The following is a 49902-nucleotide window of genomic DNA, read 5'->3' on the forward strand; positions in this document are numbered from 1 at the left end:
TGGTAGGCGGCACGGACGAACGTCGGGTCCTGCTCGCGGAACACGGACTGCAGGGCCTTGAGCGCCATGGCTTTCCGTCGCTTGTCGGGCATGAGCTTGGCGACGTTGCGTTCGAGATGCACGATGCAGCGCTGCCAGGCAGCACCCAGAAACGTCTCGGCGATGGCGCGCTTGAGTCCTTCATGGGCGTCGGACGTCACGCAGGCCACGCCCTCCACCCCTCGCTCGCGGAGGCCGCCGAGAAAGCAAGACCACGAATCGTACGACTCGGCATCGACGACGTCGATGCCGACGAAACGGCGGCACCCGTCCTCGCCCACGGCGATGGCGGTCACTACGGCCGTGGAGGCGACATGCCCGTCACGGCGGCACTTGAGGTAGGTGGCGTCAAGCCACAGATACGGAAAGCGCATGTCGGCGAACTCGCGGCGTCTCAGTTGCGCCACTTCTTCGTCAAGTGCCGAGCAAATACGGCTGACCTGCTGCGACGACATCTTGTCGACACCGAGGGCATGCGCCACCTTCTCGACCTTGCGGGTAGATACCCCGTTGGCGTACATCTCGGACACGGCGGCCACCACCGCCTTGTCGGTGCGGCTGTAGCGCTCGAGCACGTCTTCTGGGAAATAGCTTCCCATGCGCAGCTTCGGGATGCGCAAGTTGAGGGTGCCGACCGTGGTCACGAGCTTCCGTTCGCGGTACCCGTTGCGGGCGTTGCCGCTATCTGCGCAGGCTTCGCCGGCCTGCACGTCCATGATCTCGTTCAAGGCGGCTTCGACGAGCTGTCGTGTCAATCCGAGGACATCGATGCTTCCGTCGTTGGCGCGGGGTGCTTCGTGGGCTATAGTTGTGTTCATGCGGTCGTCCTGTCTCTAGATTCCCTTGTTTAGGCGCTAGGAATTCTAAAGGACGACCGTTTTCCTATGTCAGACATCTATCCGACTTCAGAAAACCTCTTACACCAACATTTGCGGCACGATCATCGTCGCATGGGTGGCGGCGCGCACGCAGAATCCGTGATTGACCGAATCGTGCACAACGCGGTAACCATCGAGATGGGTGATGTTAACATGCGCGAGCGTTGTAGTAAGAAGATGAGCGCAAGGGAATAATCAAGCCGCACACTTTAGTGCAATTGGGTGCAAACAAATATGAAAGCGTCGGTGCACACCTTCATGGTAGCACCGGCGTTTTTGTGTGCGAATAATCAATCCTGCGAAAGATCCTCGTAATTAGCAAGAGCCTTTCTTTCAATATGATCTCGATATAGACCACATGCGTACAGATACCAAAGCTTGCCCTCGCTGACTTTGTCTCTATTGGCGTTTGTCAAATCCTCTAAATCAATCGCATATTTCTTAACCGGCGAGTACTTACCGCCATGCTTTATCAGCATACGCTCTCTTTGCGCAAAGCTCGTTTCGGTTGTCTTCAGCTTCGTTTTACTGTATGGCGTTTCGAGAAGCAGGTTTATAGGATTGCTTCGCCCGATCGGATTAAGCGTTAAAGGGCTCTGGATGTCTCTCTCACGTTTCTCGTCATATGCGCCGAACTTTACGTCGATATCAGACTGGCAGTACTCACCGCCTTGAGAGGCGTCGAGCACCGGCGAATAAACGACCGTTAAAGTAATTTGGCCGGTGTAGTAACCATCCTTTACTAGAGATGGCGGCATAGGGAAATCCATGATATCGATCTTTTGACCACGCACCAGAGTTCCCCTCAGAACGAGAGTCGCGCTATGCTCGTCATCAGACAGAATCGACTCCATCGAAGAAGGGACACCAAACCCAATCTCTTTAACTTTTTCATCAGCAGGAATCAACGTGTCACCTGGAAAAATGCCGGAGTGGACTATCAGCGCCTTCGTAAGCAAAGGGTCAAATTCATCATCGATTGCGTTTTGTATATTCGCGGCCAGGGAAGCAACTCTCGGAGTGGAAAAGCTAGTGCCCACGTTCAGCGAACCCGAATCATCGTCAACGCCAAATGAGCGAACGTCAGTAGTCGTCATCTTTCCATCCGGAAGGAACCCGACATTCCCACCATAATGCGACACTTCTGGCTTAACGATAAACTCTGGGCCGGGCCCTTTGCGGGAGAATGGCGAGGCGCAGCCCTTCTCGGCCAAATCATACTGCCCTTTTTCATGAGCGACCGAACCGACCGTTATGCATCGAACCGAATCTGCACCAGCATGAAGCCTTCCCTTTATACCGGAACGATCGGGAGAACAATTCCCAGCAGATTTGCAGATTAGAACGCCGTACTCATCTTGTATCTCATCGAGAGCTTGCCCGAAATCTGAAAACGCGTTGTCCTCGATAGGGGTCGCAATGCTTAAAGACAGATTCCATATTTTAATTTTTTCGCAATTTAGCTTGACCGCGCATCTAATTGAGTCGATCAAATCGTCTTCTTCAATGCCGTCAGCGGGAAATACCGCCGCATCAAAGACTTTAGGCTGAAGCCCTCCTACCCAGTGCGCCTGCTGAAGCAAATCGCCATATGAGGCGACACCTGCAACAAAGGTACCATGGGCAGGGTTTATATCTTCTTCGGAAAAAGGCGACCATCGGTTCCCTACTATCCATGGCTTAAGGTGCTTGACGGGGGCAATGCCGCTGTCAAGCACGCCTATTACGGGATAATCGAGGGCCTCATCAGGAGTTGTGACGTCCGGGAGTCCTTCGATATCAGAAAGAGAATCTAGAACTGCGCTATATCTCGGCATAGGTCGAAAAGAGAATAGCGTCTCGGAAGCTGCGCCATCGACAATGGCCTGAGCTTGTATCTGAGAGGCCTTGACGCTATAAACGACAAGCTGGTCTGAATAATGCGCTCGCTTATAGTCTGCACCTATTTCATCAAGGGTTTTCTCGAAAACAGAAACGGCTCTCTGACCGGCTGGTCCAGAAGAGATCAACCTGACCTTAAAGGAATCGCAATTGTCGGGGATTACAACGGTCGGCTCAAAGCGCTTAACAGCACTGATGCATGATATGGCTTGATCGTATTTTTCATAATCTGCGAATCGCGACGCAAGAGAGCAGGCTGAGTCGTCATCGGGAATCTGAAGAAGCAGCTCAGAGGAACCTCGCATCCCAACAACGCTGACGTTGTCACGAGCTCCGTTTTCAAGCATATCGATAACGCAAGATCGCTTTGATTTTGCCGTGTCTCTTCCATCAAGCTCGACTTCTACTACATGCGGAAGCTCTGGATTATGGGAGTCGAAGCTAACGGCAGCGGCAAAGCCAGTGTACAAATCCTCTGCGCGGGAAACTAAGGCATCGCCCTGCAAAACCCATTTCGGCTTGTCGCTGTTTCCGCCACCTTCAACGCGCAAGTTATCATCTGCTCTTTGCTCGAACCTTCTAATAGGCAAGAATTCCTTAGTCATTTTCAGCCTCCTTCTCCCTTACCGTCTTCGACACTTTCTGAATCTGCCTCATTGATAGCGAGGCTTTCTTTTCGATGTCATGCAGAGTGCATCCGCCTTTGATCAGAAACGCAATGTAGTCGTCCTCATCGCTGATGCCGTGGTTTCTCGTTAGGTAAGCTTCTTTCGCAAGCGTAATGACGTCGATCTTGTCATCTCCAGAAAGAGTCGCCGAGCAAAAAGCGTTCTTCACTATTGTGCTTAGGTCAGAAAAGCTGAGCCCCTCGAATAGGGGTAGGTTCTTCCTCTTCAAAGGCGCCGCCATCAATGGATCCACGTTTATCCGAATGTATTCGACGAGCTGATCTTCTCGCGGCATAGGGATTTCGACAACTTTATTGAACCTGCGCCAAACCGCCCTATCTAATAAATCTGGATGATTTGTGGCAGCAATCAAGATGCTTCCTTCGCCGAAGCTGTCAATATTTTGAAGTAGGCTATTAACGACGCGCTTTAATTCCCCGAGCTCGTTCTCGTCGTCCCGGCGCTTTGCCAAAACGTCAAACTCATCAAGGAACAGTACGCAGTCCTGCTTTGCAGCATATTCAAATATCTTTCTAATGTTCTTTGCAGTGCTGCCCAAGAGTGAAGAAACAAGCCCGTCAAGTCGAGCCGTTACCAACGGCAATCCTGTAGTTGCAGCTATATGCTTTGCGATACTGGTTTTTCCGCAACCAGGAGGTCCGTAGAGCAGTACATAATTGCGCGCATCGATTCCACGCTTGAGTAGTACCTCTCTCTTATCATACAACGCGACTATCGTCTCAACCTCATGCCTCACGCTGTCTGCAAGCACTAAATCGAGACTGCCAGGCAGGATAGTCTCCGTATCCACGATGTCCATCCGGCTTTCATGATCGACGGGTTTGTTTGACAGGCCGTCGAGTGAAGCCAGGTTGAATTTTTTGCCAGCTAAAGTCGTTCGGATTCTGCGCGCGAAACGGGCATCCCCTTCTTGCTCCAGATTGTCTGCAAGGGTTCTTGCGTAATTCAAAACTTTCGTTTTGTCGCCAGAAAGGCCGCCTTCGATGATTCTCATCACTTCGGTTTGCATCTTCTTCTCCACTTCAGCGAACGCGCTGTTCAATATGATTGCAAATTTTAGTCGATTATATACGCAATTTAGATGTTTGTATACGCATTATTACGTATATATACAAATATAGCGGTTCATAAACATAACAGCAAGTTATGATGTAATTGCATATTCCATGAACCTTGCATCCGGAAAGTTAGAGCAATTGATGCTGGAAATATGCATAGTAGCAAAGCGTGCGATTATTGGACTGCCTCATTCTTGCAGCCCACAGAGCACAGCAATCAACTACTCGCTTAGACGATGTATGAGGTTGCAAAGCGTTAAGCCGAAGTCAATTAGGAAGTCCTTCTGGGCATCACTTACTTCGGCTCTCTCTTTAAGCGATTCTTTGCTCGAATGCCTAAAGCACTGTACTTTATGTCGAAAGCTTTTGACGACTGCATCAGATACATAATCAAACGCTACTTCCGAATAATCTAACTGAATATATTGCCCATCGTCTTTAAGTAAATACTCTATAAGATTGCCTATCTCTTTAAGCTTCTCATCTTTTTCCATTTGCTCAAAACGCGCGTTTCGCGAAGAAATCAGTTCCATCTTTTTATTAAGCGTTTCACTGATAATCACAGATGACTCTTTATGCACAAAAGTCAGTTCGGAAACAATTTGTCGTCGCGTTGCATACCGGATCGTATTCCCCTCATTAAGACCAAGCGAGAATGCCCTATTCCTTATCTCACCGTAAACAAACGCGACGGGGTCTTTAGGAGGTCTGCTCAATACGTTCGGAAATTCCTTAATAGAATAACCGTGTATGTTCAGATAGTAAGCAACCAAATAAAACCAGCACTGACCCTCAACGGTTGACGGCTCACATTCAGGCTGGCATAAGCCCCGAAACTTTTCTATAGCTTCGTCTTCATCGAAAATATGAAACTGGTAATTGCCGGCCTCACGCGCACCGTCAAAGACATTATGGGTGACATTAACATTCTCGACCAGAGAACGAAATTGATAGTAATAATCGTTCTCCTCTACGTTAGTAAGATAGTATTCCCGCAAATCGATCATATGCATAACCTTCCTGTAGAAACTTCGTTGAAATCCGCTATTCCTTTCCAACCAAAGACGTTTTCGGATACAGAACATAATGCGCATTTCCGACATGCGCGTTCTCGTACACACCCGATTTATGCCTTGAATAAATTACCCATCTAGCTGACTTCGGTACTATTCTCTTCACTAAGTCGATATAAGGCATATCGACCTCGGAAAAGCCAAAGCCCAACACTATTACCTCCTCAACAGCTGCCAGGGATTGAAACCACTGTAGGTTCAAAGCAATTAATGCAGGCACAGGCTTTGTTGTTTGGGAAATGAAGCTACACCTATACTCCTCAAGCTGATCCTCTTCGTAGTAGGGCTGAGGCGGAAGCATTCCTGCATCATCCACGTAAGCATGACCAATTACAAGCTTCTCATCATCGGTCCTACCATGAATATGAAGGACTTTCTTCGGGTTTGCTCCGTATGCTCTTTCGAGCGTGTCCGTATAGTTAAAGGTTAAATAGGCTGTATCTTGAGTATCAAAAACGATACCGTCATCATAGGCCGCAGACGTATCAATTTGCCTAGCCCATTCTTTGAATAGCATTTCGATTTTATTTGGATTGAACTGTTCACGAATAAGAGCCAAGTGAGCATTAAGCGCTGCGCTTTCTTGTTCCCATGCGTAATCTGAATCCTCGTCATAATCAATAACGTTAAAGACATTCCTTCTTAGGACGCCTGGCTCAAGATCACCCAAAGCAGCTTCGAACTCTTTCCAAAGCCCCTGCGGAAGGAGCTCTATCAGCAAATGAAATAACCATGGATCTTTTTGCTCAACATAGGATAAAAAATCCATGTAACCGCTCTTGATTCCATAGTGCAAGTCAAAGCCATTACCGATTATATATAAGCGCTTAACAGCTGATATCTTACTCATCTTAATCCTAGTTGGTAGAACAATACGATTCAAACACGGCGAATCGCCTAGATTAGAGCCTTGGGTTTTCCGTATGCCTTTATAAAACGCTGCTCTGCCTTTTTGTAAACCTCAACTAATGCGTCCTTCTCCTCTGCAATTTCCAAAACAACGATATGGGCGCACTCTTCGATCGGGAATATCTTTATTGGTAGTTCTCTGGCCGATTTCATATTCTCAATCAAAACCGATTCAAGCTCCGAATCGCTGTATCTGAGCTCATTTTGGCAGGTTTTAATATCGTTGAATATGCCTGGCCATAACGCGATTTGCGAGTTGTCGTAAGGGAAATAATACTTCGCATAATTCAGTAGTAGGTCAGGATAGAAGTCATTTCGCGCATCGTTTAAAACATAGTATGCGCTTACTGCCAGCTTATCCAACGCATCCTCAAACTGACCTTGTTCGATAAGAAAACTTGCATAAGTGTTGCAAGAGCTCCTGTAAGATTGATATTGCCCTTTTGATAGATAACCCTCGCATTGCTGGCTCAAGAATTCATGAATAACACTGAGGTATTCGTTTACAGGTTTTGAGCCAATTAGTCTTGCCAATGAATAGATGTCTAAATCGTATCTATCATGTCTATGGATATACAGCACATAGGCATTCTCTGCTACTTCATTTTTGCCAACTTCGGTCAATGCGAAATAACGATCAGGGCAGATACCAATCAATTCATCAGCGGGTATTTCCTCTTTAATCCTTGAAAGTAGCGCTTCTTTCTTTCCTGTCGTGGAAAGCCCGTGCGCCTTGAGTATTTCCTTTAAAACAGCCGCCTTCTCGTTCTGAAGTGAATCAAAAACATCGCCGACGCAGATGAAGCCGCGTTTTTCAAGCGATTCCAAAAGCTTATCGAGGTCTTTGACGCCGTATCTATACCACCAGAATCCCTGATATTTGTTACCTGACGTCTTAAACGAAGGCGCATACGACAACAAGAGAATTTCGTGAGGATATAACCCGTTCGGGGACGGCTTTAGCACCTTGATTTGCTGCGAAGCGGGAATTACATCAAGATTCGTTACTGGCGAAGAAGAGGACGTTGCGTTAATGGAAATATTCGGAATTGCGCCAGACGCTGCCTTGGCATCCCTAGATTTTTTGTTTCTCCCAAAAGAAAACAGTCCCATCGCATTTCCTCTCAACGCGCCTGATAGCTCATGCTGGCAGATGGTTAATGTCTGAATTACAATCTGCCGTCTGGAATGTCATTTCAATATGACAACTTCAATAATGTCTTTAATTATACGCCCGTCTAACAGCCTTTATCATGGGCAACACTGCAAGCAAATCAGCTCAAATCTATCGGTCGTTCGGGTTTGCGGCGGCCTGCGCAATAAGGGCAGTAAGTTTGGCTTGCGGCCGTACGCTGGTATACCGGCATATCGAAGACATGGCCGCACTCCAGCCCCTTCCACCACACTACTTTGCTTGCTGTAGGCAAAACCTCGCTTGGCTTAGCTCCATGGTTGAGGCGCGGATGCCACATATTTGCGATGATTGGGTTCACGGTTTGCAAATCATTAAACCCGGGCCAGCATTTCCTGTTGTTGCAATACGGGCAACCTGGGTCGTGCTTCGGGTCCTGCGTGCGGTAGTTCACCTGCGTCGTCCACTCGTGTCCTAGCTCGCAATGCCACCACAGGCTCTTGCAGGTGTTCGCCATAATCTCGGTTGCCTTCAGTCCACCGTTCTTATCGGGATGAAGCTGGCGTGCGATCTTCGGATGCGTGGTCTTCAAATCGTTAAATCCCTTAAGCACTTTACGATCATTGCAATAAGGGCAGCCATTGTCGTCTTCGCGCGTGCGGTACGCAACAGCCTTGCGCCAAGAATGCCCTTTCTCGCAAACCCACCAAGCGCGATAGCCGCTTCCGCAAGGAACATCCTGCGCCGTCTTATCGCCGTTGCGCACCTTGTCCCATTGCTCCGCAATATCGGGATGGTTGCTTGCGAGGTCGTTATCTCCGACGACGACGCGGTAATTGGAGCACACCGGACAACCGTCGCCGTTGCTGCGAGCAACGACCTGAGCGTCCCATACATGACCGCACTCTCCATGCCACCAAACGCGCTTCGAAGAATTAAAACGTATGTCATGCGGAGTTAGCTTGCCATTTCTCTCGCTATCCCAGTCTGACACAAGCTCAGGATGCACCGTTGCTAAATCATTAAGGCCCCGAAGGAGCTTGCGGTTTGCGCAGTACGGACAGCTATCGTCGATCCTCGGATAGCGCGTCGCGATGTCCTCTTTCCAAACATGACCGCACTCCCCCTTCCACCAGATCCTCTTCTTGGACCAAACGGCGACGTCCTCAAGTCGCAAGCCCTTGTTGAGAGTCGGATGCCACTGCGCGGCGATGTCTGGGCGCTTATGGGCAAGGTCGTTGATCCTCGGAACCACGAAGCCCTGTCGGCCATGGCTGCATTTGGGGCACTTGCGCGAAGATTCCAGCGTGTTGCGCATCGACTCCCTCCACTCGAACCCGCACGTCGGGCAAAGCCACCAGATCTTCTTATGCGAGCGGTCGGACACACTGTTCGGCGTAAGCTCACCGTTCTTCGTCGGGTGCCACATACCGAGCAAAGACGCATCCAAGCACTCCATCGTGTTGAACCCTGGCAGTTGTTCGCCCCAGTTGCAGTAAACGCAGCCGCCCTCGCGATAAACGCGGGGGCGCACGCTCTCCTGCCAGGAATGGCCGCACTCCTCGCTTTTCCACCAAACCATCCTGTAGCTGGCACGCGAAACGTCACCAGGGCCTAGCTCGGCGTTCTTCTCGCTATCCCATTCAGCCAAGATATCCTCATGGTCGAATTTCTCGCACCACTCCATGAACGAGCATCTCAGCCCGACATCGCGCAGGTAATACGCCCATTTCACGCTCGCCTGTCCGCCGACCGGCCACGGCTCAATGTATTCAGGCCTTCCAGCCTGCGCGTCTTTCGCCTCAGCCTCGTTAATCAACCGCTCAAATGGTTCCAGGACGTCTGCATACCCGTTTTCCCTAAGCCAAGAACTCGGAGACTGACGCCATATATGCGTCATGCAGCCGGTCCACAGGTAAACCTGGTGGCAGCTCGTAACCGGCAGGCGGTCTGTATGGAAATGGCGGTTCTTAGACGAATGCCAGAGCTTCGCCAAAACAGGCGCAAGCGTTGCGACGTCGTTGAATCCCGGCAGAACCTTCTGCCCTGAGCAATAGGGACACAGCGCTCCTTTTGCAGAGCCCGTGCGAGCGGAAACCGAAGCACGCCATTCGTGACCGCAGCTTCCCTCCCACCAGAAGATTTGCTTGAAGTCCGGAAACACATGGTCCGGACCGAAAGGATTCCTGTCAGACCACTCTGCGGCGATGCCAGGGAAAAGCGCAGCGAGGCTATTGCGTTCAGGTACCAGGGCAACATTTGCACATGCCAGACAGTCATCGAAAGAGCGCTTTGTTCGCCTTGCCGGAGCCTCGTACCAGGAATAGCCGCAGTCGGGGCAGCGCCACCAAACCTTCTTCTCGCTCCTGCAGACGATGTCATGGGGGCTCAAAGGAGCGTTTCTCTCGGTATCCCACTGCAAAAGCAGCTTCTCATGGCCGAACGTGGCGGCGTATTCGTCCAATGGCATGAACCTGTCGGGTCGAACGCTCGCCAAGCCCTCGAAAGTCTCAAGGCCGTCTTCGCGGCGCTCGTAAGATGCGATGCATTGCTTGGGTTTGCGGGAGAAGACGGTCACCTGCGCATCCGTAACGCGCACGTCGACCCGCTCGGATGCATACCTCTCGGGCACGCCGTAGTAGTTTCCGCGCACCTGTACGGCGCCATCGTATGAGACGCTGCGCTTTTGCCAAGTTGCCGGAGTGTAGCGAACGCTCGGCAGCGCCTGAAGCTCCGCCTGCTCCTCTGCCAAGAAGATCTGTCGCCTGCTGCGGCCAGCGGCATAGCTGAGCGGCCTGTCGTTGTATATCTGCACCAATCGTGCAATCGAATCGTTCAGCTGGTCAATCGACGTGAACGTCATGGCTTCAAGCGTGCCGACAATCGAATTCGCCATGATGCGCACATGCCCCTCGACCGCACCTTTGTCAGTCGGTTGCGCTATGCGCGCAGGAAGAACGATTGTGTTGTAATGGTCGGCCAGGTCTTGGTAGTGGCGGTTGACTTCCTTGTTCTTGCCATGGAACGTGACGCCGGTGGCGAGGTTGTCGATAGCGGTGTAGAGCGGCACGCCGCCGAAGAACTCGAACATGCGCATGTTGTGCTCAAGCCAGCTCTGCATGCCCATATCCAGGCTCGCACGCACAAACGTGTAGTTGCTGTACGGCAGCGTCGCAACGAATAGGAATGCTGGCGTGATACGACCATCGCGCCCGTGGATGGCGAGTTTTCTACCAGCCCAGTCCAATTGCACTTCCTCAGCGGCTACCCAATTGACCAGCATCTTCGGGCGCGAATGCTCGCTTTTCAGCCACTCTCGCAGCTTCGCGCGAAAGGTTTTTTCCGCATATGGTTCCTCGCCCGCTTCTTTTGCATGCGCAAGGTAGATCTCGTAGACAGGCTGCCATTTTTCTGCACTGAGTTTTCCTTTGACCCCTTCGGCGATTCTCATGAAATCAGGCGGCAGCTTGCGGGTCAGGCTCAACGGATCCACCAACTGCTCAAGCTCGTCGTCTGAAAGCTGCGGCGGCACCGACCAGCCGAGCCCGAGCTCAAGCGCACGGATGGATATAGCGTTGACCTTCGGCCCGCCGCACCCGCACAAAAAGCCCACCTTCTCGCAGGTGATGCCCGTCGAGCGCAGTTCTATGATCTCTCGGTATGGATAGCGCGCCATCAGAGATCCCGCCCGTCCATTGCCAAGCGCACGCGCTCGACGCTTACCAATCCGCCTTGCGCGAGCACCGCGCGGCATGCCTCGTCGAGGTTTACCGGATGCGGCTCCCGTGCCAAATCGAGGAGCTCCTTGCAGCGCTTGAAGCCGGTCTGCTCCCGCTTCGCATCGCGCAGCATCAGCTTCATCACGCGGACGCAGCCGACGCCCACCTCGCGGGCGGCAGATAAAAAGCGATCGTCCAGCCTGTTCGCGAACCAGCGGTGGTTTGGTGGCCTATGTTCGGGCAAGGTAACGACGTTGCGTCCTCGCGCCTGGGTCATTTCGTCATGCACGGCGATGAGCTCGCCGCAAGAGTAAGCCGATATGCGGCCGCACTCAAGGCATGCCTGGACATCCGTTTCCGCGTATTGCCAGGGCACGGAGTAACGTGCGCCCGCCATTGCGAAGTGGTAGTCGCCGCCTACGTGCCTGGTCGCCCATTTTCCGTAGCCGTAAGCAACTTTCGGCAATTTCAAGAGCTGCGGCTTCTCGCGCTCGTCGAATATCTGCCTGCGGGATCGCCCGTCTATATAAGGTTCGTCGTTTGCCTGGGCGACCGCGCACGCAATCAGAGCCTCGACCTCGTCAAGGTCTGCAAACGACTCTCCCTTGAGGGCCTTCCTGACATGGCGAAGCACGGCCGAGGAATTGCGCACGTCTTGCGGCTTCGCCATGCGGTTGGAGGTCTTCTCGGTTTTGGGCCTTGCCCCGAAGAGGACCGTCCTGAAGAAGCTCGCGAAAGCCGAAAGCGTCTGGCGCGTGGACTCGCCAGCGTTTTGCATGGACGCGCCCACGAGCGTGCAGTCGGTGATATAGGGAACGCCCCCGAAATGACGGTACGTCCGCTCCGCGCAGCGCATCCATGCATCGCTGTTGCAAGAGCCGCTCAAAGCCACGAACGTGCGATCGCTTACCTCAAGCTGAGCGACGAACAGAAACCACCTTTTCTCGACGCCCTCGATCTCCAAGGTAATCTGCGACCAGTAGGTGCGCAGGTACTCGCCTGGGAACCACTTGGGGCTCTCCCCTTTGATGTTCGCGCGCTTCCACGCAAGCAGCCCGCCGTAAAACGATTGGAAGGAATAAGCCGTCACGCCGCTGCGCTGGCATGCCTGCAAATATTCGGCATAGGCGTATTGGCGTCGGTACTTTCGCTGGGCATCCATCTTCGAGACGAAATAGGCGTAATCAGGGCGCGCGCAGCGAAACCCCGGCTGCGCCTGATGCAGGAACTCGGGAAGAGCCTTGTCCTGATCGATATTCGGAATGCCGCCAGCTTCGGGAGCCGCCTTGCCGTCAACGCCCCCTGCTATCTAAGTGTCTGCAGCTGCCTGGGATTGCTTGATATAGCGGTACAGCGTCGCGCGGCTCAAGCCCGTCGCCTCGCAGATCTCGGACGTGCGGTACTGTCCGCTCGCATGCATCGCCAGCGCATCGTTTATCGCATCGGTATCCGCTTTCGGACGCCCGCCCGAATGGCCCGCTGGAGCCTCGACGGAGGCGAGCAGCTTCACATGTTCGAGAAACCCCGCGTCATCACCTGTTGAGTCGATGCCCTCGTCAAGCGCAATGAATGCCAGATTCGCATCTTGGATAGCCATGAGGCTCGATGCCACGGTCGACATCGACTTGCCCAAGGACTTGAGCGATTCGACGACAACAATGTCACCTTCTTGTATGTTAGTCAAAAGACTCTTGAGGCTTCCCTGACAGACTCGCTCGCACCCGGCTCGCCCAAGACGCGATTCCGATTCCCTTGATAAGGCCTTCTTGCCTGCATAACCGACACGCATGACATCAAATCCAACCTTTCGGGTTCGCATTTAAGTATGACGGAATTCTACCGCAAGGAGCTTACGCCCGGTCGAAGGCATCGGAGGTTCGCCGCCGCTCAGAGCAATGAACCTGCCGAACTTCCCTTGTGCCCAGGAAAACCATCGCATCTGACGAGCTTGACTGCCGGGATATCCGTGCATCTTTGACACCAAGCACCACGCAGCAAAGACACATCGATTTCCTCAGGCCACGTGCAGGATTCAGTACGAAGGCGGCGATGAGGGCACGACGCCCCTCGCGAGCAGCCAAGGAATGTCCATGTAAGCCAGTACACCCAATCGCAATTGCATCGAAGACGCGGAAAAGGAGCTACCATGTGCGCATTGACGCCTTCACGTTGACGTTTCCAGATGGCGCACCTAAGACGGCAGCACCCACTGAGGCGACCTCTTGAACTCTGCAGGCTCATCGAGGACCCGGCTCTTCGCGCAAGGGCCGCAAAAACTTTTTGCCTGAATTTCCCAAGAGCCATGAATCAAAAACTCAAGCGCTCCGCGTTTTGGCTTTCCCCCTTGCACTTGGCCGGAACCCCGATGGCATGCGAGCCACAAGGTTCGCCCACAGGGGGCAAGCCGACAATCTTAGGAGGTCATCTTATGGAAACCACATTCAACGAAAAGGCAATGCGCGGCATCAACAGGTTCCTTGAGAACCGCGGCTTAGAGGTTCTCGCACAGGATTGGGCGCATGGCTCCGACCACATGGACTTCGTGGCACGCGAGGACGATGAGCTCGTCTTCATCACCACCACCATCCGTACCGACGCCACCCAGGGCATGGGGCCTGAGGAAATCGACCGCGACTCCGCAGAACGCGTGGCGCTCGCATGGCTCAAAGACCACGTCGAATCCCCCGAAGGCGCCATCCGCTTTGATGTCATCACGATGGTCATCCTGAGCGACCACAAGGCGCTCTTGCGACATCACCGTAACTGCTTGGCTAGCGGCGACCTCCTCTAGCCGCCCATCACCCGGCCTGCCCGCAGCACCTTGCGGGCAGGTTGCGGCATTTACTCAGACAATGCGAACCCGAAAGGTTGGAACCTAATCATGAACGAGATTTTCGACTATGCAGGCAAGAAGGTCCTTTGCTTCGAAGGCGCGGGAGCCGTGCCGCGCGGCGAGGTAGAGAACTGCCGCATCCGCACCGCTTTCTCCAACGACGAAGGCAAGCGCTTCTACCTGGAAATCCTGGGCTTCGAGCGCAACGGGCACCGCTGGTGCGAAGCGAACTCACCCAGGGACTGGGCGCACGTCGGATACATCGACTTCGCCTACGAGATCACCGATGGCGACGACGATGACTGCAATTGCCACAGCTGCGACTGCGAACGCAACTGCTGCATTGAATATACCTACAAAGGAATCCTCGATTTCGTGAACGACGAGTTCGGTTGCAGCTTCGATATCATCCACGTCGCAGGCAGTCTCGACGGCTACCACGTCTTCCCAGAACATCGCGGGTATAAGGCCTACAACTTCGGCGATGAATTCGAATACTCCGATGAAATCGTCTGCCGTGCCCTTTCAATCCGCCGTCACATCGAGCAGAAAGACGACAGCAAGGCGAGCACCTGGAACGACGACGGCATCTTGCACGCCCGCTATTACTCGGGAGACAAGCGCGGCCAGCACTGGATCTACATGCTCGACCAGCTTTGCTGGAAAGACGGCATACTTCTCAATCCCTAATCGCTCGACATCAGGGGATGCAGTGCGCATCCCCTGAGATTTTTCCGGGGCTTCTCGCCCCGGGCCCATCGGCAGAGGCGACGCCCCTGCACCCCGTATCTCGTTTCCACGTTTAGACGAAAAGCACACCTTGCCATTCAAGCCTTGCATGGAACCTGCTCCTACTGGCAAGGGCCGCGATGCTTTTCACGATTCTTTACGCTTTGAAGCAATGTCTGACCACCATGCGCAAACACCGCTTCGCTATCGGGAAAACCACCGGCTCCCGCCTTCGCTTTACCCCCTTGCCAAGGAGCAGAACCCATGCGCGCCCGTGCTTGCGCACGGGCTATCCGGCGTTCATCAAGGTGCAGCTTGATTGAAGGGCATCTGGATCGATTTCCATTCAAGGGCATTTGATTCAGCTTCGATCTTGCGCGGGGTATCCATTGCCCGCAGAAGTTGCCTTGTATTACGAGGGTATTGCAATCGCTGGGACACCGTGTCCCAGCCAACCGGCGCGGCTAGCGCGCCAGAAGGAGGCTTTGACTATGGAAGTCTACGCAGTGAGCAATTACAAGGGCGGCGTGGGAAAGACCACGACCGCCGTCAACCTGGCGACCCTTTGGGCAGCGCAGGGGAAGCGGACGCTGATCATCGATTTGGATCCGCAGGCGTCCGCAACCGACTTCTTCGGTTTGTACGAGCAGGCCGAGGCGACCGAGCGCAGCAGCATCGGGCTGCTCTATGCAGACATGCCCGTGGAGCAGGCTGCCCACAAGACCGAGATCGCCAACCTCGACTGCATTCCGTCCACCATCGGGCTCATCGACCAAAACGAGCTCGTGCTGCGCGAGCAGAGGCTCAAGTTCGCGCTCGACGACGCGCAGGGAGACTACGACGCCGTGGTCATCGACTGCTCGCCGAACATGAAGCGGCTCGCCTTCAACGCGTATCTCGCCTGCGCCGGGCGCGGAAGCGTCATCGTGCCGGTGAAGCTCGATGCGACCGTCATGCGCGGAACCGCGCTCACGGTATCGGCTATCCGCTCGATTGCCAACGCGCTGCGCATGCCGGTTCCCGACTACCGCATCCTGCGCACCATCGTGCCCGGGCGCATGACCAACGCCGAGAAGACCGGAGCCGCCGTGCTCGACAAGTTCTTCCCCAAAGAGCAGCTAGAAACCGTCATCCACCAATCGACGAAGGTTGCAGAAGGCAGCTGGCAGTGGCAGGCAGTAACCGCATTCGAGCCGTCGAGCAGGCCAGCAAAGGACTACGCCGCGCTCGCGCGCGAGCTTGAAACCATCACCGCTCGCGAAAGGAGCTAGGACCATGAACATGCAGAAGTATTTGGAGGAATGCAAGCAAGTGGACGTCGCCAACGTCGACCCTGACACGCTGCGCGATTTGGGCGACGTGGTAATCGACCCGGCGCTCGACGACGAGGCGCGCCTTTTGAGCTTCATCGAGCAGATTGGCAACCCGTACTGCTACAAGTCCGACGGGTTGGTGGTGAAGTTGTCCTTTGCCAACGAGTGCTCGCTTGAGGATGCATTAGCCCACTACATCACCATGCGCTCCCTCGATGACGTTAAGGAAGGCGATGCGGCATGAGCAACGCAGATCAGATTGCGAAGGGCTTCTCTATCAGCGGCCTTTTAGACGAACGCGCGCAAGTGCGCGAGCGCTACCCCATCGAAGAGGTGGAAGTGGCAGCCGTTACAGACAGTCCCGCGAACATCGCCTACTCCATGGATGCAGACGCCATAGCGCGCCTTGCGGCATCGATCGAGCGCGAAGGGCTCACCGACATCCCGCTTGCCCGTCGCCTGGAGGACGGCAGTCTTGAGATGATCAGCGGCCACCGGCGCAAGGCGGCATTCGCCCTTCTGTCGAAACGCGACGAAAAGTTTGCCAAGATGCCGTGCCGCATCATGGACGGCATCGACGACAAGCAGGCGGAGGTTTTGCTGCATACGGCGAACTACCACAACAGGCAGCTGAGCGTGATGGAGCGCGCGGCCGCATCCGCCGCCCTCGGCGAGGAAGTCGAGCGTTTGCGTGAGGACAACCCGGAGCTTGCAGGCGTTCGCAGCGAGGACATCAAGGCGGCCATCATCACCGAGCAGACAGGCAAGAAGATCTCGGGCAAGACCATCCAGCGCCAGGAAGCGCGGGCCCGCAAAGCCTCTGCTCTGGCCCCGCAGTGGCAGGCCGAAATCGAGCGCGCAGCCGTTCCCGACAAGGCAATCGATGTGCTCGCGAAGATGGATGAAGGTAAGCAGCATCGTGCTTTCGAGGCCTTCGAAGAGGGACGTCCCGACGCCAAATCCACGGTCGCGTTCCTCAAGAATTTCGAGTGCTCCCCAGAGGTCGAGGCAGACTTGCGGCTCGTGAAAGCGCGTGCGTTTCTCGATGCATTTGCTGCCGGCAATCACGCTCCAAACGAAGCAGACAAGGAGGCAATCGCTGACATAGTGCGCCTTGCAAGCCAGCTTGCCTCGGTTCGCTGACCCGTCAGGGAGTCCGGCTCGGAGCCTGGACTCCCTCTCTAAGCAAGCTACCTATTACGTAATACATACGTAATACAGCGCTTGCTTTCGGGCTTGCCCGGCAGCTTTCTGCCGCCGTCAAGGCATGTACGCCGTGGGTGTCACCCAAGGCGTGCATGCATCCGAAAAGCAGCCCGCACAGCCAACACCGCATAGATGCGGCGCAGGCCTGGCGGACTGCCATACGGGGGATTCCCCGTGCCCCTATTAAAACAAGAAGTGCCGGGCGCTATGCGCTTTTCGGCACCTGAGAGAAAGGAACTTCCATGTCCTACCAATACACCTACTCCTGCCGCCTCGACGCCGATGACAAGTCTCGGTTCTACGATGGCGCGAAGCGCTTCGACCTCTCCCCGTCCGAGTACCTGCGCTACCTGATCCGCCTCCCAAACGAGTTCCATGACGGCGAGGCCGACGGACCCGTCGTTGTGCTCGACCGCAAGTCCGTCTCGGGCATCCGCCGCGAGATCGTCCGCTGGGGCCATCACTACAACCAGGCCGTGCATGCGCTCAACACCTTGGCGCTTGCCACCCGCAAGCGCGGCGAGCTCGACATCGAGTACTTCACCGTCACCCTCGACAAGGTCTCGGAGGAGCTCGATATCGTCGAGGCCGGACGGCAGGACGTGACCACGGCGCTCATGGAGCTCGTCGCCCTGCCGAAGGTCGGCGACTAGCCATGCCGGTGCTTAAACCGATTGCCGGGCATACGTCGGTCAAGGGCGTGCGCGACTATCTGATTCACGATGGCCGCGCACTCGCCCAGGACTTCCTGAACATGTCATGGGACGATCTTGAAATGGAATCTGCTGAAGAGGGTTTCAAGGAAACGTTTGACTGGGCCGAGGAGATGGATGCGACGCGCGAGGCTTTCGGAAACGACGAGAGCTGGCACGGCCTGCGGGCGCGCACCTACATGCACTACGTCTTGTCGCCAGACCCGGAAGACAGGGTTTCCTTAGAGCAGCTGCGCGATCTGTCGAAGGCATGGGCGCATGAGAACTTCCCGCACCACGAGGTCGCCATCGTCTACCACGAAGACAACGAGTCCGCCATACCGCATGCTCATATCGTCGTGAACAACACCGACATCGAGTCGGGCTACCGGCTGCAGGTGCCGAAGCCTCGCGTGCTCTACAAGTCGCTTCAGAACCTCGCCAAGGAAAGAGGTTTGTCGTTTTTCGCCGACGAGAAGCCGACGGATGCGCCCAGCGACGGATTCGCTGCCTTCTCGGCAAAGCGGAGCTCGCGCGTGGCCCAGCCGCGCAGCAAGCAGGAAGTCTATATGCGGCGTGCGGAAACCGAGCTTTCCGACAAAGGCGAATACTCCTGGGTGGCCGACATCCGCAGCCGCATGGAAGTTGCGCGCAGCCTTGCCTCAAGCGTCGGTGAGTTCCAGCAGATCGCATCGATTCTGGGCATCGAGGTCCAGCCCAACTCCGCCAAGGCGAAAAGGCCCGATTGGATATTCGTCATCGCAGATCATCCCACCTGGAAGATCTCGGGCGAGAACCTCGGGCTCTCATATGGACGGACCGCGCTTGAGGCCAGGTTCGCACGTGCCGAAGCTGGCGTTACAGAAGTTGACCGAGCGAAATCCATTCTCGGCCAGGCAATGGACTTCATCGAGATTGAGGACTACGAGCAGCTCACCGTGATTGCTCGTGCTGTAGGCGTCAACTCAAGGTTCGGCATTATGTGCCTCGACGATTACCAAAGGCGCATCGAGGGCATCGAGGCGAAGCTCGAATCAGCGGAATTGCCCGCACAGGCCGCCAAGCTGTCGCGCTCCCTCGATGCGCTGAGGTCGGCTCAGAAGGTCAGCATCGAGAAGGGTCTGCTTCCCGAGCACAGGCCAGCAAGCACGAGAAGGCATGACGACGATGACGATTATCACCGCGACGGCAACGAGAACAGCAGGCGCACGCGCAACCGCGCCCAAAGCGCACGCGAACGCGTTGAACGCAACAAGCACAGGTAGGAGCAGAGATGAACATACAGATTTTTTACGACAACGGGCGCATAGACGAGTTCGATACCGAGAACTTCACGCTGCCCCAACCCTACGAAGGGGCGAACATGCTCACCAACTTCGAGGTGCGCTTCGACAAGCTGGGAACCGAGAGCCTTTGGCTCCATGCGCATTACTACGATGCCAATCCCGCCTACATTCAGGAAAACCCACCTGGCGAGATACCGGTCGCACGCAGGAAGATGGGCTGGAGGTTCCTACTCGTCGATCATCGCGAGATAGACCAGGTGGCGCGCATCGTCGTCGACGGCGAGAACGCAGGTTGGCGGCAAGGCGGCATGTTCGTCAACGGCATCCGCTTCACGCAGACCGCACGCGCATGCTGCCCGCTCAAGGATTCGGCTTCGCTCAACGCACGCGCAGTAGCGCTTCATGACTATCTAGCCAAGGCGCACAAGGAGCTTGCCAGTGACGAAGAAGCACTCTGCTCGATGTTCGGCTTCAGCGCCCAGGCGTATATGAACGTATGCCGCGAAGAAGCGGCGCAGCCCAAGAAGGACCAAGCTGCGCAGGACGCCAAGCCAGAAGTAAACGACAAGAGCTGGATCGACCAAGTTAAGGAGGAGAAGGGGAAATGAGAATCGTACTAGGTTTCTTCAAATGGCTGTTCAAGGCCGTTTTCCGCATCTTTATGTAAGGAGATATGACACCATGAAGATCAAAGATAAATGCGTTGCAGCCAAGACGTATGTTTTGAAGCATAAGAAAGCTAGCATCGGCATAATTGCCGGAGCGAGCATTGTGTTGCTGATAGTACTTGTGCTTTGCCTTTGCAATTGCTCGGGCAATAACGAAGCTGCAGGAAACATCACCGACCAAGATCCTATAGGCGATATCACGTTTGCTCTTGGCTTCAACAAAGATGGCAACCAGGAAGAGGCCACATCGGACAATTCTGAAGAAAACGTTTCTGATGGCGAGGTTTCAAACGAGCAAACAAATTCGAATAATGCACCTCAAGAAGGACAGCAAGCACAGCAAAGCCCTGAAACGGCTTCTGAGACTCCTAAATCCTCAGCAGGTAATACAACCACCGACAACGGCAGTGATTCTTCGCAATCAACCCCTCCAGCTGCGCAAGAACCTGCCAAGAAATGGGTTGTGGATTACAAGAAAGTTTGGGTTGAGGATTCAGCAGCCTGGACCGAATCACTGCCGATTTATGGGCGCGAGGAAATAAGCGTCTGCAACATCTGCGGAGCCACAATTACAGGTAATGAATCAGTGCATGGCAAAGCGCATATGCTTGCGGGTGAAGGGTCTGGCCATCACACCGAAACAACCAAGGTGATAACTGGCTACGACTCCGTATATCACGAGGCAACAGGCCATTATGAAACCGTCGAAAACGGTGGCCACTGGGAATAATATATAGAAACGCAGCCGATTCTCTCTGTTGGAGGATCGGCTGCGCATAGGTTTAAGCATGAAGAAATTTGGATATTACTGGCTTTCCAAAACACTGAACCACATATAAGAAGGAATCCTTAATCCAGCTTCAGTCTGAGCGAATGCCTTAGGGTGTACGATGTATGACTGCCCTACACGCTTATTAAAACGCTTCTTAAAACTATCGTAGGAACTTGTGGTGTAGTTCGTGGAGGATTTAACCTCAACGGGATCAATCTTGAAATTCGTTACTCCCCCAGATGACAACAAGAAGTCTACCTCAATATCGTTCCGGTGCTTTTCTTCGGAATAATGCGTATAGAAGAACAGCTTTCGACCAGAGGCTACCGTAGCCTGAGCAATCAGGTTTTCGTGCAACATGCCTTCGTTCAAGGATAAATTGCCGGCCAGAATCTTTCGATACAGTTCCTGCGAGCTTATCTCGTTTTCTGAAAAGGCAAGGCTTACCAACAGCCCCGTATCTGCCATATAGCACTTAACGCTCGAATCATCCAAGGTTAAAGCGAGCCCGGTATTCGGGTTCGTGCTCTTAAAGCAAAGATTGCACATCATGGAATCTTCAAGCCAGAATAAAGGATCGTCATAACGGTTGAATTCACCGTTGTCGTCAATTTTGCTTAAAACGATTTTCTTATCATGCGTGGAAAGGTAGCCAGGGATATATTCGAAAAGCGCAGAGACTTTTGAACGATATTGTTGCGCAATCTTGTTAATATCCTCGCGATACAAGCCAAGAATCTGGCGCTTAGCGCGGTCGGCGGCTTCGAAGTCAAGGTTACCTTCAAAGTATGCCACTACGCTTTGCGGCATACCACCTACCAGCATATACTCACGCACCAGATGCGTTGCTCGTTTATGAAAGCGATCAATCAGAGGTTGTTTTTGCTTATAGCATTCGCGAATATAATCAAGTAATTGCTCTTCTTGGGCAGCTAGAAGAAACTCAGGGAATGTAAGAGGATGCATCTTGAGCTTCTCCTCTTCAGACGGGATGACGATGTTTTTAACATTTTCATGAATCGATATCAATGAGCCCGTTTCAAGGTAATCATAGCGACCATCGGCAACAAGATATTTAATTGCCTGACGTGCTTGTGGAAACATCTGAACCTCATCAAAGATGATGAGTGATTCCCGCTCGTAGAGCTTGACCCCATATTCGATGGAAATCGTTTGGAAGAACCTATCGAGGTCCAATAGGTTTTCACTAAAGTTATCTTTGATCGTTTTTGAGGCGAGGGCAAAGTCGACCAAGGCAAAGGACTTGTAATTTTCTTGACCGAATTTCTTTGCAATCGTAGATTTACCAATACGACGTGCGCCTTCTATCAATAATGCAGTTGAACCGCTTGAACGGGATTTCCACTCGAGCAATTTACTGTAAATGCTTCTCTGAAGTTCCATATCTACTCCTATGCAGCAATACTAATTCAGCAGTGCGCAAAGTATTATATCGCAATATTGCGGAAGTGCGCAAAGTACGACATAGCCAAATTTGCGGCAGTGCGCAGGGTGTGCCAAACGCAAAAGGCCGTAGCCTGGCGCTTGCGCGCTGGGCCACGGCCTCATTGTTTGACTAGCGCAAGGCTAGTCGATGCCTAACTCCCGTTCTTGCTGGGAGACAGCACCCGATACTTTGCAGCAGCAGAAAGCCAAAAGCATCGAAAGAGATATCAAAACGCCAGCTATGAAGAGAATCATTCCTCATCCTCCCCTAGTTCTTCAGCGCTATGAGCACGTTTACGCTTCAGAGCATAAATACCGCTCCCAAGAGCAGTAGATCCAGCCAAAGCAGCCATCATCACGAGCAATGCTGGGAAGGTATCGCCAGTCTTTGGCGGCTTGGAAGGATTCCCTGGATTTCCAGGAGTATCCGGCGTTGCCTTATCCTTCATTTCAACCTTCTGGATATCACCCGTAGCCTCGACGGTGAATCGCACGTCTTCTGCTACCTCGTAGCCTTCAGGCGCGGTGGTTTCGCGCAGAGTGTAATCACCTGGCTCCAAGCCATTGATACGATGCACTTCGCCGTTAGTTACCCATTCGGCAATAACCTTGTCGTTCGTATCGATGATCTGAAGATGCGCGCCAGGCAATTCCTCACCCGTAGCGACATCAGCCTTCGAGATATCTACCTTAGTGTAATCGTCCTTCATTTCAACAGCCTGCACTTCACCGGTTTCCTCGACCGTGAAGTCGATTGAGTTGGTAACCATGTAACCTTCAGGAGCAATGGTCTCGGTCAAGGTGTAGTCACCAGGCTCAATGCCGATGATGCGATGAGCCTCTTCGGTGGATACCCATTCCTCGATGATGTTGCCGTCCTTGTCAGTCACTACAAGCGTAGCGCCTGGAAGTTCGGCACCTGTGGTCAGGTCAACCTTCGTAATATCGAGAATTGTTGGCGTGTTTTCGAAAGTAAGCTCAAGCGTATCGCTGAACTGAGCACCTTCAACATCCAATCCAATGAAGCCCTGGTCGTCTACCTTAAACGCTACAGGTTCGGTACCTTCTGGTACGAAGTAGCCCTCAGGAGCATCGGTTTCTTCAATCATGTACTTGCCATGAGGCAGGTAAGACACGTCGGCCGTGCCGTCAGCACCCGTGGTTACATCAGTTTCATAAGCCACAGAGAAGCCTGGATCGATGTCGTCAACAACTGCGCCTTCGACTACCTGCCAGATATGGAAGGTAGCGCCTTCCAGGGCCTTCGATGCATCAGTGCTATCAACCTTCAAAAGCTTACACGTGGTAGGCATATCAACCGCATCAAGTGCTTCGACAACGATTGGCACCAACTGGCCCTGACTTACGATATTCAAGTGATGCTCTTCGGTATCGAGTGCCCAGCCCTCAGGACTCTTAGTTTCGTATGCCACATAGTTGCCAAGATAGAGGCCTTCGATGGAAGCCTTGCCTTCCTTATCAGTGGTTACATAGCCCACGATCTCGCCATCAGCAAAGCGAACGGTGCCGTCACCAGTTACGACGTTACCTTCGGCCTTGATGCAGTATTCAGCGCCTTCAACTGGAAGCGTGGTAACGCCATCGGTCTTTACAAGCTGAATCTCAGCACGAATTGGCGCATCAGCATAAGTGATGGTGATTGGATCGTCCCACGTGCGGTATTCGTCAACCGTAAACTCGATATCCTCATCACCCAATACATAGCCTTCAGGTGCCTGAACCTCATGCAAATAGTACGTGCCCTCATCGAGCTTCATAGGAAGCGTGCACTTGCCGGTAGAGAGCGTCGTCCATGTATCGATTACCTTATCTGCGTAATGGTCGGTATAGGTAACAAGGTTGCCGTCTGCATCCAACAGTTGGAAGGAGCATGGCAGCGGAATGGTCTTGCCCGTAGTGGAGTCAACCTTCTGAATAGTCAAAGGTGTCTGCGGGATATGGTTTGCAACGATCTGAACCAAATCATACTGCTGCTCATCAGAGATGGTGATTTTCCAATCATCTACGCCAATGAGCTTGATGCCATAGGTATCCTTGATGTGTTGCGCAACACTGTCGGGAATCACTTCATGCACGGTGTAGTTGCCGTAAGCAAGAGCTCCCGTCCAACCGCTTTGGCGATGATCCTTCGTGGTTGCAAAGCCGTTTTCGTCGGTAGTGATGGTGGTTACCACATCACCTGGCTGCACCAGCGCACCCGTATCAGGAGATACGACAGCCTCAGCATTGTCATTGATGATCTGGAACTGGACGCCTTCGATTGCGATGCGCGTAAGCTCCTGATCTTCCTCATCATTGTTGGTGGGAACTTCCTTCATCAAGCGATAGTCGCCACGCTCGACGGTATCAGGTGCAGTTGGCGAATTGTACGTGTAAACGCTTTCGCCCTTAGCGCCGCTATCGGTGATCTGAACGACAAAGGTTTTAGGAGTGCCGTGGTTGCCATCATCGAGGTTGTAGCCTTCAGGGGCCTTGGTCTCGGTGATGAGCGCGGTACCCAAAGGAAGGCATGCCGTGGTGCCGTTCTGCTGGTGGTAAAGGTCTCCGCCAGACACCTTATACTCGTCTGCATAGTAAGCAAAACCATCCTCGTCAGTTGCGAAGACCCATGTGTTGCTTGCGTTACCTGATGCACGAGCAGCGTCTGCGCTTGAATAGAAGCCATCGAAATATTCGACAGTGAACTCAGCGTTAACGAGCTTTGCCGCACCTTCTGGCTTGTTTGCATTGGTGGTTGCGTTTACCTTACCCACCAACATGCCAACAGGGTCAGAATGAGGCGTGTCGTAAACAATGCCGCCATTTACAGGCGTAGTCTCGTCGCTCTTAACAGTAACGGTATAGATAGTGTCATCCAGGTCCATACCTTCAGAAGGCTCACGTTCCTGAACATAGTACGTAGCAGGTTCGAGCTCATCCGCCTTTGCATAACCGTTCTTATCGGTAGTAAGAGTCTTCTTCAGATTCTTGCAAGCAGAATCGGTGTAGACGCCATAAACGGCACCTTCCAGCGAATAGCAATCGTTGTTCTTGCTTACGTTTTCGTTGGAAGACTTCTTGATCAGATCAAGTGCACCGTAGGGCGTGTACTTAAAAGACAAGATAAGCTGCGTGCCTTCGCCGGTATAGAGCATGTAAGCGTCGAAGTTGTTAGGGACTTCACCCATACGTGCAGCGATCTGACGACCAGTAGCATTGCCATTGATCATCGAACCATCCGAACCAAAGCCAATGACATTCTTGCGCACCCAGCTACTGAAGTCTTCAGAGCAGCCATAGAGCGCATAATCGCCATTGCTTGAGAAGGTATCGGACAGCAGGATATGAGCCAATGCGGCATAGCGTGCGCTTGTCATCTCGCCACCGTCAAACCACGTACTTGGCCACATGGACTTATCGAATCCTGGGCTGCCGTAGCTAAACCATAAGTCAGCAACCGTCTCAGCACTGCGCCCACTTGATGCATTAACCGCATGCTTGGTGTAGTTGCCGCTTGAAGGTGTTGCGGCAGACGGATTGCCACAATAAGCCATCTCGCCATCAGCATGCATCCAACTTGTCATATAGCCGCCGTAATAGATTGCGCCACCAATCTCAAGATCAGCGCTATCGGCTGCATAGGCATCCTTGATAGGCGACGCCAAACCCGTTGCAACCGTGCTCAGGACAAGGACGAGCGCTAGGAAAGCGCGCAGGAACCTGCCCTGCGCGCCGGATTGAATCTTCTCCATTTTCGCCTACTCTCGATCCTTGGGACGAGCCTCATGGCCGCCCTTCGCCTGGGCCTGGGAGCCTTCCCGCGCAGTGTTCGCCCTTTCGTCGAGCGAAACGCCGTGCTCCTGCAAGTAACGGCTGCGGGCCTGCGCCATCGCCTCCTTGATCTCGGCTGGCATCACCTTCACGGTATCCTTCTCCGGCTTTCCGCTCTCGTCGAGCACGGGCTGCCCTTCCTCATCCAAAACCGTGCGCTTGAGCCAAACCTCGCGCTCGGTGAGCAGCGGCACGTCGCGGTAGTTCTCGCCGCGATAGCGAGACTCGTTCACGAACAACGGGCTGAACTGGTATCCGCCCATGTCGACGCCGTTGATGATGGTGCCCTTCGGCAGGGTTACCTGGTTAAAGGTCTTGGCCTCGCCAGTCTCCCTGTCTGCATATTCGATATCGGTCCTGACAAAGTTCTTATGGAAGGTCAGATAGGTGTTTTTCTTCTCGGTCATAGTCTTTCAACTCCTTCTTTGTTGGTATGTGAGCGCAGGATTCCAGCGCTTCTGGAATGAACCGAAAACGTGTATTAGGGCGGCATGGCGCCTCCCCTCTTTATTGGGTTGTTTGAAGTGGGACACGATGTCCCAGGAATAGGCTTTTTTACCCGCCGACGATGTCGCGTGCCCAGCTGCCGCTCTTAACGAGCGAGAGTATGAGCAAGATGCACATGGCGAGGTATTGGAGCGCGTAGGTAAGGCCGTTTGCAATCGAGTCAATGGGCGTTCCTGTGCTCGGGTTCGCCGCGTTGAGGCCGCCGAGGATAATCGGGAAGGAAATGAGCAGCACCAAGATGATGATGCCCGCCAAGCACACAGCCACGAAATTCTTAATGTAGCCGATGCCAATCTGGCGCGTGTCCTCGGTTCCCATCAAAGCTAATGGAATTGGCGAGAAGGCGGCCATCAGATAGAGCTGGATCGCTCGCGCCCAGGAAACGACCAAGGCCACGATATAGGCGACCAGCACGACGACCCAACTTATAAGTGCCACGATGAGCATCGCCACAAGCGAGGCAACATCATCGTCGGTTGTCACAATCGACACTGCGTTCAAGTCGATTGCCCCGCCTGTGCCGAGCATATCGATGATACGTTCGATGGCAAGCTTGCTCACCGAATAGATTGCCGACATGATCTCGAAGCTGTTCTGGATGAGAAATAGGAACACTGCAAAGAACACCAGCAGGAACACTACTTCCTTAACGCCTGGCAAACTCGCATTACCATCCATGCGCTGCGATATCTGAATGAGCTTGATGGTGAACACGAACGAGAGCACGCCGCAGCCGATTGGAAGTATCGCTACCTGCCAGACGCCGTGCACGAGCGAATACATCGTCGTGTTGCCCGCCGACCCTAGCATTGAATCGAATCCCGCAGCCAAGATGCCGTCGTAGCCTATGGACTTGAGCATGTTGATCTGGTTGCTGAAGATCCAGTTGCAGCAATCGCGCAGCACGCCGCAAAGCCATTTGTTGATGTCGTCAGCGATTGCCGCGAAGGCGAAGTTTGGGAAGAGCATCAATGAGCTCAGCACCAGGAAGGTGGCTGCAAACGCCAAGGCGAACCTCCGGCTGCGACCCACGTTACCGATTGTTTCTATCATTCACTCACCCCACAACCGTGAACGTCGCAGGACCGCGTGCGTATTCTACGGTAAGCACCGTTGCCGCCGCATCATCGCACGTGAAGTTAGCCGTCACGATATGCTGCGCGTAATCTACAACGAGGGTGTTGGCCCAAGTTGCTTTATGCGCAGTAGGTGCGCACGTGTGTGCATAATCGCTTATTGCCGCTTGAATACCATCGGTGTTTCCGCCAAGCAGCTCCCTGAATTCATCGTTGATGCCAACGATTTCCAAAGGCTGCACGTTGATGCTTCCCTGCGAGTAACTCTTTGCCAGTTGGAAGTCATCGGATGTCACGACATATGAACCATCGTCGCTCTGCCTTAAGAGGATCATTGAATCCTTCACGGTGCCGTTCTCTTGGTCGAGCTTGAGCATGATGGTCGTCTGTTTGCCCTGCTTAGATACCGAATTGATATCGAAGGTGGAAAGCTTTACCGCAGTGCCATCGCTTTCGACATAGCGTCCATCCTTGAAGGTTATGGACGTCTGGCCGTTTTCCGCAGTCCAGGCGTTGCCCTTCAGCACCTCAAGCGAATCGGCTTCGCCCGCGGGCAGCTCCTGCTCTTGCGTGCTTTGGTCTGACTGGTTAGCCGCTCCTTCCTCGATAGCCGCAGAGTCAGCCTGCTCCTGCGGGGGTATCTGATGCACTAACGTGCAGCGCACCACCGTTGATGCAACTAAGATGAGCATTGCCCCGACAGCCAGGGCAAGCAGCACCTTCGTTTTGTTTGTCATATATTCTCTCCTTTCCAACCTGCGCAAATGAACTCTTTACCTAAAAGAGAGGGCGCAAGTGAAATAGTTGATGCCAGTTGCCAAGGTGCACACGGCCCCGGTATGCGGCTCGTGGATATATTGGTCGCCTCCCACGTAGATTGCGACGTGCCCAGGCTTGTACAGAATGTCGCCTGGTTGCGCCTCGCTCAGAAGCTTCGGCGTACCCATGGCGTACTGGTCTTCGGTGTAATGAGGGATGCTAATTCCAACCGTGCTGTAGCAATACATCGTCAGCCCAGAGCAATCGAGCCCCACGCCAGGAGTCTCACCGCCCCAAACGTAAGGAACTCCAAGCTGCGAGTAAGCTGCCTGAACAATTGCGTCTCCATTGGCAGCCATCGACTCATATTGCTCGACCGTCATGCCATCGAAGCGATAGAGGTTGTAGGTCTTCATGATCGACTGAAGCGTCTGAACGTACTCGCTACTCGTGGCATAACCGGCATCTTTCAAGCCTTCGGCCATCTTGTCGGAATCATGCTTCTCCATAGCCTCTTTGATAAGCGCGTTTTGCGAATAGCGGCTGTTTTGCAAAAAGACGCGGCTTCGGAAGATGATGCAATCTTTATGGGACTTGAAGCTGGTGAACTCATCCATGATGGTCACATGCTGGCCGTTATACTCTTCGCCAGTTTGCCAACTCGAATGCCCCGTCACTTCTTCAGCCAAGCCGTAGCTCGATGCCCATTTGATTCCAAAGAGGTTGTTATCCTGCGTGGCCAGGCCGCTCAAGTGATCGCCCACGCCAGACTCGCAGATAATTTGTGCGATAGTGCAGCCAGCAGGGTGCCCGTATTTCTCCTGACACTCTAGGGCCGTAACCACCATTTCTTGCGTGATATACGGTGGAAGCCCTGCAAGGCTTTGCTTGCTCGCCTCGTTTTCCCAGAAGCCGAAAAGCGCGCTGATAAGCTGTGATACCACCATCATTGCAAGCACGAATGCGAGGATGCCAGCCAATACACCTGCCAGCGGAGCGAGCGCTGACGAGGCAATAGCCGCGATGGTCTTGCCGCCCTCGGCTTTCGCCACAGTTGCCGCACCCGTCTCGGCGGCCTTGGCCTGGGCAGCATGGGCCTTGAGCCATGTCCTGCGCGATTGCATCTTCGCGTTGGCCTCGGCGGCTTTCACCTTCGAGACTCCCGCAGCGTTTCCCTTTGCCTTTGCTGCGGCAGCCGAATTGCTGGGACACGATGTCCCAGCAATTTGAGCCTTCTTGGCATCTCCGGCAGATTTAGCCGCTGAAATCTCAGCGCGACGCCGCCTCAGCGAGGAAGCATCGCTTGCGGCTGAATAAACATCTGATGCACCTTGCGTTTCATCAGCCTCGTCCATCTCGGCAGCGGCCACCGCCCCGATCTTCAGCCTCATGTTCCTATGGGATTGCATCGCCGTTGCAGCCTGTGAAGCGATATTGCCTGCCGCTTGGTCTCCCGCATCCGCATCCGACCCAGCACCAGAACGCAATGTTTTGCTAGCTGCGCTCTTGAGGACCTTCGAAGATCGATTGCCATCCGACAAGACCGATTTAGCGGTGTCGCCCGTCTGCTTCACCAGACCAGCGCTAACCGCATCGGTCTTGCCGACCTTGGCAACGCTTTCCACCGAATCGCTTGTCCGTGCGAACTCTGAGGTCTTCGCCGCACTGGAATGCTTCGCGATATCCTCCATGGCTACTCATCCAGGGAACTAGCTTGCAAACTCGCACGCCGCTTGCGCTTGCGACCTACGACCTCGTCAGGCTTGGTGGTCCAGCCGTTATACAGGAGACCTATGTCGAAGTCGTCTTTCATGGGAACGCGAGAAGAACCGGCGATGAGCAAGCCTTCGCCCGCTTTGACGGATTCGTCGATATAGGCTTCCTCGGTCGGGCTCAAGTCGAGCAGATCGACCCATGCAGCACGGTCTGTCGGCGATTGCTTGAAGATTGCGATGAAGTCTGAATTCTGAAGCATGCCTGAACCCGTTGGATGCTTGAACATCTTCTCGGCATTTTGCGTGATGCCCGTGCAGACAAGATTGAACTTTCGGCCTTCAGCCCAGAAGCGGGAGAAGTAGCTCATGATGGCCGGATGGTCGAACAGGCTTTGGACCTCGTCGATGTAGAGCCAGGTTCGAACGTTACGCTCGAAGTTGTAGTACATACGGTTGCGCACTGCTTCCAATGCAGCCAGCATGCCGAATACGCGCATGTTCGAGCTCAAGTCCCTGAACTCGATATTGGTGATGCGGTTGTTGAACGTCACGTTGGACTGGTTGTTGAAGAAACTCAAAGCACCGTTGACGTATCGCTCGTAGCGCAAGGCGATATCGCGTGCCTCAGGTTCAGGCTGCTCCTTCATGATCTCGTAGAAGTCGCCCAGCTTAGGCATGCGTCCTTGCCCGATGGCCTGCTCGTAGGCTATTTCAACGCAGCGGGCGATAAGCGACTTATCCGACTCGGGCAAGCCTTGATTGCCTTCCGACATCGTCGCCGCCGACAGCGCCAAAATGGCTTCGATTTTGAACGCCATCTGGCTGGTATCGGAGAGATCCTCGACGTCGGACAGGTCGAACACGTTCATGAACGTATCGGTATCCGGCGAGAAGCGCATGTTCACGCCTCCGAACATGTCGAGCAGGCTCGAGTACTCGCCCGCCGGGTCGAAGATGATGATCTCGTCGTTGGGGTACAGCAGGATGGTGTTGGTGATCTCTCGCTTCACGAAGAACGACTTGCCGGAACCGGGCTTGCCGCACACGAACCCCATCGGGCTCGCGTACATGCCGCGATCCACCAAGATGAGGTTGTTCGAGAGCTTCGATTGGCCCATATAGCCGCCGTGCGGATGGCTGATCTCCTGCGTGGCAAATGGCATCTGAATCGCCACCTGCGCGGTTGTCACCATGCGCGACAGATCCACGTGGTTGTGCGCCAGAGGCAGGATGGAGTTCAAGCCCTGACGCTGGCGGTAGGCCAAGGTGTCGAGCTCGATGGAATTGCGCCTTGCCGTGCTCATGATCTGCAGCACCTGCTCGTCAAGCTCTTCCAAAGTCGGCGCGTAGGTGTAGACGAGGCCGGTGAACACGAAAAGGCGCTGGTTCTTGTTCTGCAAATGGAACAGCAGGTCCTCTGCCTCCTCCTTGGAGTACTTGAGCTCGCTTGGCAGGATCTGGAAGTCGTAGCCCTTCTTAACGGCGGACATCTGCTCATCGATGATCTCCTTGTCCATCCATGCCAGGCGCTGCTTCACGAGCGCGACGGCCTTGGACTTGTCCATCGCCTGGATGTGCAGGGTGACGTTCAGTGGCAGGGGCAAATCGATGATGTCGGCCAATGCCCTATCGGAAAGCTCGCTTCCGAAGGTCCTGAAACCCAGCACCTGCCCGTACATGCCGTCGACCTCGAAGCAGTCGTTGCGTCCTGCTGGCTTGAAGTCGATGGCGCTCGGCGCGATGACGTCTTTGGTGCGCAGGCAGCTTTTGGCCGACAGTTCGTCGAACACGGGGCCGGCCAGCTTATGCCCTGGGCGCAGCTGCGAGTGCAAGACCCGCAGGCGCTCTTCGCCTTCGACCACCTCTGAATCGCTCCTCAAACGCGCGAGGGTCTGCATGCTGTCGTTGCGCATGCGCGCGAGCTTCGGCACGGCGGCGTCGACGTTCTTGGCACCCACCGCGAAGGTGAGGTAGCGCTCACGGGTAAGGTTGCTCACGCCCTCGCGCATCTTCTTGTTCAGGATGCGGTTGTACTCGTCGACATAGGGCCTGTGCTTGGGGTCGTGGCATTCGAAGAACACCTTGTTGCCAATCTCGTCGGCGGGAATCGGCGTGTTGATTACCGAAAGCTGTACGCTTGCCTCGGCTCCGAAATAATCGAACAATTGGCAATACGTGGAGAAGATCGCCTGCTGGTTCTCCTCGCGTGCGGATTGGTAGGAAATGTCAGAGAACTTGATGGTCTGGGAGAACAACCCCTCCTCCACCTGGGCGATGCCGTCTTCATACATGGCGTCGTAGCCGATGAAGTTGTAGACGTCCTTGGCCGCAAAGCGGGCACGCCGTTGCGTGGTCGTCTGGGCAGATAGCTCCTTTTCCTGAGCACGCAGGCGCTTGTTGATGCTCGACCTTCCGCGCGCCTTCGCATCGCTGCGGGCGCGCTTCAACTCGCGCTTTTCCTCTTTTCTCCTACGCTTGTTCTCGCGTTTAGCCTTCAAGTTGGCAAACATAGAGCTCAGCCCCCTTTCGCTTCACACGGCGACGTGATTTGCGATCCGCCTTCTGGGCGATGGACGGGGCCGGTTTCGGCTCGATGAGGCTTACGCTGGATGCGTAGAGGATCCTGTCGTTGTTGAAGGTATGTTGGAACCATAGCGGCATGAATTGTTCGAGCTTCATGCCTGACGGCCTCCAGAATCCTGCGGCCCAAAACGGCATGGAGCAGGCCATGACGGGCAAGGTGGCATTCGATACCTCGATCCCCAATACGAAATACGTGAACGCCGCCGCGCCCACGGCGGCAAGCAAGCCGCCCGTCACGCAGAGCAGCGTGCGCAAGGAGAGCTTGCCGACGATCTTCTCGGTGTACTCCCCGATATCTTTATGGATTGCAACGCTTAGCAAAAGATGCCCTCCCCTCTAGGCTGGAAGCCAGGACGTGTCCAACATGCCAAAATACACCGCAGCGGCGATGATGATCGCGCCGCCCGCGATGGTAGAAATGGCGCTTGCAATCTGGCTGCCGCCTTGCTGCTCGCGGATTGCCAAGCCGAGCGAGACGGCGCCCCAGACGACCAAGAAGCCGCCCAGAAACGTTACACAGCCCGAAACCAGGCTGATGATGTTCGCTAACATAAAACTCCTATTCAAATAGAGAGGGCCCGCCGCAACATCGCGGCGAAGCCCTGGTTGGTTGGTTGGTTGGTTATTCGATTGTCGGTATATGGCTAAAGGAAAGCCTAGCTCCCCGCACGCTTGTCCGCCAGGTAGCCCTCCACGTCGAACGGCTCGCTGCGGCCCTCGCCGCTCGGCGCGTACGGGTTGTAGATGAGCTTGGCATTCTCATGCGTGGAGACGTCGAACTTCTCATCGAGCAGCGGATAGGCTCCTGCCAACATGACGATTGCCTTGTCGCGGTCGAGCCTTCCCACTTCTGATGCCTGCATAAGATCGCGTTCGATGAGGTTGTAGTTCTTCGTTGACGAGCGGTTGGCCCCTCGACTCTCGTTGAACGTCGTCACGCTCACGGTCTCCTTGCCGATCATCTCCGATATCTGCTTGTTGGTGTCGGTGGATTTGCCGCCTAGGAACAGCGTCGTGTCGCAGTTGTCGATGATGGTCTGCGCCTTGTCCTTGTATTGGTCTTTCAGCTGGCCCATCGATTGCAAGATGATCGACATTGAGATGTTTCGGCTTCGCACCACCGAGATCATGGTCTCGATATCGGGGATGCGCCCGATGTTGGCGAACTCGTCGAACATGAAATGCACGGGCGTCGGCAGCTCGCCGCCGTACTTCTTCAGCGCCCGCAGGCACAAAACGTCGAGCGTCTGCCACATCATGATGGCGAACAGGAAGTTCAGGTTCTTGCGCGTATCGGACGGCACGGCGAAGATCACGGAGCGCTGGTTGGGGTCGCCCATGGTCTCGATGTGCATCTCGTCGTATTCGAGCAGGCGGCGCACCTCGGGCACCGTCATGGGCTGGACGCGCACGTTGCAGCTGATGATGATTGATTTCAAGGTTTTCGAAGCGGCAACCTTGAAGGCGTTGTAGGAACGCAGGGCGAAGTCGTCTTCAGGGGATATAGGTTCCTCGACCTGCACCCAGCGATACCCGCCCGATGCATCGGCGGCAAAGTCGCGCAGCTCCGCGTTGAAGGGCGTCTGCACCGAGACGGGATCAGCTACATAGCGCTTTCCCGTTTCGAGCTCGTAGAACAGCATGTCGAGCGGGCTCAGGTAAGATTCGTCATCCTCGCGCGCCTCGGCCAGGCCCAAAAGCGTGATCAAACCCGACAAGGACTGATCGCGCTTAGGGCAGTGATACTTCAAGTAGGCGAACAGCGCCGTGTACAGCAGGCGCTCGGCATCGTCCCAAAACGGGTCGCCCGTGGTGTTCTCCTCGCCTTTCGTGTTGGCGATAAGGCACTCCACTAAAACCAGGATATCGGTTTCGGTCTCTACGTTCACCATGGGGTTGAAGTGCATGGATGCATCCATGTCCACTAAGTTGAACACGCGCATATCCCATTTCTGCTCAACGTACATGCCGCCGGTTTGCGACAGCAGCGTGCCCTTGGGGTCAGTCAGGAACAGCGAGCAGTTCATCTGAAGCATATTGGGAAGCACGTAGCTGCTCGTCTTTCCCGAGCCGCTGCCGCCGATGACAAGCACGCTGCGGTTGAGCTTGCGGTTGTAGCGATTCTTGGAAAGCGACAGCCCGTAGTTCTCCGTGAAGATGATGTTGTCGCTTTCATCCTTATCGTTCATGAAGCGCTTGCCCTCAACGCGCGTGCCCCAACGCGACGAGCCGTGCTCCTCGCCGTGGCGGAAGTTGCCTTGGCGCATGAGCGAATATGCCCACACCATCCAAACGGCGCAGGCGGCTACGAAACCAGCCGCCAAGCCCGCAGGCTCTGCGCACTTAGCGATGCTTCCATCTGTCAAAAACTGCGGCACACGTGCGAGCGCATCATTCAAATGCCCGAGCAAAGGCTGCGGAAAGCCCATCAGACAGCTCGCGTACACGTCTGCTGCCGCAAAGGCCAAAAGCGAGAGAACGGTCGCAGCTATCAACCCGGCCTTTCCCACCTTCATCATTTGGACTTCACTTCGAAGGCGGCTAATTCCTTGACGCGCTGGCGAAAGCCTCCTCGCGATTGCTCGTGTGCGGCAGACGCCTTGCGCGCTTCCTGGCTTCGCTCGTCGAGCGGCTGCTCGTCGCGGCTCTTCTGCTTCTCGCGAAACTCGCTTCGGGCAACCTTTGCCCTGTCGAGCGCACCCTTCGCGCCTTCGATCATGTCGGCGAATACCTTGTCCACCTTAGGCGTGTCGTCGATCTTGAATACCAACAGTTCCTTGTCTCCCTGCGTGGAGAACTCATGGGCCACGCCTGCCTTGTCAAGCTGGTCGTCGATGATTTCCTTGATGGTCTGGTAGTCTTCGATTTCCTTGAACTCCGCCATGTCGAGGCGCGCCCATTTCGTCTCGTCATCGCCTAAGCCCGCATCGCCGCGCGCTTTGCGCAAAGCGGATACCAGCTTGTTGCTGGCATCCTCCATTGCCTGCGCACCGGCGCGCTCGCCAACGTCGAGCATCCAATCGAACAGCTTTTCGCCGGATTCGTCTCCAAAGTCGCTCGCCATGATCAGTTCTCCCCGAAGTCAATGAAGCCGTAGCTGTAGCGAGGCGCAGCTTTGCGCTTCTTGGACAAGTTCCCAGGCATCAGCATGCGGTCGAGGTAGTCTGCAAGATCTCGCTCGCTTTCTTCCTCGCATGCCTCGTCCACATCTGAAAAGATATTGTCATGGACAAGCAGCTCACCCTCCTCCTCGCGCTTCAGGAAAGCCTCGAATACCGCCTGTTTGCTTTCCGCTTTAAGGTCGTCCCAGAAAGGGCCCATGGCCTCGGTCAGCATGATGTCGAACTTCACATCGCTCGGCAATTTCAGAAACGCCTGCTTTATCTTGTTGCAGTAGCGGATTTCCGTTTGATGGAAAAACTGGTCGTCTATATACTCGATTCCAATATAGGGATTTGCCATAACAACCAACTCCTTTCGTAATTTTTCATTCCTAGTGGGACACCGTGTCCCACCGCTTATTCGATGCAGCCCGTATCGGCGAGAATCCTTTGCATCGTCGCCAGATTCGCAGCTGCCTTTTGCCTGCGGTAGTTCTTGCCGTTCATGCACACCGGCGCGCAGCGTTCTAGGATGCGGTCGTAGATGCGCCGCTTCTCGATTGCCGCTGCCTCGTTCTTCATAGCCTTCAAGGGGATGTTCGTGGTCACGATGAGCGGACGCCCCGTGCGGTATCGACCGTCTATCACGCTGAACACCTGCTCGAATCCGTAGTCGCTCGTGCGCTCGACGCCCAAGTCATCGATGACAAGAAGCTCGAAACTGTCGAGCTTGGAAAGGTATGCTCCTCTGCCGGAAATCCGTGCATCGGCCAAGTCATTGAGCACGCGCGGGATATTGGTCACAAGGACGCTCACGCCACGGTCGACAAGCTCGTTTGCGATGCATCCTGCAAAGAAGCTCTTGCCCGTACCCACGGGACCATAGATGAGCATCCCGAATCCTTGGGCATACATCTGCTCCCAAGCCTCGATGTAGGCACGTGCCTTGGGCATCTGCGGGTTGGTGCCGTCGTCGTTGGCAAACGTGCAGCCAGCCAACAGCTCGTCTTGCAGCCCTGCTTTTCTTAAGCTAGCAACCTTTGCGACTTTAAGTCGTGCTTGGCGCTCGGCCTCCTCGGCCTCAAGCGCACTTCTCTCGCAGTCGCACAGACAGCTCATCGTCGAGGCCTGCCCGTAGAGCTCCAAGCGCACCTGCTTTCTCTTGTGGCATACGCCGCAGGTAAGCAGCCCGGTTTCCGGGTCTGCGTAATCGCCGGGCTTAGAGGTTTTGACGGCAGTATCAATCACAGGCACTCCCCATCGTCGCATCGGTAGTCGAGCTTCGTCGGCGACGCCGCTCTCTCGGCATCGCGCGCTGCCCAAGAGCGGATGGTTGCCGCATGGCTCTTGTAGCTTCTACCGCTCGATTCCATGTACTCGCCCAAGCGCTCGATGCGGGCATCGAGGTCTTCCGGGAACTCGTCGCCCAGGCTCTCCAACTCCGAATCGCTCAGCCGGACGTTGCCGTAGCGCCCAAGCGCCTTCTTCTCTTCGTTCTTCTTTAGATTCGTATTTGATTCTTTAGTACTTGTTCCCTTAGTACTTCTTTGCGTTGGATTTTCCTGCGTAGGGAAAACCTGCGTAGGATTTTCCAATATAGGTTCAGCCTGTGTTGGATTTTCCAATATAGGTAAATCCAATCTAGGGCTCTCGTAGATCACGTATTCCGTATCGCGCAAGCGCCCGCCCGCATCGCGTCGCCGCGCACGCACCATGTAACCGTATTCCTCCAGCTCGTTTAAAGCAGTGCGTATGGAATCGATGCCGTCAGGATGCAGGGCGGCCATGCCCTTGATGGTGTAGTCCCAGTCGTCAGGCAAAGAAAGCATGAAGGACATGAGTCCCTTCGCCTTCAAGGTTAGCCGCTTGTCGCGCAGGTGACAATTGGACATGACGGTGTAATCACGAGTCTTCTCGACGCGAAAGACCGTCATGCTATCCACCTCCCAGCCCAGAGTATCGGCCGGGATCCGTGCTTCGGGGCGCGAGTGCGCACGCAAGCGCAAGAGCCGCGCAGCATCCGCCAAGCCCCATGAAGATGTACCCGATCATCTTGAACACCTCCTAATCTTTTCATAACTACGCATGCGCGCACGGGCAGATCCAGGGCAGGCTCCGCCCCATGCGCGTCGATGCGTATAGTTTCGTTGGTTAGTTGAATGCGGTTGTCAAGGTGCGCGCCGTTTGAGGCGCGGGAGTTTTTCCTCCCTACCCTTAAAGGCACGCAATCCTCTTTTTGGATACCTCTCATCTTTCAAACCCTGCTTTGAGCGCGTCGGGATGCTTCAGGCGCACCTCTATGCGGTCGGGCCCGTGCACTATCACGCAATCGACGAAGGTGCCAATCGTTGCGCGGTCGAGCTTGTCGGGACCGTCCCCGCAAAGCGCTGATACAGCGTGCATATCCTGCTTGTTTCGAGCGGCATCGGCGCGCGCCTTCTCCAAAGCAGCTTCCAACTGCTCGACTTCGGCAGTGCTTGCTGCGATATCGGCATCGATGGATTTCTTCTCAAGAAGGTAGTCCTCTCGCTCGACTTCGCGCAGTGCATAGCGCTCGTACAAGCTGCGGCGCTTCTCCCTGGCAGCGTCCAAGGCGCGCTTGGCCTTCTCCAAAGCCAGATCGGCCCTACGGCATGCCAAATTGTCTGCCGCCCTCTTCTTGCGCGCCTCGGCAACGCTTCGTCCCATGAGCTCCTTCTCGCGTGCGATGGCCTTCGCAACCGCGCTTTCCAAGTCGCGCTCGTATATGCGCCAGCGCTCATGTGCCTCGCGCGCGCAGGCGCAATCCGCCAGGAAATAATTGCCCTTCTTGCGGCGGTTGAACGTGAGCGTATGCCCGCAGCCCGCACGGCGCACGAACCCGACCAAAGGCGACGTCTCATCTTTCTTCACGTTTGCTCGGCGCTTGCGCGACACAAGAACCTTTTGGGCAGCCTCGAAGGTGGCCGTATCCACCAGCGCCTCATGGGCGTTTTCCGTTACGTAGCGCTCCTCTTCGGGCACCGCGCGCTTGATGTCGCGTCCGACGCACACCACCTGCTCCTTATGGCCTACGAGTGTGCCCAGGTAGGCCACGTTGCGCAGCAGGGTCGACACCTTGCTGCCGTCCCAGCCGGGATTCTTCAGCTCGGCTACGCCGTATTTGGCCTTGGCGATGCCGCGATCCATCTTGTACTTGCCGGGCCCCGGAACGCCGCGCCTGTTGAGCTCGCGCGCCACGTCGCAAGGGCGCAGACCTGAAGCCGCCAGCTCGAACGCCAGACGCACGTATTCGGCGGCTTCCTCGTCGACAAGCAGCTTGGTGCAGTCTTGCGGGTCATTGCGATAGCCGAACAGCGGCACCGAGTTGATGTGCTTGCCGCGCTTCCACTTCGAGGCGTTGGCCGACTTGATCTTCACCGAAAGCTCGCGGCTGTAGCTGGCGTTCATGATGTTGCGAAGGCCCAAATTGATGGCATCGTTTGCGGGCTGCTGCAGCTGGTCGCTGTCGTAGTTGTCCCCAATGGCGATAAAGCGCACGCGCATGAAGGGGAAGACCTGCTCTATGTAGCGGCCCGCATCCACGTAGTCGCGCCCGAAGCGCGAGAGGTCCTTGCAGATGACGCAGGTGACCATGCCCGCCTTCACGCATTCGAGCATCTGGTTGAATGCCGGGCGCTTGTCGAAGTTGCTGCCGGTGAAGCCGTCGTCGATGAACTCGTGCGTCTCCTGCCCGGCAAGCTCCGGTGCCTTGGCGACGTAGTCGGCCAAGAGCTTGCGCTGGTTGGACACGCTGTTCGATTCGGCCTTGTCGCCGTCCAAATCCCCATCGGCTTCCGAGAGCCTTATGTAGAGCGCTATCACAAAACCACCCTCTTGATCTTCTGCGCGCGCGATACCCAATCGCCGAAGCGGAATGTGATATGCACGCTGCCTTTTGCCGTGATGTCTATGCGAGCGACCATCGCCCGCAAGAGTTCCTCTGAGAACGTTGTTATGTCGTCGACCGCATCGAGTGCATGCAGCATGCCGTCGTCATGTTCGAATAATTCATCGAAGCGATTCACTGCCGCCTTCGCCGCATCCAAGCGCTCCTTCTCTTGCGCGATGAAGCACTCCGTCGCCCGCTTGTCGCTGTCGTACTGCTCGCGCGTGAAGCGGCCTGCCGCGAAGTCCTCGTAGAAGCGCTTGCGCTTGTCCTTTAGCCGCGTCAGCTCGCGCTCGCGCTTTTCCACCTGGTCGACGAGCACCTGCCTGCGCTCTTGCGCCTTAGGCAGATTGCGCAGCTGGTCGAGCAGGCCCTGCAAGCCAAGGCCGAGGCTCAATTGCGCGCGAATCTGATCTGCCACCAGCATGCGCAGCTGAAGCTCGTCGATGGAGTTCTTCTGGCAGCCCCCGAACTTCAAATGCGTCCTGCACACCATGGTCATCGAGCGATACAGCCCGTTCACCTTGTTGCGGCACGCCTGCATGCCCGCCCCGCATTCGGCGCAATAAGCCAAGTGGCGAAAGACGTTGTCCTCCTCGCCAAGCCCGACAACCGGATCCATGTTCTCGACCGGCTCCGGACGCTTGCTTTCGGGCAGTTTGCGCCCTTCGCGCTGTATGGTGAGCTTGGCAAAGTCCTCCTTTGACACGAACGCCTCGTGGGTATCCGGGTAGCGCAGCCATTCGCTTTCCGGCAATCGCACGTAGCGCCTGCCCGTAGGCGTATCGCGCACCTCACCCCTGTGCAAGACAAGGTCACCTGTGTAGACCGGGTCCTTCACGATGCTCGTGATATGGCGCGACTCCCACATGCCGCAGATGACGCCTGCGGGGTTCTTCTTGCGCACCTGCGAGGCGAAGTGCATGCCGGGAGTTGGAGCCCCTAGGTCGTTGAGCTCCTGGGCGATCTCCTTGGGGCGGACCCCTTCGAGCCTGCGTTTGAAGATGAGGCGAGCGTACTTGGCCGTTTCCTCATCCGGCACCAGATGCGTGCGGTCTTCGCGGTCGAAGCGGTAGCCGTACACGGTGATTCCCTGCGGGGATATGCCCTGCTCCATCTGGCGCGATTTCACCTGGACGATCTTGCGGGACAGGTCGCGCGAATACGCCTCATTCACGATGTTCTTCACCGGCACGATGATGGAGCCCGCGCTGGCAGGGTCTTGCGTGTCGAAGCAGTCGTTGATCGCGATGAAGCGCACGCCCAGAAACGGGAACACGTTTTCGAGAAGGTTGCCCATCTCCACGTGGTCGCGCCCGAAGCGGGAAAGGTCCTTCACCACGACGCAGTCGACCACGCGCTGGCGAAGGTCGTCCATGAGGCGCTGGAATTCCGGGCGCTTGAAGTTGGTGCCGGTATGCCCGTTGTCGACGTATTCGCCCACCACGCGCAAGTCGCCCTTGGTCTCGACGAAATCCCGTATCTGGTCGAGCTGGCTTCGCAGGCTCTTGTCGTCTTCCTTGCAGTTGTTCTTGATGGAAAGGCGCGCATAGATTGCCGTGCGCCATATGCGCTCTGCATGCTGCGCTTGCACAGGCTCATCCGCAGCGGCGCTTGCCTTCCTAGATTTGCGTGCCATGAACTACCTCCTCGATGAAGGCATCCAACCCGCGCCTGCCGCCGTTGGTGCGGTGGGCGTTGCGCGTTGCAAGGGCCTTCTGATACGTTTCTTCGTCTACCAACGCCTTTTGGGGTCCGCGTACGTAATTGCGTTCGTTTTCGGGGATCACCGCGCATTCGTGCTTGCCCGGCACACCGCTCACGCGAAAGGTTGACGGTGCCATAAGCCCCCGGTAGAAGGGGTTTTCGATCAGCTCGTCTATGGTCCTTTTGCTCCAGTTGAGCTTGGATTTCGCAGCACGTCCGTAAAGCTGGCGGCAATGGTCTGGCGCATACATCACCCCGCGGCTGACTAGGAAGTCAGCAATATCTCCCGAGTGGCCGCCCGCTGCCGCCCAGGCGAATATCCTGCGCACCACGATTGCCACATACTCATCGACCTCGACTTTCCCGCCTGGCCTCCAGATGTATCCGTAAGGCACTTCCGATTGCTGTGGCGCTCGATTGCGCTCGCGCTGTTCGCAGGCGGCATAGCGCGCATGGCTTCTGTGGTGTTTGGTTATCTGGTCGACGTACAATTCAAGGCTGTCGTAGAAGCTGTCGAAGCCCGCCGCGCAATCGATGAAGCGCACGCCGCAGCAGCCGACAATCGTGCGCAGGAAGTTCTGCGCCCACACGCACGAGTAGCCAAAATAGCCCACCGACGCCACCAGGATGCAATCGACATGGCGGCTTGCCACCTCATCGATCAGACGCTTGAGTTCCACGTCTCCCTTGGCTCCCGTATTGCGCTCGCGAAACGTCATCTCCTTCTTCAATGTGGGCATGCGGTGCAGCTTGGCCTTGCACATCTTCGACTGCTCGGCCATAAGCTCAGGTACGGAATGGCCGCTTCCATACCAATAGGTCGCGCTGATGTAGACAGCCGTGCGCCAAGGCTGCCCCTTGCCGTGCTGCCCGTCGTTTTGCGCGCGGGCCAGCAGGTCGCACAGCCTCTTCTCGGCCTTATCCATTACGCATCACCATCCTTTTGCGAAGCGTTGACGTCTACCTCGCCAGTGTTTCCCAGCTCATGGAAGCGGAAGACGATCTCGACGATGCCTCCCTCATGTATGTTGATGCGGTCGATGAGCTCCATCAGCATCAGCCGGTCGAGCTCCTCGAAGTCGCGATGCCGCGCGAGCGCGTCCAAGTACTCGTTGTCGGGCTCGGCGCGCAAAGCGCTCGCACGCTCGGCGATCTGCGCCATGGCCTTCTTCTGCTGCGCCACCTCGTGGTCGTAGGCTTTCGAGAAGTCCAGGAACTCCTCTTTGCTCAGCACCTCGTCGGCATAGTCTTCGTACATATGGCGCTTGAGCGATGCGATGCGCTCGATGCGTGCAACCATTGCGCGTTCCTGGCCCTGCAAGTCAGCCAAGAGCTGCGCGGTGCGCGAAGCCTGCTTCACCTTGCCCTCGACGTCGCCATCGTCAAGCGCGGCCGCCATGCGCTCGCGGATGCTGCGCTCGACTGCCGCCACCAGCTTGTTGCCGTTGATGTTGTGCGTGGTGCAGCTTTTGCAATCGTGCCGGTGCCCCATGCAGGTGTAGTACACGTATTCATGCTCGCCCCGGCGTATCTTGCGGCGCGCCATGGTGGAGCCGCAATCCGCGCAGAACACGAATCCCGCCAGCAGCCCCAGGCCTTTCTTGCCGGGCGATGTGCGGGTATCGCGCGCCGACAAATCCTGTACCAGGTTGAACGTGCGCTCGTCGACGATTGCCTCGTGCGACCCCTCGCATCTCTCCCATTCGCTTTCAGGGCGCGCGACGACGGTCTTGCTGCGGAAGTCGGGCTTGTAGGTTTTGCCCTGCACCAGCGTGCCCAGATACATCTCGTTTGCCAGGATGCGGATGACGACGCGCGCGCTCCAGGCGTCTTTGCCCGAGCGCTTGAAATTATCCGAAGGCCGCAGCCCTAAGCTGCGCATGTGCATGAACGGCGTGTCGGTGCCGTTGTCGTTGAGCTTGGTGGCGATAGCCTCGGCGTTCATGCCCTTCAGCCTCCATTTGAAGATGTCACGGACCACGGCTGCCGCCTGCGGATCGACCACGATCTTCGATTTGTCCGTCTCGTCTTTCAGGTAGCCGTAAGGCAGGCAGGGAGATACGCACTCGCCGCGCTTGCGCTTTGCCACCAGCTGCGTCTTAATCTTGGTGGACACGTCGCGGCAGTAGAAATCGTTCATCAGGTTCTTGAACGGGATCATGATGCTGTCGGACATCTGCGCCGAGTCCACGCTGTCGTAGTTGTCGGCGATGGCGATGACGCGCACGCCCATCTGCGGCAGCAGGCGGTCGAGGTAATAGCCCATCTCAAGGTAGTTGCGCCCGAAGCGCGACAGGTCCTTGACGATGATGGCGTCGACTTCGCGGGTGGAGAGCGCGTCGAGCATCTCCTTGAAACCGGGGCGCTCGAAGTTGCTGCCCGAATAGCCATCGTCGCAGTAGTCTTGGACGAGAGTGATATCGCTTCGCTCGGCCGCGAAGTCGGCGATGATGTTGCGCTGGTTGACGATGCTGTTGGATTCGCCGACGTTCTCATCGTCACGCGAAAGGCGCTCGTAGCTTGCAGCGCGCCAAGCGCCCCCGTTGGGCGCGTCAATGGTTTTGAGCATAGGAAAACCTCCTGTAAAGCAATGTGCCCAGGAGGTCATGGTTTCGGCTCTTGTTGTTAATGGAATAGAACCGGAATTCCCGCCTAGGCATATAGTAGACGGATTCGTTAATCTTTTCAAGCAGCACATTACGCACTGCGCTATGAGCTTTTGACGGTGACATAGTGGGCCAGCGCGTCTTCAAGAGAGCATTCGTTCTTGAACGACAGCTTCACCACCAACCCATCGGACTTGTAGCAGTACGGGTTGCCGATCTGCTCGATGAAGCTCGAAATGCGCTCGTCATCGCTAAGCTTCGGGTCAATCGCCACGTCGCCCAAGTCGCGCAGCGTCGAAGGGTCGACCGTAGTGACATCTACCTGCTTGCATTGCTCAAGGTAGGCTTGCATATCCATGGCTACTCCCCCATCCTTGCTGCACGGTTTTCGATTACGCGCCTTAAGTGCTTTAGGACGCGAGCACGATGCTTCGACACCGTTCGATGCGTCACCCCGATGCGGCGGCCATACTCGCGCATGGATACGCCTTCGAAGAAGAGTGCGTCGATAAGCGCCGCATCCTTCTCGTTTAACTGCGACAATGCAACGACCAGGTTCGCGATGCGCCTTTCAAATTCCGCCTCATCATCGTCATCGATGCCCACCTCGAATATCGAGTAGCAGATGAATTCGTAATCCAGCGCGTCCAAGCTCAGCACGCCATGTTTGCGATCGAGCTTGCGCAGGTAGGCAAAATGGTTGGTGGCCTTGTACCACTCCCGGTAAACTTCCTCGCTTACTTGCACGCTTGCCTTGCGATGAGCGCCGTGCTTATCGGTAGCCCTGGCGAACATCACGAACTTCTTGCTTTTGCCGTTGTCTCTTTTACGCATGATTCCTGCCTTTCGGTCGTAGAAGGGACAAACCCCCTCTACTGTTGAAGGCAAGAAACTTGGCTTTTGGATACCCTGCGATGGGATTTTTTTGCTTCTGCATGGCAGGCAAAACGAAAAAAGCGCCCCGTTCCCTACCTTGCAGCAGGAAAACGAGACGCTTTAGGGGTCTGCCCTATTGATAAAACAACGCTTCACCTGGCGCCAACCTGAGCAAAGTCGTTATAAAATAGTATATGGTATATATGCGATTAATAGTCACCTAAGAGATGTGAAAAATGGAAATATCCTACTTGAATAAAGAAATTGCGCTGGTGAGAGCCATAGACTGCAATGATGACGAGCCCGTGGATATGGACGCTATTATTTCGGGCATGGCAAGCGCCACCAACGAGAAGCGCAGAATCGACCTCATAAGGATGATTCCGTTCAGATTCGGCGAAGAGCTTATGTGTTTGAATTGCGGAGATGAGAACCTTGCCGACTTGGGCATAGGTGGAAAAGAAGATGCACGGGTGAAGACCACGCTGAATCAGTGGTTCCCCGCTATTCAGTATTTGGGCTTAGAACTTGTAGAAAACGGTGCTCCGGGAAAGCTTGAGCGAAGACAGAAGAATAGCGACTCATTTGATGTGTGCCGCGCAAAAGTCGAGCTCGAAGGCAACTACCATCTTATACAACGCAGCGAGTTTGACACCCTGGCGCACAACGTACGCCTGCTGTTATCAATGGCAGCGTTTTTCAACAGAGCAGAAGGGGCCACAAGCCCACTAACTGTTATCGGAGAAGATGATGACAGCTTCTTGGTAGATACAGGCTTGCTCGTAAACGAATACGCGCAAAAATGCCCTCTGCAGGCCAATTTGGGTGAAATGAGTGACTCCTTGATAAAGACCGCAAAAAAGCTGAAATACAGCCTTAAACGGCATATCACGACCCCTGAGGGCACTTACGCCATGGTGTTACCAAGAGAGTTGACCGAGTGGTTATTACACCCGTATCGGTACATCGTTCCACGCAGCTATGGCCTTGATCCTTGCGCTTGGCACTTGCATCGCCGTCCCATCGGCGGCTCACGCAAGCGAATCCACGCATGTTACCGTGGGAGACAACATCCCTTACGCAGGATATTCGACCACACATATGTGGGCAGACGACCAGGTAGCCTACTGCGCCGATCCGGCTGCTGACACCCCGTCTCCCGGCACCTATTCAAAGTCCAGCGTCAGCGACTCCGACTTGATCACCGCCATGTGGTTCAGCTACGGATCTCCCGGCTTCGACGCTTCCCTGTTCCCTTCCACCTGGTACGACGGCAGCTCCTGGTCCCATGAGAAGTACCAGGCCGCAAGCCACGTGCTGCTCGCCTACGTCTACCAAGGCTCCAAGTCCGAGGCGGCATTCGGCACCAACGCCGAGTTCGAGTCTTGGGCCAGGACCGACCTGCTCGGCACCGCCTGGGGCAAGATGAAGTCCCGCTCCAACCAGGTGTCCACCGGCTTCAAGGCATTCGTCGTCCATACCGGCAGCGGCACCCAGGTCCTCGTAAGCTTCACCTGGCACAAGGGCGGCCTCATGCTTGCCAAGGAGGACTCTGAGGCTGGCGCGGCAAACCAAGGTGACGCAAACCTCGAAGGCGCGAAGTTCAACATCATCAACAAGTCTGGCATGAGCGCCCTGGTTGGCGGAAAGACCTACGCTGATGGCGAGGTCGTGAAGACCATCACCACAGGCTGGGACAAGGACGCCAAAGCCTATGTAGCCAAGACGGCCGCCGACGCCCTGCCTTGCGGCAAGTACAAGGTAGTGGAGAGTTCCGCCCCTGCCGGCTACCTCCAGTCCGACTGGTCAAAGGAAGTCAATATCAACTCTGACGGCCAGGTGGTGAACCTCATCAGCGAGCCTTGCAAGGATGACGTCATCCGCGGCGGCGTCCAGGTCGTCAAGTCCGACGTCGAGCTCGGCGCATCCGAGGCCCTCGGCGGCAACTCCCACGATGAGCTTGACACCGGCTCGACCCTGAGCGGCATCGAGTTCACCATCGCCAACGCCTCCAAGGAGAAGGTCCTCGTAAACGGCAAGTGGTTCAACCCAGGTGACGCCATCGAGACCATCACCACCGCATGGAATGACGATGCCAAGGCATACACCGCCCAGACCGCAAGCGACGAGCTTCCTTACGGTACTTACACCATCCAAGAGACCAAGACTAACGGCTCCTACCTGCTCACTGACGGCAATGCCAAGACCTTCCAAATCCGTGACAACGGCACCGTAGTGACCGCGGACATTAAAGGCAATGGCCTTGAGTTCTTCAACCAGGTGGTCCGCAACGACCTTGAGATCGTGAAGATGGCCGAGGACACCAACGCCTCCCTCCAGGTTGCCTTCAAGGTGACCAACATCTCGACCGGCGAGGCCCACGTTATCGTCACCGACAAGAACGGCAACGTCTCCACGGCCTCCTCCTGGAACAAGCACAGCGAGAACACCAACGGAAACGACAAGCTGCTCGAGTCCGACTCCATCAACGCATCCGACATGGATTCCAAGGCCGGCACCTGGTTCTCCCTCGGCGAGGACGGCTCCAACGCAACGGTGAACGACTCCCTGGCAGCGCTGCCTTACGGCAAGTACGTCCTCGAGGAGCTCCGCAGCGACTCCAACGAGGGATACGACCTGGTCAAGAAGACCTTCGTCATCGAACGCGATTCCACCGTGGCCAAGGCAGTCTGGATGAGCTTGGATGACAAGGAAGGCCTTAAGGTCCAGACTGAGGCAACCGACAAGGCCGACGGCGACCATATCGCCCAGGCTTCCGTCGAGACCACCCTGGTCGACACCGTCTGGTACGAGAACCTCAAGAACGACGGCACCGAGTACACCATCACCGGCACCCTCATGGTCAAGTCCACCGACGAGGCCCTTCTCGATGCTGACGGAAATCCCGTCACCGCCACAAAGACCTTCAAGCCTAGGCAGAAGGCAGGCGACATCCAGCTCGAGTTCACCTTCGACTCCAGCCTGCTCGCAGGCGAGGACGTCGTAGCCTTCGAGTCCCTCTTCAGCGAAGGCGTAGAAGTCGCGGCCCACGCCGATATCAATGACGACGGCCAGACCGTCCACTTCCTGGACATCCACACCACTGCAACCGACGCCTCCGACCATGACAAGCTGGTCACCGGCACCCAGGCAACCGTATCCGACGAGGTCGCATTCGAAGGATTGACCCCTGGCCAGGCCTACAAGCTGATGGCAACCCTCATGGATGCCGAAACCGGCGAAGAGTTCGGAGGCGTCATTGGCGAGCAAGAATTCACCGCGGGGGGAGACCGACGGCACCGTGACGGTCGAGATCGCCTTCGATGCCACCGGCTACGGCGGACACCGCCTCGTAGTCTTCGAGCAGCTTGCCGCCGAGGACGGCACCACCCTGGCAACCCACGAGGACATCGATGACGAAGGCCAGAGCGTGACGGTATGCGAGATCGGCACCACCCTGACCGATGCCTCCGATGGCGACCACGTCATCGAAATCGGGAAGGTCACCCTCGTCGATACGGTGGAGTACAAAGGCTTGATCCCCGGTGATAGCTACACGGTGAATGGCACTCTCATGGTCAAGTCCACCGGCGAGGCGATGACAGACGAGGGCAGCAAGCCTGTTACCGCATCTGCTGAGTTCACCGCAGAGGATGCCGGCGGCACCGTACAGGTCACCTTCGAGTTCGACGCTTCCGCCCTTAATGAGAGCGATGAGCTCGTGGCGTTCGAGGACTGTCTCACCGCAGAAGGCAACATCGCAGCCGTCCATCACTGACCTGTATCGTTTTTTCGGACACGGGATTGCGAGATTTCGAATCAGAAATCTAGTAACCTGAAGCAACCGAGAAAAGGAGCAGGATAGTGGCTAACACGTCAGCGAAATACACCGATGAATACAGGCGGGAGACCGCCGACTACATCATCTCGACCGGCAGGCCGACCGCCGAAGTCTGCAGGGAGTTGGGGCTGAATCCCAAGACTGCGAACAGATGGGTGAAGGATCGCAGGAAGATGCTCTCCGGCGACGGGTCCACGCCGGAGGATGATGCCGAGATGAGAGCTCTGCGGAAGCGCAACGCCGAGCTCGAGATGGAGAACGCCTTCCTGAAAAAAGCCGCGGCCTTCTTCGCCAAAGAGCAGGCGTAGCCATGCGCTACCGGCTGATGCTGGCGGAGAGGGCCGAATTCCCGATCAACCTGATGGCGCGCATCTTGGAGGTGTCGCGATCAGGCTTCTACTCGTGGCTTTCGAAAGGTTGTCCGGAGGATGACTGGAGCGAGGTGCGCGAAGTGGTCCACCGCGTCTGGCTGGAGTCCGACCGGCGCTTCGGCGCCCGCTTCGTCAAGTGTTTCATGCCCGATGAGTTCCGAGACGTCACGCTCTACCGTGTACGAAAATGCATGCGCGAGCTGGGGATAAAAGGATGTACTCCCTATAAGTCCAAACGTACTACGATTCCTGACAAGAACGCGAAACCGCGTCCCGACCTCGTGCACCGGGACTTCACGAGCCCCATTCCAACCTACAAGCTTGTGGGGGATATCACCTACCTGCGCACAGGACAAGGCTGGCTGTACCTATCGACTGTGATCGACCTGAACACCCGCATGGTGGTGGGTTGGTCGCTTTCGAGTCGCATGACGGCTGATATCGTGGTGAACACCCTTGCAAGTGCGAAAGCTCGAGGTTATGTTGCTGAAAATGCAATTTTTCATGCAGACAAAGGCGTTCAGTATACCAGTCGCTTGCTAGCCGGATGGGCACGCGACAACGACGTACGCCTGTCATGTGGTTATTACACCCGTATCGGTACATCGTTCCAGACCATCGGTACGGCATTTCGCAGCATCGGCACAGTGATTCTGCCTAGCAGTGCACACCCACAAGATATTGATTTCAAGGGCCCGA

Annotated in this window: 44 protein-coding genes; 15 read left to right on the forward strand and 29 right to left on the reverse strand. The window is 55.5% G+C overall.

Annotated features, from left to right (window positions below; translation table 11 throughout):
• On the reverse strand, positions 1-857 hold an 857-nt coding region (locus tag LQE90_RS11560; RefSeq protein ID WP_216529893.1), incomplete at its 3' end, for an IS256 family transposase.
• A 66-nt stretch (positions 858-923) separates the two neighbouring features.
• Here LQE90_RS11560 and LQE90_RS11565 point away from each other — a divergent pair.
• Positions 924-1112 carry a hypothetical protein gene (locus LQE90_RS11565; RefSeq protein ID WP_216529894.1) on the forward strand — a complete coding sequence of 63 codons (189 nt, stop codon included), beginning with the start codon at positions 924-926 and terminating at the stop codon, positions 1110-1112.
• A 95-nt stretch (positions 1113-1207) separates the two neighbouring features.
• On the opposite strand, the gene LQE90_RS11570 is transcribed toward LQE90_RS11565, so the two are convergent.
• The 8 genes from LQE90_RS11570 to LQE90_RS11605 all read right to left on the reverse strand — a co-directional run bounded on the left by LQE90_RS11570 (position 1208) and on the right by LQE90_RS11605 (position 13197).
• A complete protein-coding gene (locus LQE90_RS11570) occupies positions 1208-3403 on the reverse strand; it encodes a S8 family peptidase (protein ID WP_216529895.1) in 2196 nt (731 codons plus the stop codon).
• A complete protein-coding gene (locus LQE90_RS11575) occupies positions 3396-4496 on the reverse strand; it encodes an AAA family ATPase (RefSeq protein ID WP_216529896.1) in 1101 nt (366 codons plus the stop codon). The genes LQE90_RS11570 and LQE90_RS11575 overlap by 8 nt, the downstream gene beginning before the upstream one ends.
• A 270-nt stretch (positions 4497-4766) precedes the next feature.
• On the reverse strand, positions 4767-5552 hold the full coding sequence (locus tag LQE90_RS11580) for a hypothetical protein (RefSeq protein WP_216529897.1): 786 nt from the start codon (positions 5550-5552) through the stop codon (positions 4767-4769).
• 37 nt (positions 5553-5589) lie between these two features.
• Positions 5590-6468, reverse strand: a complete 879-nt coding sequence (locus LQE90_RS11585; RefSeq protein ID WP_216529898.1) for a bacteriophage abortive infection AbiH family protein — start codon at positions 6466-6468, stop codon at positions 5590-5592.
• A 47-nt stretch (positions 6469-6515) separates the two neighbouring features.
• A complete protein-coding gene (locus LQE90_RS11590; RefSeq protein WP_216529899.1) occupies positions 6516-7640 on the reverse strand; it encodes an SAP domain-containing protein in 1125 nt (374 codons plus the stop codon).
• A 161-nt stretch (positions 7641-7801) separates the two neighbouring features.
• Positions 7802-11335, reverse strand: a complete 3534-nt coding sequence (gene istA / locus LQE90_RS11595) for an IS21 family transposase (protein WP_216529900.1) — start codon at positions 11333-11335, stop codon at positions 7802-7804.
• Positions 11335-12468, reverse strand: coding sequence for a Mu transposase domain-containing protein (locus tag LQE90_RS11600; protein ID WP_216529901.1), 1134 nt, complete (start codon positions 12466-12468; stop codon positions 11335-11337). Before LQE90_RS11600 ends, istA begins: the two co-directional genes overlap by 1 nt.
• A 219-nt stretch (positions 12469-12687) precedes the next feature.
• Entirely contained in the window at positions 12688-13197 is a 510-nt protein-coding gene (locus LQE90_RS11605; protein WP_369412415.1) for a helix-turn-helix domain-containing protein, read from the reverse strand.
• A gap of 609 nt (positions 13198-13806) precedes the next feature.
• Between LQE90_RS11605 and LQE90_RS11610 the strand changes: the two genes are divergently transcribed.
• The 9 genes from LQE90_RS11610 (at position 13807) to LQE90_RS11650 (ending at position 20835) form a co-directional block, all read left to right on the forward strand.
• Positions 13807-14169 carry a YraN family protein gene (locus tag LQE90_RS11610; RefSeq protein WP_216529903.1) on the forward strand — a complete coding sequence of 121 codons (363 nt, stop codon included), beginning with the start codon at positions 13807-13809 and terminating at the stop codon, positions 14167-14169.
• Positions 14170-14259: 90 nt separating this feature from the next.
• Complete coding sequence (locus LQE90_RS11615; protein ID WP_216529904.1) at positions 14260-14901, forward strand: hypothetical protein; 642 nt, start codon at positions 14260-14262, stop codon at positions 14899-14901.
• A 530-nt stretch (positions 14902-15431) separates the two neighbouring features.
• A complete protein-coding gene (locus tag LQE90_RS11620; RefSeq protein WP_216529905.1) occupies positions 15432-16211 on the forward strand; it encodes a ParA family protein in 780 nt (259 codons plus the stop codon).
• A gap of 4 nt (positions 16212-16215) precedes the next feature.
• Positions 16216-16497, forward strand: a complete 282-nt coding sequence (locus LQE90_RS11625) for a DUF6870 family protein (protein ID WP_216529906.1) — start codon at positions 16216-16218, stop codon at positions 16495-16497.
• Positions 16494-17396, forward strand: coding sequence for a ParB/RepB/Spo0J family partition protein (locus tag LQE90_RS11630; protein ID WP_216529907.1), 903 nt, complete (start codon positions 16494-16496; stop codon positions 17394-17396). The genes LQE90_RS11625 and LQE90_RS11630 overlap by 4 nt, the downstream gene beginning before the upstream one ends.
• A 305-nt stretch (positions 17397-17701) precedes the next feature.
• Positions 17702-18112, forward strand: coding sequence for a hypothetical protein (locus LQE90_RS11635; protein WP_216529908.1), 411 nt, complete (start codon positions 17702-17704; stop codon positions 18110-18112).
• Between the two features lie 2 nt (positions 18113-18114).
• On the forward strand, positions 18115-19416 hold the full coding sequence (locus tag LQE90_RS11640) for a relaxase/mobilization nuclease domain-containing protein (RefSeq protein ID WP_216529909.1): 1302 nt from the start codon (positions 18115-18117) through the stop codon (positions 19414-19416).
• 8 nt (positions 19417-19424) lie between these two features.
• Entirely contained in the window at positions 19425-20045 is a 621-nt protein-coding gene (locus LQE90_RS11645; protein WP_216529910.1) for a hypothetical protein, read from the forward strand.
• Between the two features lie 73 nt (positions 20046-20118).
• Positions 20119-20835 carry a hypothetical protein gene (locus LQE90_RS11650; RefSeq protein ID WP_216529911.1) on the forward strand — a complete coding sequence of 239 codons (717 nt, stop codon included), beginning with the start codon at positions 20119-20121 and terminating at the stop codon, positions 20833-20835.
• A gap of 75 nt (positions 20836-20910) precedes the next feature.
• Here LQE90_RS11650 and LQE90_RS11655 read toward each other — a convergent pair whose 3' ends face one another.
• The 20 genes from LQE90_RS11655 to LQE90_RS11750 all read right to left on the reverse strand — a co-directional run bounded on the left by LQE90_RS11655 (position 20911) and on the right by LQE90_RS11750 (position 44949).
• Complete coding sequence (locus LQE90_RS11655) at positions 20911-22281, reverse strand: ATP-binding protein (protein ID WP_216529912.1); 1371 nt, start codon at positions 22279-22281, stop codon at positions 20911-20913.
• Positions 22282-22574: 293 nt separating this feature from the next.
• Positions 22575-26075, reverse strand: coding sequence for a SpaA isopeptide-forming pilin-related protein (locus LQE90_RS11660; RefSeq protein WP_216529913.1), 3501 nt, complete (start codon positions 26073-26075; stop codon positions 22575-22577).
• A 6-nt stretch (positions 26076-26081) separates the two neighbouring features.
• Positions 26082-26561: a DNA gyrase gene (locus LQE90_RS11665; protein ID WP_216529914.1), complete on the reverse strand. Its 480-nt coding sequence runs from the start codon at positions 26559-26561 to the stop codon at positions 26082-26084.
• A 148-nt stretch (positions 26562-26709) separates the two neighbouring features.
• Positions 26710-27714 (reverse strand): VirB6/TrbL-like conjugal transfer protein, CD1112 family, encoded by a 1005-nt coding sequence (locus LQE90_RS11670; protein ID WP_216529915.1) that lies wholly within the window; start codon positions 27712-27714, stop codon positions 26710-26712.
• A gap of 4 nt (positions 27715-27718) precedes the next feature.
• The gene (locus LQE90_RS11675; protein WP_216529916.1) at positions 27719-28474 is read right to left on the reverse strand and encodes a hypothetical protein; all 756 of its coding nucleotides are present in this window, start codon (positions 28472-28474) and stop codon (positions 27719-27721) included.
• A 36-nt stretch (positions 28475-28510) separates the two neighbouring features.
• Positions 28511-30187, reverse strand: a complete 1677-nt coding sequence (locus LQE90_RS11680) for a C40 family peptidase (protein ID WP_231088321.1) — start codon at positions 30185-30187, stop codon at positions 28511-28513.
• Positions 30188-30189: 2 nt separating this feature from the next.
• On the reverse strand, positions 30190-32721 hold the full coding sequence (locus tag LQE90_RS11685; protein ID WP_216529917.1) for a VirB4-like conjugal transfer ATPase, CD1110 family: 2532 nt from the start codon (positions 32719-32721) through the stop codon (positions 30190-30192).
• Positions 32699-33115 (reverse strand): PrgI family protein, encoded by a 417-nt coding sequence (locus tag LQE90_RS11690; RefSeq protein WP_216529918.1) that lies wholly within the window; start codon positions 33113-33115, stop codon positions 32699-32701. The genes LQE90_RS11685 and LQE90_RS11690 overlap by 23 nt, the downstream gene beginning before the upstream one ends.
• Positions 33116-33130: 15 nt before the next feature.
• Positions 33131-33346: a hypothetical protein gene (locus tag LQE90_RS11695; RefSeq protein ID WP_079535874.1), complete on the reverse strand. Its 216-nt coding sequence runs from the start codon at positions 33344-33346 to the stop codon at positions 33131-33133.
• Between the two features lie 104 nt (positions 33347-33450).
• Positions 33451-35310, reverse strand: a complete 1860-nt coding sequence (locus tag LQE90_RS11700; RefSeq protein WP_439651867.1) for a VirD4-like conjugal transfer protein, CD1115 family — start codon at positions 35308-35310, stop codon at positions 33451-33453.
• Positions 35310-35858 (reverse strand): hypothetical protein, encoded by a 549-nt coding sequence (locus LQE90_RS11705; protein WP_216529920.1) that lies wholly within the window; start codon positions 35856-35858, stop codon positions 35310-35312. Before LQE90_RS11705 ends, LQE90_RS11700 begins: the two co-directional genes overlap by 1 nt.
• A gap of 2 nt (positions 35859-35860) precedes the next feature.
• Entirely contained in the window at positions 35861-36256 is a 396-nt protein-coding gene (locus LQE90_RS11710; protein ID WP_216529921.1) for a hypothetical protein, read from the reverse strand.
• 56 nt (positions 36257-36312) lie between these two features.
• The gene (locus tag LQE90_RS11715; RefSeq protein WP_216529922.1) at positions 36313-37143 is read right to left on the reverse strand and encodes an ATP-binding protein; all 831 of its coding nucleotides are present in this window, start codon (positions 37141-37143) and stop codon (positions 36313-36315) included.
• Positions 37140-37829: a helix-turn-helix domain-containing protein gene (locus LQE90_RS11720; protein WP_216529923.1), complete on the reverse strand. Its 690-nt coding sequence runs from the start codon at positions 37827-37829 to the stop codon at positions 37140-37142. Before LQE90_RS11720 ends, LQE90_RS11715 begins: the two co-directional genes overlap by 4 nt.
• Before the next feature lie 313 nt (positions 37830-38142).
• Positions 38143-39738 carry a recombinase family protein gene (locus LQE90_RS11725; protein WP_216529924.1) on the reverse strand — a complete coding sequence of 532 codons (1596 nt, stop codon included), beginning with the start codon at positions 39736-39738 and terminating at the stop codon, positions 38143-38145.
• A complete protein-coding gene (locus tag LQE90_RS11730; RefSeq protein ID WP_216529925.1) occupies positions 39735-41441 on the reverse strand; it encodes a recombinase family protein in 1707 nt (568 codons plus the stop codon). Before LQE90_RS11730 ends, LQE90_RS11725 begins: the two co-directional genes overlap by 4 nt.
• Complete coding sequence (locus LQE90_RS11735; RefSeq protein ID WP_216529926.1) at positions 41425-42435, reverse strand: recombinase family protein; 1011 nt, start codon at positions 42433-42435, stop codon at positions 41425-41427. Before LQE90_RS11735 ends, LQE90_RS11730 begins: the two co-directional genes overlap by 17 nt.
• Positions 42435-44078, reverse strand: a complete 1644-nt coding sequence (locus LQE90_RS11740) for a recombinase family protein (protein WP_216529927.1) — start codon at positions 44076-44078, stop codon at positions 42435-42437. Before LQE90_RS11740 ends, LQE90_RS11735 begins: the two co-directional genes overlap by 1 nt.
• Before the next feature lie 140 nt (positions 44079-44218).
• Complete coding sequence (locus tag LQE90_RS11745) at positions 44219-44473, reverse strand: DUF6870 family protein (RefSeq protein WP_216529928.1); 255 nt, start codon at positions 44471-44473, stop codon at positions 44219-44221.
• Between the two features lie 2 nt (positions 44474-44475).
• Positions 44476-44949: a sigma factor-like helix-turn-helix DNA-binding protein gene (locus tag LQE90_RS11750; RefSeq protein ID WP_216529929.1), complete on the reverse strand. Its 474-nt coding sequence runs from the start codon at positions 44947-44949 to the stop codon at positions 44476-44478.
• A gap of 278 nt (positions 44950-45227) precedes the next feature.
• On the opposite strand from LQE90_RS11750, the gene LQE90_RS11755 reads away from it, so the two are divergent.
• From LQE90_RS11755 to LQE90_RS11775, 5 genes are all read left to right on the forward strand, one after another.
• Positions 45228-46139 (forward strand): hypothetical protein, encoded by a 912-nt coding sequence (locus tag LQE90_RS11755; RefSeq protein WP_231088322.1) that lies wholly within the window; start codon positions 45228-45230, stop codon positions 46137-46139.
• Complete coding sequence (locus LQE90_RS11760) at positions 46093-48408, forward strand: VaFE repeat-containing surface-anchored protein (protein ID WP_231088323.1); 2316 nt, start codon at positions 46093-46095, stop codon at positions 48406-48408. Before LQE90_RS11755 ends, LQE90_RS11760 begins: the two co-directional genes overlap by 47 nt.
• Positions 48293-48769 (forward strand): VaFE repeat-containing surface-anchored protein, encoded by a 477-nt coding sequence (locus LQE90_RS11765; RefSeq protein WP_231088324.1) that lies wholly within the window; start codon positions 48293-48295, stop codon positions 48767-48769. The genes LQE90_RS11760 and LQE90_RS11765 overlap by 116 nt, the downstream gene beginning before the upstream one ends.
• An 86-nt stretch (positions 48770-48855) precedes the next feature.
• Positions 48856-49140, forward strand: coding sequence for a transposase (locus LQE90_RS11770; protein ID WP_161555468.1), 285 nt, complete (start codon positions 48856-48858; stop codon positions 49138-49140).
• Positions 49141-49142: 2 nt separating this feature from the next.
• Positions 49143-49902: IS3 family transposase (locus LQE90_RS11775; protein ID WP_216529931.1), on the forward strand; the 760-nt coding region annotated here is incomplete at its 3' end.

Origin of the sequence: Paraeggerthella hominis (assembly GCF_021044775.1) — a bacterium.
Taxonomy (GTDB): domain Bacteria; phylum Actinomycetota; class Coriobacteriia; order Coriobacteriales; family Eggerthellaceae; genus Paraeggerthella; species Paraeggerthella hominis.

Bases quoted from the DNA above. Each gene is read 5' to 3' on its own strand.
- LQE90_RS11565 (WP_216529894.1), top strand. From the start codon at position 924: ATGTCAGACATCTATCCGACTTCAGAAAACCTCTTACACCAACATTTG.
- LQE90_RS11570 (WP_216529895.1), bottom strand. From the start codon at position 3,403: ATGACTAAGGAATTCTTGCCTATTAGAAGGTTCGAGCAAAGAGCAGAT.
- LQE90_RS11575 (WP_216529896.1), bottom strand. From the start codon at position 4,496: ATGCAAACCGAAGTGATGAGAATCATCGAAGGCGGCCTTTCTGGCGAC.
- LQE90_RS11580 (WP_216529897.1), bottom strand. From the start codon at position 5,552: ATGATCGATTTGCGGGAATACTATCTTACTAACGTAGAGGAGAACGAT.
- LQE90_RS11585 (WP_216529898.1), bottom strand. From the start codon at position 6,468: ATGAGTAAGATATCAGCTGTTAAGCGCTTATATATAATCGGTAATGGC.
- LQE90_RS11590 (WP_216529899.1), bottom strand. From the start codon at position 7,640: ATGGGACTGTTTTCTTTTGGGAGAAACAAAAAATCTAGGGATGCCAAG.
- istA (WP_216529900.1), bottom strand. From the start codon at position 11,335: ATGGCGCGCTATCCATACCGAGAGATCATAGAACTGCGCTCGACGGGC.
- LQE90_RS11605 (WP_369412415.1), bottom strand. From the start codon at position 13,197: ATGCGAACCCGAAAGGTTGGATTTGATGTCATGCGTGTCGGTTATGCA.
- LQE90_RS11610 (WP_216529903.1), top strand. From the start codon at position 13,807: ATGGAAACCACATTCAACGAAAAGGCAATGCGCGGCATCAACAGGTTC.
- LQE90_RS11615 (WP_216529904.1), top strand. From the start codon at position 14,260: ATGAACGAGATTTTCGACTATGCAGGCAAGAAGGTCCTTTGCTTCGAA.
- LQE90_RS11620 (WP_216529905.1), top strand. From the start codon at position 15,432: ATGGAAGTCTACGCAGTGAGCAATTACAAGGGCGGCGTGGGAAAGACC.
- LQE90_RS11625 (WP_216529906.1), top strand. From the start codon at position 16,216: ATGAACATGCAGAAGTATTTGGAGGAATGCAAGCAAGTGGACGTCGCC.
- LQE90_RS11630 (WP_216529907.1), top strand. From the start codon at position 16,494: ATGAGCAACGCAGATCAGATTGCGAAGGGCTTCTCTATCAGCGGCCTT.
- LQE90_RS11635 (WP_216529908.1), top strand. From the start codon at position 17,702: ATGTCCTACCAATACACCTACTCCTGCCGCCTCGACGCCGATGACAAG.
- LQE90_RS11640 (WP_216529909.1), top strand. From the start codon at position 18,115: ATGCCGGTGCTTAAACCGATTGCCGGGCATACGTCGGTCAAGGGCGTG.
- LQE90_RS11645 (WP_216529910.1), top strand. From the start codon at position 19,425: ATGAACATACAGATTTTTTACGACAACGGGCGCATAGACGAGTTCGAT.
- LQE90_RS11650 (WP_216529911.1), top strand. From the start codon at position 20,119: ATGAAGATCAAAGATAAATGCGTTGCAGCCAAGACGTATGTTTTGAAG.
- LQE90_RS11655 (WP_216529912.1), bottom strand. From the start codon at position 22,281: ATGGAACTTCAGAGAAGCATTTACAGTAAATTGCTCGAGTGGAAATCC.
- LQE90_RS11660 (WP_216529913.1), bottom strand. From the start codon at position 26,075: ATGGAGAAGATTCAATCCGGCGCGCAGGGCAGGTTCCTGCGCGCTTTC.
- LQE90_RS11665 (WP_216529914.1), bottom strand. From the start codon at position 26,561: ATGACCGAGAAGAAAAACACCTATCTGACCTTCCATAAGAACTTTGTC.
- LQE90_RS11670 (WP_216529915.1), bottom strand. From the start codon at position 27,714: ATGATAGAAACAATCGGTAACGTGGGTCGCAGCCGGAGGTTCGCCTTG.
- LQE90_RS11675 (WP_216529916.1), bottom strand. From the start codon at position 28,474: ATGACAAACAAAACGAAGGTGCTGCTTGCCCTGGCTGTCGGGGCAATG.
- LQE90_RS11680 (WP_231088321.1), bottom strand. From the start codon at position 30,187: ATGGAGGATATCGCGAAGCATTCCAGTGCGGCGAAGACCTCAGAGTTC.
- LQE90_RS11685 (WP_216529917.1), bottom strand. From the start codon at position 32,721: ATGTTTGCCAACTTGAAGGCTAAACGCGAGAACAAGCGTAGGAGAAAA.
- LQE90_RS11695 (WP_079535874.1), bottom strand. From the start codon at position 33,346: ATGTTAGCGAACATCATCAGCCTGGTTTCGGGCTGTGTAACGTTTCTG.
- LQE90_RS11700 (WP_439651867.1), bottom strand. From the start codon at position 35,310: ATGAAGGTGGGAAAGGCCGGGTTGATAGCTGCGACCGTTCTCTCGCTT.
- LQE90_RS11705 (WP_216529920.1), bottom strand. From the start codon at position 35,858: ATGGCGAGCGACTTTGGAGACGAATCCGGCGAAAAGCTGTTCGATTGG.
- LQE90_RS11710 (WP_216529921.1), bottom strand. From the start codon at position 36,256: ATGGCAAATCCCTATATTGGAATCGAGTATATAGACGACCAGTTTTTC.
- LQE90_RS11720 (WP_216529923.1), bottom strand. From the start codon at position 37,829: ATGACGGTCTTTCGCGTCGAGAAGACTCGTGATTACACCGTCATGTCC.
- LQE90_RS11730 (WP_216529925.1), bottom strand. From the start codon at position 41,441: ATGGCACGCAAATCTAGGAAGGCAAGCGCCGCTGCGGATGAGCCTGTG.
- LQE90_RS11735 (WP_216529926.1), bottom strand. From the start codon at position 42,435: ATGGATAAGGCCGAGAAGAGGCTGTGCGACCTGCTGGCCCGCGCGCAA.
- LQE90_RS11740 (WP_216529927.1), bottom strand. From the start codon at position 44,078: ATGCTCAAAACCATTGACGCGCCCAACGGGGGCGCTTGGCGCGCTGCA.
- LQE90_RS11745 (WP_216529928.1), bottom strand. From the start codon at position 44,473: ATGGATATGCAAGCCTACCTTGAGCAATGCAAGCAGGTAGATGTCACT.
- LQE90_RS11750 (WP_216529929.1), bottom strand. From the start codon at position 44,949: ATGCGTAAAAGAGACAACGGCAAAAGCAAGAAGTTCGTGATGTTCGCC.
- LQE90_RS11755 (WP_231088322.1), top strand. From the start codon at position 45,228: ATGGAAATATCCTACTTGAATAAAGAAATTGCGCTGGTGAGAGCCATA.
- LQE90_RS11760 (WP_231088323.1), top strand. From the start codon at position 46,093: ATGTGGGCAGACGACCAGGTAGCCTACTGCGCCGATCCGGCTGCTGAC.